The organism is Liquorilactobacillus satsumensis DSM 16230 = JCM 12392 (assembly GCF_001435195.1).
GTDB lineage: Bacteria > Bacillota > Bacilli > Lactobacillales > Lactobacillaceae > Liquorilactobacillus > Liquorilactobacillus satsumensis.
The window spans coordinates 146,860-204,530 of record NZ_AZFQ01000034.1; the positions used below are offsets into that span (position 1 = coordinate 146,860).

Annotated in this window: 62 protein-coding genes and 1 riboswitch (1 of these 63 running past the window's edge); of the genes, 4 read left to right on the top strand and 58 right to left on the bottom strand. The window is 41.8% G+C overall.

The features are described from left to right. Positions 1–506 precede the first annotated feature (506 nt). From FD50_RS04545 to FD50_RS04570, 6 genes are all read right to left on the bottom strand, one after another. On the bottom strand, positions 507–2,684 hold the full coding sequence (locus tag FD50_RS04545; protein ID WP_056960579.1) for a glycosyltransferase: 2,178 nt from the start codon (positions 2,682–2,684) through the stop codon (positions 507–509). 32 nt (positions 2,685–2,716) lie between these two features. Further along, entirely contained in the window at positions 2,717–3,091 is a 375-nt protein-coding gene (gene fliS / locus FD50_RS04550; protein WP_056960584.1) for a flagellar export chaperone FliS, read from the bottom strand. 13 nt (positions 3,092–3,104) lie between these two features. After that, complete coding sequence (locus FD50_RS04555; protein WP_054756432.1) at positions 3,105–3,440, bottom strand: DUF1643 domain-containing protein; 336 nt, start codon at positions 3,438–3,440, stop codon at positions 3,105–3,107. 34 nt (positions 3,441–3,474) lie between these two features. Continuing rightward, on the bottom strand, positions 3,475–4,884 hold the full coding sequence (gene fliD / locus FD50_RS04560; RefSeq protein WP_056960585.1) for a flagellar filament capping protein FliD: 1,410 nt from the start codon (positions 4,882–4,884) through the stop codon (positions 3,475–3,477). A 9-nt stretch (positions 4,885–4,893) separates the two neighbouring features. Further along, positions 4,894–5,319: a flagellar protein FlaG gene (locus tag FD50_RS04565; RefSeq protein ID WP_054756430.1), complete on the bottom strand. Its 426-nt coding sequence runs from the start codon at positions 5,317–5,319 to the stop codon at positions 4,894–4,896. Between the two features lie 106 nt (positions 5,320–5,425). After that, positions 5,426–6,514, bottom strand: a complete 1,089-nt coding sequence (locus FD50_RS04570; protein WP_056960587.1) for a flagellin N-terminal helical domain-containing protein — start codon at positions 6,512–6,514, stop codon at positions 5,426–5,428. A gap of 352 nt (positions 6,515–6,866) precedes the next feature. Between FD50_RS04570 and FD50_RS04575 the strand changes: the two genes are divergently transcribed. Together FD50_RS04575 and FD50_RS04580 are read left to right on the top strand one after the other, a co-directional pair. Then, positions 6,867–7,154, top strand: coding sequence for an ArsR/SmtB family transcription factor (locus tag FD50_RS04575; protein WP_054756428.1), 288 nt, complete (start codon positions 6,867–6,869; stop codon positions 7,152–7,154). Between the two features lie 57 nt (positions 7,155–7,211). Continuing rightward, positions 7,212–7,847 carry a glutathione S-transferase N-terminal domain-containing protein gene (locus FD50_RS04580; RefSeq protein ID WP_056960588.1) on the top strand — a complete coding sequence of 212 codons (636 nt, stop codon included), beginning with the start codon at positions 7,212–7,214 and terminating at the stop codon, positions 7,845–7,847. A 190-nt stretch (positions 7,848–8,037) separates the two neighbouring features. Here the strand turns inward: FD50_RS04580 and FD50_RS04585 are convergent, their stop codons facing one another. The 46 genes from FD50_RS04585 to flgB all read right to left on the bottom strand — a co-directional run bounded on the left by FD50_RS04585 (position 8,038) and on the right by flgB (position 48,002). Continuing rightward, entirely contained in the window at positions 8,038–8,556 is a 519-nt protein-coding gene (locus FD50_RS04585) for a helix-turn-helix domain-containing protein (protein ID WP_054756427.1), read from the bottom strand. A gap of 186 nt (positions 8,557–8,742) precedes the next feature. Beyond that, the gene (locus FD50_RS04590) at positions 8,743–9,294 is read right to left on the bottom strand and encodes an NUDIX domain-containing protein (RefSeq protein ID WP_054756426.1); all 552 of its coding nucleotides are present in this window, start codon (positions 9,292–9,294) and stop codon (positions 8,743–8,745) included. A gap of 14 nt (positions 9,295–9,308) precedes the next feature. After that, positions 9,309–10,400 (bottom strand): dihydropteroate synthase, encoded by a 1,092-nt coding sequence (folP, locus tag FD50_RS04595; protein ID WP_056960589.1) that lies wholly within the window; start codon positions 10,398–10,400, stop codon positions 9,309–9,311. A gap of 2 nt (positions 10,401–10,402) precedes the next feature. Further along, on the bottom strand, positions 10,403–11,716 hold the full coding sequence (locus FD50_RS04600) for a bifunctional folylpolyglutamate synthase/dihydrofolate synthase (protein WP_056960590.1): 1,314 nt from the start codon (positions 11,714–11,716) through the stop codon (positions 10,403–10,405). Between the two features lie 25 nt (positions 11,717–11,741). After that, on the bottom strand, positions 11,742–12,797 hold the full coding sequence (gene folE, locus FD50_RS04605) for a GTP cyclohydrolase I FolE (protein ID WP_056960591.1): 1,056 nt from the start codon (positions 12,795–12,797) through the stop codon (positions 11,742–11,744). A 1-nt stretch (position 12,798) separates the two neighbouring features. After that, positions 12,799–13,155: a dihydroneopterin aldolase gene (folB, locus tag FD50_RS04610; RefSeq protein ID WP_054756424.1), complete on the bottom strand. Its 357-nt coding sequence runs from the start codon at positions 13,153–13,155 to the stop codon at positions 12,799–12,801. 61 nt (positions 13,156–13,216) lie between these two features. Beyond that, positions 13,217–13,294: riboswitch (ZMP/ZTP riboswitch) on the bottom strand. Between the two features lie 145 nt (positions 13,295–13,439). Next, positions 13,440–15,491 (bottom strand): methyl-accepting chemotaxis protein, encoded by a 2,052-nt coding sequence (locus FD50_RS04615; protein WP_056960592.1) that lies wholly within the window; start codon positions 15,489–15,491, stop codon positions 13,440–13,442. Positions 15,492–16,065: 574 nt separating this feature from the next. Then, complete coding sequence (gene flgL / locus FD50_RS04620; RefSeq protein ID WP_056960593.1) at positions 16,066–16,989, bottom strand: flagellar hook-associated protein FlgL; 924 nt, start codon at positions 16,987–16,989, stop codon at positions 16,066–16,068. Positions 16,990–16,995: 6 nt separating this feature from the next. Further along, the gene (flgK, locus tag FD50_RS04625) at positions 16,996–18,522 is read right to left on the bottom strand and encodes a flagellar hook-associated protein FlgK (protein WP_056960594.1); all 1,527 of its coding nucleotides are present in this window, start codon (positions 18,520–18,522) and stop codon (positions 16,996–16,998) included. Between the two features lie 21 nt (positions 18,523–18,543). Continuing rightward, complete coding sequence (locus FD50_RS04630) at positions 18,544–18,903, bottom strand: hypothetical protein (protein WP_056960595.1); 360 nt, start codon at positions 18,901–18,903, stop codon at positions 18,544–18,546. A gap of 3 nt (positions 18,904–18,906) precedes the next feature. Beyond that, positions 18,907–19,194, bottom strand: a complete 288-nt coding sequence (flgM, locus tag FD50_RS04635; protein ID WP_054756416.1) for a flagellar biosynthesis anti-sigma factor FlgM — start codon at positions 19,192–19,194, stop codon at positions 18,907–18,909. A gap of 144 nt (positions 19,195–19,338) precedes the next feature. Next, positions 19,339–20,445 carry a flagellar motor switch phosphatase FliY gene (fliY, locus tag FD50_RS04640; protein WP_054756415.1) on the bottom strand — a complete coding sequence of 369 codons (1,107 nt, stop codon included), beginning with the start codon at positions 20,443–20,445 and terminating at the stop codon, positions 19,339–19,341. Then, positions 20,438–21,451, bottom strand: coding sequence for a flagellar motor switch protein FliM (gene fliM, locus FD50_RS04645; protein WP_056960596.1), 1,014 nt, complete (start codon positions 21,449–21,451; stop codon positions 20,438–20,440). The genes fliY and fliM overlap by 8 nt, the downstream gene beginning before the upstream one ends. A gap of 16 nt (positions 21,452–21,467) precedes the next feature. After that, positions 21,468–21,860 carry a chemotaxis protein CheW gene (locus tag FD50_RS04650; protein ID WP_056960597.1) on the bottom strand — a complete coding sequence of 131 codons (393 nt, stop codon included), beginning with the start codon at positions 21,858–21,860 and terminating at the stop codon, positions 21,468–21,470. A gap of 18 nt (positions 21,861–21,878) precedes the next feature. Next, positions 21,879–22,241, bottom strand: a complete 363-nt coding sequence (locus FD50_RS04655; RefSeq protein WP_054756411.1) for a response regulator — start codon at positions 22,239–22,241, stop codon at positions 21,879–21,881. Positions 22,242–22,256: 15 nt separating this feature from the next. Continuing rightward, positions 22,257–22,844 (bottom strand): chemotaxis protein CheC, encoded by a 588-nt coding sequence (locus tag FD50_RS04660; RefSeq protein WP_056960598.1) that lies wholly within the window; start codon positions 22,842–22,844, stop codon positions 22,257–22,259. After that, on the bottom strand, positions 22,841–24,913 hold the full coding sequence (locus tag FD50_RS04665) for a chemotaxis protein CheA (RefSeq protein WP_056960599.1): 2,073 nt from the start codon (positions 24,911–24,913) through the stop codon (positions 22,841–22,843). The genes FD50_RS04660 and FD50_RS04665 overlap by 4 nt, the downstream gene beginning before the upstream one ends. Before the next feature lie 20 nt (positions 24,914–24,933). After that, the gene (locus FD50_RS04670; RefSeq protein ID WP_056960630.1) at positions 24,934–25,707 is read right to left on the bottom strand and encodes a CheR family methyltransferase; all 774 of its coding nucleotides are present in this window, start codon (positions 25,705–25,707) and stop codon (positions 24,934–24,936) included. A 5-nt stretch (positions 25,708–25,712) separates the two neighbouring features. Next, positions 25,713–26,726, bottom strand: a complete 1,014-nt coding sequence (cheB, locus tag FD50_RS04675) for a chemotaxis-specific protein-glutamate methyltransferase CheB (RefSeq protein ID WP_187328401.1) — start codon at positions 26,724–26,726, stop codon at positions 25,713–25,715. Between the two features lie 12 nt (positions 26,727–26,738). Further along, positions 26,739–27,236, bottom strand: a complete 498-nt coding sequence (locus tag FD50_RS04680) for a chemotaxis protein CheD (RefSeq protein ID WP_056960600.1) — start codon at positions 27,234–27,236, stop codon at positions 26,739–26,741. Next, the gene (locus FD50_RS04685; RefSeq protein ID WP_054756405.1) at positions 27,211–27,738 is read right to left on the bottom strand and encodes a chemotaxis protein CheW; all 528 of its coding nucleotides are present in this window, start codon (positions 27,736–27,738) and stop codon (positions 27,211–27,213) included. The genes FD50_RS04680 and FD50_RS04685 overlap by 26 nt, the downstream gene beginning before the upstream one ends. Before the next feature lie 26 nt (positions 27,739–27,764). Beyond that, positions 27,765–29,063 (bottom strand): methyl-accepting chemotaxis protein, encoded by a 1,299-nt coding sequence (locus tag FD50_RS04690; RefSeq protein ID WP_056960601.1) that lies wholly within the window; start codon positions 29,061–29,063, stop codon positions 27,765–27,767. 164 nt (positions 29,064–29,227) lie between these two features. Continuing rightward, a complete protein-coding gene (locus tag FD50_RS04695) occupies positions 29,228–29,938 on the bottom strand; it encodes a cell division ATP-binding protein FtsE (protein WP_056960602.1) in 711 nt (236 codons plus the stop codon). 17 nt (positions 29,939–29,955) lie between these two features. After that, positions 29,956–30,738: a flagellar hook-basal body protein gene (locus FD50_RS04700; protein WP_056960603.1), complete on the bottom strand. Its 783-nt coding sequence runs from the start codon at positions 30,736–30,738 to the stop codon at positions 29,956–29,958. A 13-nt stretch (positions 30,739–30,751) separates the two neighbouring features. Next, positions 30,752–31,456 carry a flagellar hook-basal body protein gene (locus FD50_RS04705; RefSeq protein ID WP_056960604.1) on the bottom strand — a complete coding sequence of 235 codons (705 nt, stop codon included), beginning with the start codon at positions 31,454–31,456 and terminating at the stop codon, positions 30,752–30,754. Next, positions 31,453–32,163 (bottom strand): sigma-70 family RNA polymerase sigma factor, encoded by a 711-nt coding sequence (locus FD50_RS04710; RefSeq protein ID WP_054756399.1) that lies wholly within the window; start codon positions 32,161–32,163, stop codon positions 31,453–31,455. Before FD50_RS04710 ends, FD50_RS04705 begins: the two co-directional genes overlap by 4 nt. Before the next feature lie 40 nt (positions 32,164–32,203). Then, positions 32,204–34,285, bottom strand: coding sequence for a flagellar biosynthesis protein FlhA (gene flhA / locus FD50_RS04715; protein ID WP_056960605.1), 2,082 nt, complete (start codon positions 34,283–34,285; stop codon positions 32,204–32,206). Between the two features lie 26 nt (positions 34,286–34,311). Next, positions 34,312–35,379 (bottom strand): flagellar biosynthesis protein FlhB, encoded by a 1,068-nt coding sequence (gene flhB / locus FD50_RS04720; RefSeq protein ID WP_056960606.1) that lies wholly within the window; start codon positions 35,377–35,379, stop codon positions 34,312–34,314. 16 nt (positions 35,380–35,395) lie between these two features. After that, on the bottom strand, positions 35,396–36,148 hold the full coding sequence (gene fliR / locus FD50_RS04725; protein ID WP_054756397.1) for a flagellar biosynthetic protein FliR: 753 nt from the start codon (positions 36,146–36,148) through the stop codon (positions 35,396–35,398). Positions 36,149–36,159: 11 nt separating this feature from the next. Further along, positions 36,160–36,423 (bottom strand): flagellar biosynthesis protein FliQ, encoded by a 264-nt coding sequence (gene fliQ, locus FD50_RS04730; RefSeq protein WP_054756396.1) that lies wholly within the window; start codon positions 36,421–36,423, stop codon positions 36,160–36,162. Between the two features lie 22 nt (positions 36,424–36,445). Further along, on the bottom strand, positions 36,446–37,159 hold the full coding sequence (fliP, locus tag FD50_RS04735) for a flagellar type III secretion system pore protein FliP (protein WP_235803440.1): 714 nt from the start codon (positions 37,157–37,159) through the stop codon (positions 36,446–36,448). 56 nt (positions 37,160–37,215) lie between these two features. Further along, on the bottom strand, positions 37,216–37,572 hold the full coding sequence (locus FD50_RS04740) for a flagellar biosynthetic protein FliO (protein WP_056960608.1): 357 nt from the start codon (positions 37,570–37,572) through the stop codon (positions 37,216–37,218). A 17-nt stretch (positions 37,573–37,589) separates the two neighbouring features. Beyond that, entirely contained in the window at positions 37,590–38,078 is a 489-nt protein-coding gene (locus FD50_RS04745) for a flagellar basal body-associated FliL family protein (protein WP_056960609.1), read from the bottom strand. Between the two features lie 12 nt (positions 38,079–38,090). Further along, on the bottom strand, positions 38,091–38,312 hold the full coding sequence (locus FD50_RS04750; RefSeq protein ID WP_056960610.1) for a flagellar FlbD family protein: 222 nt from the start codon (positions 38,310–38,312) through the stop codon (positions 38,091–38,093). Between the two features lie 51 nt (positions 38,313–38,363). After that, positions 38,364–39,251 (bottom strand): flagellar hook-basal body complex protein, encoded by an 888-nt coding sequence (locus FD50_RS04755; protein ID WP_056960611.1) that lies wholly within the window; start codon positions 39,249–39,251, stop codon positions 38,364–38,366. A gap of 74 nt (positions 39,252–39,325) precedes the next feature. Further along, positions 39,326–39,658, bottom strand: coding sequence for a flagellar protein (locus FD50_RS04760; protein WP_082610427.1), 333 nt, complete (start codon positions 39,656–39,658; stop codon positions 39,326–39,328). A gap of 29 nt (positions 39,659–39,687) precedes the next feature. After that, the gene (locus FD50_RS04765; protein ID WP_056960612.1) at positions 39,688–40,110 is read right to left on the bottom strand and encodes a flagellar hook capping FlgD N-terminal domain-containing protein; all 423 of its coding nucleotides are present in this window, start codon (positions 40,108–40,110) and stop codon (positions 39,688–39,690) included. Positions 40,111–40,125: 15 nt separating this feature from the next. Then, entirely contained in the window at positions 40,126–41,733 is a 1,608-nt protein-coding gene (locus FD50_RS04770) for a flagellar hook-length control protein FliK (RefSeq protein WP_056960613.1), read from the bottom strand. A gap of 27 nt (positions 41,734–41,760) precedes the next feature. Further along, positions 41,761–42,183, bottom strand: a complete 423-nt coding sequence (gene fliJ / locus FD50_RS04775; protein WP_056960614.1) for a flagellar export protein FliJ — start codon at positions 42,181–42,183, stop codon at positions 41,761–41,763. A gap of 23 nt (positions 42,184–42,206) precedes the next feature. Next, positions 42,207–43,553 (bottom strand): flagellar protein export ATPase FliI, encoded by a 1,347-nt coding sequence (gene fliI, locus FD50_RS04780; RefSeq protein WP_056960615.1) that lies wholly within the window; start codon positions 43,551–43,553, stop codon positions 42,207–42,209. 2 nt (positions 43,554–43,555) lie between these two features. Further along, entirely contained in the window at positions 43,556–44,278 is a 723-nt protein-coding gene (locus tag FD50_RS04785; protein WP_054756384.1) for a FliH/SctL family protein, read from the bottom strand. Next, a complete protein-coding gene (gene fliG / locus FD50_RS04790) occupies positions 44,262–45,266 on the bottom strand; it encodes a flagellar motor switch protein FliG (RefSeq protein WP_056960616.1) in 1,005 nt (334 codons plus the stop codon). The genes FD50_RS04785 and fliG overlap by 17 nt, the downstream gene beginning before the upstream one ends. Before the next feature lie 12 nt (positions 45,267–45,278). Next, positions 45,279–46,820: a flagellar basal-body MS-ring/collar protein FliF gene (fliF, locus tag FD50_RS04795; RefSeq protein WP_315972244.1), complete on the bottom strand. Its 1,542-nt coding sequence runs from the start codon at positions 46,818–46,820 to the stop codon at positions 45,279–45,281. Positions 46,821–46,848: 28 nt separating this feature from the next. Then, positions 46,849–47,163: a flagellar hook-basal body complex protein FliE gene (gene fliE, locus FD50_RS04800; RefSeq protein ID WP_056960617.1), complete on the bottom strand. Its 315-nt coding sequence runs from the start codon at positions 47,161–47,163 to the stop codon at positions 46,849–46,851. Between the two features lie 15 nt (positions 47,164–47,178). Further along, the gene (gene flgC / locus FD50_RS04805) at positions 47,179–47,625 is read right to left on the bottom strand and encodes a flagellar basal body rod protein FlgC (RefSeq protein WP_054756382.1); all 447 of its coding nucleotides are present in this window, start codon (positions 47,623–47,625) and stop codon (positions 47,179–47,181) included. Between the two features lie 20 nt (positions 47,626–47,645). Next, positions 47,646–48,002 carry a flagellar basal body rod protein FlgB gene (gene flgB, locus FD50_RS04810; RefSeq protein WP_054756380.1) on the bottom strand — a complete coding sequence of 119 codons (357 nt, stop codon included), beginning with the start codon at positions 48,000–48,002 and terminating at the stop codon, positions 47,646–47,648. A 471-nt stretch (positions 48,003–48,473) separates the two neighbouring features. Between flgB and FD50_RS04815 the strand changes: the two genes are divergently transcribed. Further along, positions 48,474–49,256 (top strand): MotA/TolQ/ExbB proton channel family protein, encoded by a 783-nt coding sequence (locus FD50_RS04815; RefSeq protein WP_056960618.1) that lies wholly within the window; start codon positions 48,474–48,476, stop codon positions 49,254–49,256. Positions 49,257–49,258: 2 nt separating this feature from the next. Then, positions 49,259–50,035 (top strand): flagellar motor protein MotB, encoded by a 777-nt coding sequence (locus tag FD50_RS04820; protein ID WP_054756376.1) that lies wholly within the window; start codon positions 49,259–49,261, stop codon positions 50,033–50,035. 824 nt (positions 50,036–50,859) lie between these two features. On the opposite strand, the gene FD50_RS04825 is transcribed toward FD50_RS04820, so the two are convergent. The 6 genes from FD50_RS04825 to rihA form a co-directional block, all read right to left on the bottom strand. Further along, a complete protein-coding gene (locus FD50_RS04825) occupies positions 50,860–52,914 on the bottom strand; it encodes a methyl-accepting chemotaxis protein (RefSeq protein ID WP_054756374.1) in 2,055 nt (684 codons plus the stop codon). Between the two features lie 242 nt (positions 52,915–53,156). Further along, positions 53,157–54,002: an SDR family oxidoreductase gene (locus FD50_RS04830; RefSeq protein WP_054756369.1), complete on the bottom strand. Its 846-nt coding sequence runs from the start codon at positions 54,000–54,002 to the stop codon at positions 53,157–53,159. 168 nt (positions 54,003–54,170) lie between these two features. Next, the gene (locus FD50_RS04835) at positions 54,171–55,496 is read right to left on the bottom strand and encodes an MFS transporter (protein WP_261907735.1); all 1,326 of its coding nucleotides are present in this window, start codon (positions 55,494–55,496) and stop codon (positions 54,171–54,173) included. A gap of 20 nt (positions 55,497–55,516) precedes the next feature. Then, entirely contained in the window at positions 55,517–56,044 is a 528-nt protein-coding gene (locus tag FD50_RS04840) for a YagU family protein (protein WP_420806260.1), read from the bottom strand. A 54-nt stretch (positions 56,045–56,098) separates the two neighbouring features. Further along, the gene (locus FD50_RS04845) at positions 56,099–56,713 is read right to left on the bottom strand and encodes a uracil-DNA glycosylase family protein (protein ID WP_235803438.1); all 615 of its coding nucleotides are present in this window, start codon (positions 56,711–56,713) and stop codon (positions 56,099–56,101) included. A gap of 50 nt (positions 56,714–56,763) precedes the next feature. Further along, positions 56,764–57,671, bottom strand: the 3' portion of a protein-coding gene (rihA, locus tag FD50_RS04850; RefSeq protein WP_187328402.1) for a pyrimidine-specific ribonucleoside hydrolase RihA. It continues 25 nt past the right edge of the window; only the last 908 of its 933 coding nucleotides appear in the window; its start codon lies off the right edge, out of view — the gene reads right to left on this strand; it ends in the stop codon at positions 56,764–56,766.

The following is a 57,671-nucleotide window of genomic DNA, read 5'->3' on the forward strand; positions in this document are numbered from 1 at the left end:
GTAGGCTTAGGAACAGGAGGTTGCGGGGTGGAGCACGTTAATAGAAGTGCGTAAAAAGGCGCTAGGTTTTGAGGCTTAGCGTCGGATCACAGTGGTAACTGCACTTGTTACCGGTGTGATCCATGCTAAACACAAAAACCTGCCTTTTGAAGCACGTTATGAAGAAGTGCCGACACCCTGCGTTCAGCCACCATGGACTAGTAATAAGTTGCTACATGTATCCCTCAAAAACAACCTTTTAAAATGTTCACGCAATAATTCACAAATTATAAGTCACCTAACCTTAGATTTAGCTCAAAGAACTGCGTAACCTCAGCTCTTTGAACTAAATCTTTTTTGTTTAACCCAGAACCAAATTGTAAAGTTTTCTCAGTCTGAATCAAACTAACTTTCAATCCTTTCTAAATCGCAAAAAATCCCCATAAGCGTCACTCATTAAATGAGGAAACCTACAGGGCCTAAATAGTTTTAACTTACATGATCAATCACAGTTTCAAGTTCAATGGTTAAGCTTGTGCTTCAATTGCTTGGCAAAGTGCTTGTAACTGCTGCACATTTTCGTCTTGAGGCAAAAGTTCCTGCAGCTCAGCAAGTAAGGGTCGTGCTTGTGCCGTCTGCCTGTTTTTCAACAGCTCCAGAATCTGGGCTTTAACCTGATTGCCCAAACGTAAAAGTTCCGCATTTACCTGCTGTTGTTCAACTTGCTGTCCTTCATACTCTTTTAGCAGCCGTTCAACTAACTTTTTGGCTGCTTCGTAGCAGTCCAGTCCCCAGCGTAAATTCGCAAAATAAAGATCCAGATTGCCTGCATCCCGTTCACCCAAGGCACGTTCTAGATAAACTCCAAAGCGCACTTCACCTGGTAACAAGCGTGAAGGTTCTCCGGCAAACAACTCTGGCAAGTAGAGCGCTTGCGCGTAATGCAAAATATTTTGCGCGTACGGCCGTAACTGCGGCAGCAATTCACTCAAAAGTGTATCTTCGCGATAAATGTAACTGCGCCGCAAACTTGCAAGTAGCAATTCTTTTCGGGAAGTGTCCTGCCAAACATTTTCAATTTGTGTAATCACTGCGGGTAATTCGTCCTTTTGTGTAGCATATTTTCCTACAAGACTTGCAACCGTCAGCACCCACACATCCTGATTAAGCGGTGCAACCGCAAAATCCGGGTCAATTCCATTAGCGCACAATAACCAGAAGAATTCCTCATACGGCACTTCACAGGTTACTTTTTGCTTCCGCAGATCTTTGAGACGCTGCGTAAATGCTAAAGAACCTTGAGCGGCAAGTGCACGCTGCACCAAAATGTATGGATCCTTGCTTTCAGTTCGGGCTAACAGTTGCGTCAACTTAGTGTCTTCGATATCATCTTGCTGCTTTAATTCAGAAACAGTTTTCCCAAAAATAACTGGCAACTTGCCCGCCGCATTTTGGAGCAGCCCCAGCAGTTGCTGCAAAGCATGTGAATTTTCCTCAAAATAAAGCGCACGCAGTACAAATGGTAACAATTGCTGCTTTACCCCAGCATCTTCAGCCCACGGAATCAGCTCAAGATAGTGTAAGATTCGCTGATAATTCTGATCCTTGAGTGCTTCTGCAAACAATGCTCGCAGCATTCCAACCTCGTTCGTCACTGATACTAAAGTCTTGAAGTAAAATGACTGCTGCATGCTGTATTCTTGCTGGTGGGCTTGTAGCCAAGCATATTTCAGCAAATAATCGTCTAAACAAGTTTGGGCCTTGTTAGGCTGTTTCAACTTTTGGTGTGCTTGAAACAGCATCGCATCCAAAATGCACGCTTCGTACTGTGTAAGTGTGAACTTTGGTAAAAATTCAGCCTGCAACTGCAAAATTTCTGTCCACTTTTCATCCAACAGCGCCGTACTCATAAGATAACCTACCAAGGTAAAAGCATTTCGATAGTCATCATATCGCGGAGTGTCCGTGGCTAAAAAGTTGTTCAACCCAGCGCGTGCTTTTTGTTTGACCATTTTTCGGTCTGTCGCCGTTGACCGTCCAATTCCAGCCACCAATTGCGCCCAAAGATGAAAGTCTTGCGGATCAGTCTTTAAACCTGCTTCTAATAATTGTTCATTACGTGCCACTTTCTTTTTTCCACGTCCGCCAACATACCCATAATGATGTACAAAGGCCTTGGTTTCCTTCAATGGCAAATGCAGTGGTTCCAGCCCTTCATGCACTCGGCTGTGAAAGCTGGTTTGAGGAGTTAATCTGACACAACGCATTTGGGCGTTTTCTTGGAAATGCCTGCCTGCAAGGTCCAGATAATCGCGTTTCAAATATGAAAGTGTTCGATACTTTTGGCGGGCTTGCGAATCATTGAAAAAGGTCACTAATTCGCTGACATCGTCGAACCACTCATCATCATCCAAAAATAGAAACCATTCGCCCCGGGCGGCTTTTAAGCCCGTGTTGCGTGCTGCGGCAAAGTCATTGCACCAGTCAAAATGAATAATTTCATCCGTGTATTCTCGCGCAACTGCAAGTGAACCGTCGCTTTGCGCAGATCCTATCGTATCAACAGCCACCAATTGGCTTGGTACCTGCTGTAACAGCGGTTTGATTGACTCAAGGCACTTGCGGATAGTCTTAAGATTGTTGGACACAAGTAATGAGATTGTCAGCACACAATTTTGTGCGCGGTATCTATCCTGAACTGCCATTTATACTGCTCCTTTTTCATTCATGATTTTAATTAATCGTTGACTTTAATTTGCCGCCAAGCATCCAGCAGCTCTTCTAGCATCTTGATTACCGGTGCGATCAAGTCCTTGTCCTTGTTCACATTAGCACGGACCAATTGCCGCTCCATAAAATCATAGAGTTGTCCTAATTCTTGCGGTAATTTGCTGTCTATTTTTTCATTGAGCGCACTTCTCAATTCACTAATAATATCCTGTGCCTTGACCAACTGTTGATGTGCCTGCAATGCATTTTGGTTCGTCAGGGACAGTTCTGCTCTTTTCAAATTCTTAATCGCCCCTTCATATAACAAGACAATCAATTTATGCGGTGAAGCACTCATTACCTGATTTTTCAAATAACTATTGCTAACTTCTTGATAACCCATCTTTAAATCTCCTTTAAAAATCAACATCGATTAGTGCGGCGCTTTTATCCTGCTGCAGATAAGCGCTCACTGTGCTGGCTGGTCGTTCCATTTTTTGAATTTGCTGCATCACAGCTTTTTTTTGCTGCTGCAACTGGGTAGTCAATTTACCATATGCAGCAACGATTTGTTGTGTAACCTGCTGCACTTTGGTATCATTTTCTGCCACCGAAACACCGGTGTTCAAAGCAATTAGTTCTTTGGCTTGTTGCAAAATTTCTTCTGCCTGATTAAGACTCTTGCCATCCCATGACTGCAAAAGTAGTAGTAAATTCTGCAGTGTTTTAAGATGTCCTGCTTCTTGTTCCATTAGCTTAGCTTCCTTTCCCTAGCTCACTGGAATTCTAGCTGGAAGATGTCGAGCTTGCACTTGTGAAGTAGCTCAACTGTGACTGTGATTCCATGATTGCTTGATCCAAACGGGTGAACATGTCGACATAATAGGCCTTCTTAGCGGTCAGCATTGTATTGAAGTCATCAATCTGACTGTTAAGATCTTTAATGCTTGCATCAAAACCCGCAGTCTTGCTGGCAATCACACCTTTATTAGTAGACGTATCTGTCAGATATTTATTAGCCAAACTATCAAGTCCAGCTGCATACCCCGTTGCAGAGGTCACCGTACCGGTCACACTCTTAGTAGCATTATAGAAAAAATTCTTAACAGCATCTGGATCAGCTGCAAGTGCAGATTCTAACTTATCTTGATCTAAACCAAGTGTTCCATCCCGATCAACAGAAGAAATCCCGACAGAAGCTGGATTCAAGGTTGTGCCGCTGACGGTTGGAGTGGTAATCAAGCTGCGCAGTGAAGACTGCAGACGCATCAACTCACCGTCCCCTACCAATTTACCGGTCACGTTATCTGAGCTGCTGGGATCGCCCACATCCAGATCATCACTGATCAAGCTCATCATGCTGTTATACTGACTGACCAAGTCATTGACTGCTGAGACCGCTTTTGATGTGTTATTCTGTAGTGACAGTGTCACATGGGTATCGCTGACTTGTCCAAGAGTGAATGTCACACCATCAATTGCATCACTAACAGAATTGCTATTGCGTTCAATTTGCAAGCCGTCGAGTTCAAAGAGGGCACTTTTCCCTGTAGTTGTCGTAGCACTTGAACCAAGACCTAACGCATCTGCTGCAGTTCCGCTGACACTGATACTCTTTGCGCCCATGTCAGTATTAGTTAGTACCAGTCTGTTGTCCACGATGCTGGCTTTGATATGCGAATTAGTTGTCTGCTTGTTAACCTTATCTACAACATTGGTTAGTGTATCTGTGCTCTCAATCGTAAGGTCAAAGGTCTTATTGCTGCCATCATCATTTGTCTGTGCACTGTTTAAGGTTACTGTACCCGTAATTCCCAGCGCCGTTTTTGTACCCTCAGTGTTTTGCGCACCTACAATTTTGGTTGCGCTCGCAAGCTGATCAACCTTTAGATCATAAGTACCCTCTGCAGCTGCCGTTGTCCCGGTGATGCTTGCAATCTGGCTATTAGATGAGGTTGCATTTTTAGTTTTAAAGGTGTCATCTGACTCTAATGCTTGGACCTTAGTTAAAAAATTCGTTAAACGTGTCTTAACGTCACTCCAAGCAGTCTTTTGACTTGTCAATGTCGTAATCTGTGTTTGTGCTTTGGTCTTCCCTGCAGAATCAGCTTCAAGCAGTTGTTCAATATCAGAAGCGGTAATTCCAGAGTATTGCCCTAAAGTTGAGCTCATACCGTCAGTTGTAATACTTGCCATTTCTGTTCACTATCCCTTCCTGTCAATTGCAATCCCCATCTGATCCCAGATCTTACCAATGACATCTAGCATCTTGGAAGAAGGAATCTCTTGGAGCACTTTTTCTGTCCGCATGTCAACCAGTTCCACATAGGTTCGCCCCGTACGCTTGTGAATTTTAAAAGCCAGCTTAGTGTCGCGTCCGAGCAGTCGTGTATTCATCTTAGAAACTGCCGTTTGTAAATCATCCTCACTCAATTCAACATTTTCTGTTTTTGCCTGTTTGCTAGTTACTTTAACTGCTTTATTTTGAATTGGCTGTTCTTTTCCCTGATCTGCCAGCAAATCTTTTGCTAGACTGGCAAAGTCAAAGTCTCCGATATCTGCCTGTAATTGCGCATCCAGCGGCTGTATCTTCTGAATACTGTCGACTGGTGGAATGTTATTAAGCTCCATTTCAACCCTTCTTCCATTGAATTAAATTATGTATGGTGCAAAAGCCGACTGTCCCCAGTGGGCAATCGACTTTCGCAAAAAATTGATAAATAAGTTATGTGAGTAATTAACCTTGCAATAAGCTCAAAACTGAGTTAGGCATTGAGTTAGCTTGTGCCAGCATTGAAGTGGCAGCCTGAGTCAAGATGTTAGACTTGGTAAAGTTCGTCATTTCTTGTGCCATATCAACGTCACGAATTCGTGAGTTAGCTTCGGAAAGATTCTCTTCTGTGGTCCCCAAGTTGTTTACGGTATGGGTCAAACGATTTTGCGCAGCACCTAATTGGGCACGCTGGTCAGAAACTTTTTTGATGGCAGAATCAATGTTAACCACCGCTTTATCTGCATTAAATTTGCTAATAGATGCTGAATCAGTAGTACTGATAGCTGCTGCATCTTTAGCTAAAGCATTTAGCGAACTCGTATCTCCAACATCACTCCATTTAGAAGCTGTAGAAAGACTAGAAGTATCAATGCCAAGAGCCCCCAAGTTTGTAATATCACCATCTGTTAATGCAGTTGATGAAGTAAAAGTCGAAGATCCTAAAACAGCTGTTAATGCAGCTCCTGCAGAAGTCAAAGCTGATGCAGCTGTTGCATCGATCGAAGCTGTCAATGAAACTGCACTTGTACCAACACCTAGAGCATCTGCCCCCATGTTACCAATTGTGACACTCATAGTTTGGCCTGCATTGGCACCAATTTGGAAGGTGAATGTTGAACTACCAGTTGTAGTACCATTCCCCGTTAAAAGACTCTTTGTATTGAATTGAGTATCTGTACTAATCCGGGTAACTTCTGTCTGTAAAGCAGAAAATTCCTTTTGGATTGCACCACGATCATCATCTGAAAGAGTGCCGTTAGCACTTTGAACAGAAAGGTCACGCATCCGGTTAAGAATGCTGTGAGTTTCGTTCAAGGCACCTTCAGCTGTTTGAATCAAGGAAACCCCGTCTTGAGCGTTACGGGTTGCTTGACCTAAACCACTGATCTGGTTCTTCATTTTTTCTGAAATTGCAAGTCCGGCAGCATCGTCGCCGGCCTTGTTGATCCGTGAACCGGATGATAACTTAGCTAAAGAATCGCTCTTAGCGTTAGTTGCTGTTGTTAAACTGCGCAGAGTGTTCATTGCAGAAACGTTTGTGTTAATTCTCATATCTGATTCCTCCATTTAAGTTAGCTTCATTTTTATTCTTCGGGGTTATCCCCTATGTTATCTTTATCGGTCGCGGACTTAGATGTTTAATAGTTTCTTGAAAAAGAATTAAAATAAAAATTAAGTGTGTGCTAACAGACAATCAGTTTGGGAGGCGGACACAAAATTACAAACAACGCATCTCTGCATAAGCAATTTGAGTTCAGCGCAAGGTTTTGACTGCGCTCTCTAATTCTAGAAAAATGAAGTCAACAAAGTAGGTCACTGTGGCACCCGCATTTTCTAAAAACGGGGCACCTGAAAGTTAAAATTTTTAATTGCAATCAAAGTAGAATAGAGGTACTATATTTTTATGAATATCGAAATAAGCAAAGAAGAAAAAATGGCCGCTTTATTTAATGCACTGAGCGAGCCTAACCGTATCAGGATCATTAAAATCTTAAGAGACAGTTCCCGTGAACTCACCTGCAGTGAGGTTAGTCGTCTGCTGCAAATTGCACCGTCAACGGTTTCTTATCACTTTAAAGCACTGCGGCAAGCTGGACTGACCCAAACCCGGCAGCAGGCCCAGACCAAGTACCTGTCCTTGAATACTGAAACCTTTCGGAATTATCTTCCAGGACTGCTGGATTCATTATGAATCCTTTTTCTTTGCTTTGCTATTTCGATAAATATAGAAATAAAGAGGAGTTTTACGATGAAATTATTTTATGCTGCAGGCGCCAGCTCACTGGCAGCGCACATCTTGCTTGAAGAAAGTGGTCTGCCCTATTCGCTAGAAAAGGTTAATCTTGATACTAAAACTTGGAGCCATGGAGATTATGTGCTCATCAATGCTAAATCCTACGTCCCAGCACTGCAAACCGAAAACGGTACGCTGCTGACTGAGTGTGCTGTCATACTTGAATATATTGCAAATACAGCAGACACTCAAGGGTTGCTAGCACCTTATGCCAGCTCGGCTTACTGGGACCAGCGGATGTGGTTAAATTATATCGCTACTGAACTACACAAGAATTTCATTTCACCAGTTAGACCCGGAAATTGGTTGCCGAATACCCAAGCTTCACAGCAGCTTGTCTATCAGCGGGTGCTCCCACGCCTTAAGTTTGTTGAGCATGCGCTTGAGCAGCAGAATTATTTAAGCAATCAGCATTTCACTGCTCCAGATGCATACCTATTTGTAATGACCAACTGGTTTAAAAGATTAGGCTATCCCTTTGGTGAGCTTAAAAATCTCCAAGCCTTTGATGCGCATCTGCGTGAACGTCCTGCCATTCAGCGGGTTTTAAAACAAGAAGGCCGACCGCACTCATTACAAGCAAAATCCTGACCAACTTTAATAAGAGAGTGTGACATAAGTCGGGAAAATTTGAGTGCTAACTCGAAATTACGAACATAGCGAGTACTTTGCTATGAGTAATTGGGAGTTAGCACTCAAATTTTGACTTATGGAACACATTTATCCGGAATAAAAGAGGGGTAATCACGCCGTAATTTATTAATTATTTTGACTTTTAAGTTTATTTCTTGTTTCGAATTGCGGCATCCAATTTTTTTAGATAAACATTCTCAATTTTAGTATAGGAAAGTTCCTGTTCTAAATGTTTGATTTGTTTTTGTTGCCGCTTAATTAGCTGTTGTTCAGTATTTCTCTTGGATGTTTCTTTCTTTTTCTTAACCATCTTGGGTCGTCCTATCTTAGATAAAATTATGGCTTTAATTCCAAATTGTCGCATTAATTTAAGCCAATTATAAACGACTGTGTGGCTGATATCAAAGTGGATGGCTGTTTTTTGAATACTGGTAGCGTGGTTCAAGTAGTAGGTAATAACCGCTAACTTGAAATCATTAGAATAGCGACGACATTTAAACTGTTTAAGTCCGGTGGGGCCAAAAGCTTTATAACGCGACACCCAAATTACTAACAGTGTATCACTCGGCACCTTATACTTCAAACACAGTGTGTGCAATGAATTTTCACCATTTAAATATTCTTTAACGACTTTCAGCTTAAAGCTGTAGGTATAATTACGTGTCAAAAAAGCACCTCCAAAACTTGATTTACATGTCCAAGTTTTGTAAGGCACTTCACTTATGTCACACTCTCTTAGTTGCAATTCGAAAGATTCAGTTAGACATTTAGTAATCAATAACCTCCAAGTATGTATCAATCAGTACTTGGTTTGGAGGGCTTAAATTCAGTTGTAACCATGGTTCTTGGAAGTTTAAGTGCCGCTTTCTTTTTTATGTAAAAGCTCATAGTAACCTTTGAATTCAGCTGTCGCCTGCTCTTTTCCCAATAGATAAACCGGCAGCTCTGCAATTGGTGGCTGCGGTTGCTTGGAAGCTAGAAAAAGGCGATACCGCACATCAACATGAAAATGACTGACCTCATGTTTTACAGGATTGCTAGGAATATAAATCAAGTTAAGATCAAGCAGTTCAGCAGGTGTACTTGCTGTCGCCTGTGCTCTGCGACCGGTTTCTTCGTGAAATTCCCGCAAAGCGCACTCCAGCGTACTTTCACCGCTTTCAACATGTCCCGCGGGTAACAAGATTTGCTGCAGATATGGATGCTTGATGAAAAAACATTTATCATGGTTAAAAACAACTGCGCTGGCAGATAAATGTAGCGCACTTTTGCGGTCCGTTAAGGTTGCACTTGGAACTGCTGTAACTTTTTGTTCAATTTGTGATAATTTTTCTGCATTTAACCAAGGTCTATTTTGTTGTCGCAACCGTAAAATTGCGTCCAAAACTTCTTTTTTGGAATCCACTTCGCATCTCCTCCTTACTTGACTTCCAGTGTTTGGCGGCAGAGCTGATAAACCTTAATCATCTGCTGAGTTTCTTTAACATCATGCACCCGCAGAATTCGCCCACCTTGTTGCAGCATCTCATTTTCAAACAATAAAGTCGGCAACAAACGCTCTGCCGGTTCCACCGCGAGTAGCTTACTGATAAAACTCTTACGTGAAACAGCAATCATGATTGGTGTATTCAATTCCGCTAATAAATTAACTGATCTAATTTTCAACAGGTCAAACTCTAATACCTTTGTATTGGAAAAGCCAACGCCGGGATCAATGACAATATTTGCCGCACTGAGCCCGTGGGCTTGCAACTTCTTAATGGAGTTACTGAAATAGTCTTTTAGATCAGTCGAAAAAGTCGGCTTTTGTTCCGCCTGATTGCGTCCGTTGAACATTGTAACTACTGCTGGAGTGTATTCACGTACCAATTCCAACTTCTTTTTTGATTGAAAACCGTCAATGTCATTTATAATCTGCACGCCAGCAGCTAAAGCACGTGCAACTACACTATCAGTATTGGAATCGACCGCCAAGATAATTCCTGGAAAGTTCTTCTTGAGTTCTTTAATGTAGGGAGCAATACGTGCCCATTCTTCTGCCGCGCTGATTTCAGTAAAGTTCGGCTTGGAGGACTTACCGCCAAGTTCAAAAATCGCAGCTCCTGCACTGATTTCCTGCTCTACCCGCTGCAAAACCGTCTTAAGATCCGCGTTAACCCCTCCATCATAAAAGGAATCCGGTGTAATATTCAAAATCGAGTAGATTAAAGGATCCGTGGTTACATCAAATGAAAAATCGCGTCCTTTAAAAAATACCCGGCTGTCCTGCAATATTTTTTCAAGGTCTTCACTTGGCGTACCAAAGACTGTTTTCCAGCATGCAAGCAGTCTTTTCAAGCTCGCAGTTGCCAATTCTGCGGTAACTTTTTTACCTGCCCTCGAAAAACACACATTTTGCTGCTTTAACAAACCCAACAGCTTTGTAATCTCAGCCTGTGAACCGCTAAATTCCACTGTCAACTGGTCAAAAAAGCGACTTTTACATTTGCAGCTGGCTGCTTGAATAATCAATATTACCCCTCCTTATTTTTGGGCACAATTAACTTGCGCACTGCTTTTAACAAGTAAAATGAACCAACTACCAGTATAAGTCCGTCTTCCTCCTTAGCTGCTGCCACCGCTTGGTTAAATGCCTGGCGTGCGGCAGTAAAGGCTGGAGCATGCATTCGACTGATTTTATCAAAAACCTGCTGCAGCTCAACTGCTGCAAGCTTGCGCGTGGGGTGCTCTGGTTCAGTCAGATAAAAGCTGGCGTTTTTGATTTCAAGCAACTTGGCAACACAATGTCCATAATCTTTATCTTTCAAGAAGCCAACAACGATTTTTTTGGGTTTTTCTGGATATAACGTATTCACGGTCGCTGTGAAAGCTTTGATTCCATCAAGATTGTGCGCTGCATCCAAGATAATTAATGGTGCTGTCTTAATTTTCTCGAATCTGCCTGGAATTGAGAGGGATGGCATTGTTTTAGCAATTAGCTGCTCCAACTTAAAGTTACGTTTTTCTTTGGCTAAAAAGACTTGCAGCCACCGCAGGACTGTCGCCAAGTTCTCTTGTTGATAGGTTCCCAGCAAGGAATATTCAAAAGTACATTCCGCATGCGCCGTTTTCAGCTGCATGAAGGTTTTGGTTTGCGCTGTTGCAACCACCCGCAGTTCAACTGTGGCAGCCAGATGAACCTGTGCAGCCATGCGCCGAGCTTGTTGTGCTAAGATTGTATAAACTTGCGGCGGCTGTTTAGGTGCAATAATCACTTCTGCATGCGCACGTATAATTTTAGACTTGGTTACTGCAATTTCCGCAATTGTCGTCCCTAAAATTCGCGTGTGATCCAATCCAATTTTAGTAAATATGGAATAAGCAGTCGTTTTGACTGCATTTGTCGCGTCTAGTTCACCACCCAGACCGCACTCCAAGACTACATAGGCAACCCGGTGCTCTGCAAAATAAAGCATTGCCACCACAAAAGTCATCTCGAAAGCAGAAAGCGCAGCCGGATCAAGTTCCATTTTCACCAATACGGCTGTAATCACTTTCACGTAACCCGCAAAACTGGCTGCAGAAATCATGGTGTCATCTATGCGAATACTCTCAGTCACCTCATCAATGAATGGACTGGTAAACAAACCGGTGCGCTCGCCCATCTTTTGCAGTAATGCTGCAATCATGGTACTAGTTGAACCTTTGCCGTTCGTTCCGCAAACATGAATGATCTTAAACTTTTCATCAGGGTGTCCCAATTGGTGCAGCACCCGTTTTAGTAATGCAATCCGATCGCCTTGTCCATAGAGAAAACTAGGCAATTTTTTGGTCGTATCATTCGCCATCCTTTAGATCTCTTCCTAACATTTTTTAATTCAAAACACGCAAGAATTCCGCACGTAATTGATTGTCTGTATCAAAATTACCGGTAAAATAGGTAGTCCGTGTCGTCGAATTACTTTTTTTGACGCCCCGCATCTCAATGCACATGTGCCGGGCATCTACCACCACCGCAACTCCCAGCGGATCTAAAATGTCCGTTAAAGTCTCCGCCACATCACTCGTAATCTTTTCCTGCAGGCTTAACTTGCGGGCTACAAAATCCACCAACCGCGGAATTTTACTCAATCCGATAATCTTCCCATTTCTTGGGATATACGCAACGTGAGCTTGCCCAAAAAAGGGCAGCATATGATGTTCACACATTGAATAAAAAGGGATATTTTTGACAAGAACCATTTGGGAGTTGTCTTTTTTAGGAGTCGCAAAAATTTTGTAATCTTGAAATTCACTTTGCTTTTGCGAAGAGAAAATCTCTTGGTACATTTTAGCGACACGTTGGGGAGTCTCCTTAATCCCTGCCCTTTGCGGATCATCTCCGATTGCCTGCAACAACTCCGTGACAGCCTGTTCAATTACTGCCATACTATCCTTTTTTTGAGGTACTTTGGTAACCTTTTGCTGCGGTTCTGCTTGTTCTAAAGCCGCAATGCTCTCTGTGATCTGCTTAAAGTAAGGTTCAGTTTGCGGATAAATATCCAGCAATGGCCGCAATACAAACAAACGTTTGAAAGTTTCTTTGTGCGGAACAATCAAATCTTGACTGTTAAGCCGTTCAGTTCCCCAAAAAATAATGTCAATATCTAATGTCCGCGGTCCCCAATGAACCTTCCGTACTCGTTGTAGCGCAGCCTCAATCTGATGAATAATTTGCAAAAGTTTTGCCGGCTGATAAGTGGTATAAATTTTAGCAGCCACATTTAAAAACATTCCTTGTTCAACTCCCCCAACTGGAGAAGTTTCATAATAATCAGAAACTTGATCAATTATTATCTGGTGATCATTGCCCAAATATGTGAGGGCCTTTTCGATATTTTCCTGTCGTGCACCCAGATTGCTGCCCAAACTTAAATATATACTTTCCATCTTACTGCTCCATCTCTATTTCAACATTATCTAAAATTCCATCAATTGGAACACCCAGCTTCTTTACGCTAACTTTGACTGTTGCAATTTTTGTACGTTCAATTTTCTTAATTTCTTTGATAATTGTCAAAGCTAACGTTTCGATTAAATCAACTCGACTGTCTTTAACAATTTGTGCAATCGTAGCATAAAAGTCAGCATAATTAACAGTCTTTGCCACTTGATCATCAAGAGTTGCTGGATCGATGTTTAATTTCACCTCAAGATTGATCTCAATTTTTTGGCCCAATTTTTTTTCTGCTTGATAAACACCAATATGACTGTAAAACCTCATGCGGTTGATTCTAATTGTATACATGTTCTTCCCCCTTCTTGATTCACGATCTCGTTACAGCAAAAAGGGCACTTCAGCATAAAAGCAGAAGTGCCCAGGCGGTCGACGTGATAGAGTTATACTCCGTGTGGTTTACCCACTTCCGCCAGTAATACAACTCTCGCTGTCTTTCAAATTAGCATTGTTCAATTTAATTGTCAATATTTTATCTGAAGTGTACAAAACCCTATAGATTAGCGTCAGGTAACGCGGGTAACTGAACTTGTTATTATTCACATTCAATCGCTGTGGACGATGCACTGAATCACCTAGTCCTTGACATCAAACCGATTCGCATCTTTTTTCAAGACGCCAGCCACGTTCTTCAGGTCCGCAACATGATTTGTAAACTCTTCACTTGTTGCAAGCACTTCTTCAGAATTTGCCGAAACTTCTTCAGCACCTGCTGCATTTTCCTCAGTGGAAGCCGAAATATTTTCTATATTTTTCAAAATTTTGCCTTGGACATCCTCAATCTTCTTACTTGCACCGTGAATGACTTGAATCCCTTCCGTAATCTGCTTGGTGCTATCTGTGACTTCACGTGTTGATTCACTTGCACGTGCCAAGATATCCGTTAAGCGTTGACTATCTTTGAGTGAAGCGTTTGTTTGGGTGACCATCTGGGTAGACTGTTTGCGAATCTGCAACACAATTTCTTCAATCTCTTTAGTCGATGACTTGCTCTGATCCGACAATTTACGGATCTCGGTTGCAACAACTGCAAACCCTTTGCCAGCATCCCCCGCTGAAGCTGCTTCAATTGAGGCATTCAACGCCAGCAAATTAGTTCGCTGTGAGATCTCATTGATCACACTGATAATCTTGGTAATATTTTGAATCTTGTGGTCCATCGTCTGGACTTGTTCGAGCGTGCCTTCCATCTTTTCCAGCTCTTCACTCCAGCCATCACCAACGCTGCCCGCAATTCCTATATTTTCATTATTCAATTCATCCGCTTTTTCAGCCTGTTTGTTTAATTGTTCAATTCGCATATGCATGTCTGCAATGATCTGTGATAATTCTTGCAATTGACTGACACTTTCACCAGTTTCCTGAGCCTGTGAACTAGTAACCTCCGCAATCCCCGTAATTGTTTGTGCGACTTCTTCCATTGCCTTGGCTGTCTGTTTAGACAAATCCAATAAAGTATCAGAGCCATTGGCGACTTTGTCACTTTCCTTTTGGACTTTTTGAACCAGCACACCAACTGCTGCAATCATATTGTTATACTTGAAAGCTAGACGCTGCGTCTCGTTTCCATGCGCTAAAGGCCAAATGAACTGATTGATCTTTTTAGTAAACCAATTCTTATTCTTCAACTGCTGCGGGTTAATCTTTAATAAGTTGCCCTGCTCAGCTTTTCCAAAGTAGTCAATCAAAGTCCCGATCATCCGCTTAACGCCCTGAGTAACAACGACTGCTACTGCAATCACTATTACTAACACAACTGCAGAAATTATCAGCGAAGAAATTACCAACGATTGTAGCTCGGGAGTCAGTTCATTTGCTTTAAGCTGGGCAACAGCAAAAATTCCATTGTTGACGTCTGCATCTCCATTATCATAGGTAGCTGTCTCAACCGCAGATTTACCCTTCAATAAGATATTGCCCGCTTTTTGCTTATTCTGTTTAATCTGCTTGAATAACTCTGACTGGCTAATATTTGTATTTACTAAGGATTGATTTTTGGCGGCTAATACAACCCCATTACTGCCAACCAGCATTGCATTCCCTGTTTGTCCAATTGCCATTTTTTGCAGTTGCGCTTGGACATCATCATACAACACATTAAAGGCCAAGACTCCGGTTTGCCCCTTCGAATTACTGAACGCTTCAGCAATAAAGACGACATAACTGTTAGTCTTAGAATCGAAAAACGGTTTGGTCCAATAGACGCTCCCCTTGTGTGCGAGAGCTCCTTTATACCAAGCTTGTGTTTTAGGATCTTTGGCGACCAATGAACCTTTATCATTTGTCACAGACTGTCCATTTGGCATTACAAAAACCGTATCAGCCATAATATCGTTCTCGATTTCTGCTGAAGAGATTGTCTGCTTGATCTCTTCTTTGTTAAAATCATTCTTAAAAACGGCTTGTTGAATCAGGCCCGTCAATGCTTTTGTAGCGGAGACATTCAACGAATCGCGGCTTTTGAGAACCATCTCAACAGCTGCTTTGCGGCTTTGTGCCGTCCGCTTCAGTAATAACTGTTCTGTACTGTGATAAGAACTAGCCAGCATGATCAAAATTGGAATTAACCCCATTGCGATCAAGCCAGTTATAATCACTTTCGCGATACTTTTATCTTTATTTTTCATAATATGGTAAACAATCCTTTCATCCCGTTATTTCCTTGATAGAAACGTACATTATTATTAAATCGGAACAAACTCTCATTTTTTTAATGGCAGCTGCTTTTTTTCTCTAAAAAAACTAATTCTTATTATTTATTTTTTGTTATCCTTAACCTCTAAAATTATTATTTATAGTTAACCTTAAAGCTAATTTGATGGCATAGCCGTCTAAACCTAAACTGCACGCAAACTAAAAAAACGGCGCTCGCGCCCGTTAAATTCGCAGCATATAAAAAACTAAGGAAGTGTGAACCTAAGTTGTTAGTATTCAAATTTTGACTTGGCGCACACGTTTACGCGCCTTGAATAAAGGAATGAGGGTAGAACAAAATGCATTTAGTTGGCAAGCATTAATAGCGTTGCCCAAATAATTTTGGAGTAGAATTGTCTGACAAGGTTAAGTGCAGCTAACTGACTTTTGGTGCATGTTTCAGCACTAGCTGTTTGGAAATAAGGGACAAAAAAAGAGTTTGCGACTTTTGTCCCAAACTCTCCTTCTTACTTTTTATGTGCCTCAATTTTCAGCCAGATTTCCATCTTAGCTCATGTAGTTCAATACCGATGTCTGCATGATCTTGGTGCCCATCGCCAGAGTTGCTTGATAGGCAGTCATTTGATTTTGATATTCCATATACTTTTGGGCAACATCCACATCCTGCTTATTTGAAAGTTCTTCTGTCAGATTTGTTTTTTCAGTTGTGTTACGAGACTGCGCAGCCGTTAAACGATTCTCTAGCGCGCCAACTTGGGAACGCACTGTTACAAAGTTCTCGCTGTAATTATCGATTCCCTGCAAAAGATTTCCTGAAAGCGCGGTTTTATCATTAGAATTCAGGGCAGTAATCAGACTGTTGAAATACGTTCCGAGATTTTGCGGCTGAGTACTCGTGCCAGTTTCGTTCATTAAAGTATTTCCGTTTGCTAAAAGATCAACTGAAACTCCATTCGAAATTTCTCGTGAAAGATTCTGCGATGTTCCATTGTACTTCAAGCCCGTAATGTCACCTGCACTGTTTTTTTGCACCTCGAAAGGAACCGTCGTGGTATTTTCGCCACCAAAAATGTAGCGCCCATCAAAGTTAGTATTCAAAGTATCAACTAGCTCTGAAATACTCTGTTGAATCTCATCTTTATTAGCGGCGACTTCATCAGTTCCCGAAGTTGCCGTGGCAGATGACTGCACTAACGTCCGAATACGCGAAAGCGAGTTGCTGACACTGCTCAGTGCTGAATCTTGGACTTGAGACCAAGAAAGTGCGTCCGAGATAGTAGTTGAGTACATCGAATTTTGTGCAACTGAGTTATTTAAATCCATGATTTTCGAAGCAAGCAACGGGTTATCAGAAGATTTACTGATCTCCTTAAAACTTGATAACTGATCCATTGACTTTTGGACCTTGCTGGAATTGGAACTTAGATTCTGCAAAAAATCGCTGTATGTAATATTATTAGAGATTCTCATCTTTTTCTAAACCCCCGTTCTGTTGATTAAGGTATCCAACATCTCAGAAACAACCGAAAGTAACCGTGCATTAGCTTGAAAACCCTGTTGAAAGCGAATTACATCCGACATTTCTTCGTTTAAAGAAACCCCAGAAGTCGATTCGTTTTTATACTCAAGCTGATTAAGCACTGAAAGCTGTGCAGCAGAAGTATTATCAGCCTGCTGCTTGGAAATCCCATTTTTGGTAACCATATTATTGAAAGCCGATGCAAAAGTTTTACCACTGGTTTCTTGCGTAAACTGCATTGTTGTCTGATCGTAGCTTGCAAGCTCAGTCGTCGACACTGGATAACCGAATTTAGTAGTCGCAAGCTTAGAAATTGCCAGTGCGCGACTGCCATCTCCTGTTGCAGCAGTCTGTCCCGCAGAAATTGTGGTGGGATCACTAACCAGCGCCTCATTGACTTTAAAATTCTCAGCATAATTGGCGGAATCATTTCCAATTTCAAAAAAGCCGCTGTTGCTTTGCTTACCATCAGTAAAAACTGTATTGGTGGTCTTAGCAACCGTTTCTGCAAAATCATTCAATTCTTGCAAGCGATCTTGGATCTCATTGGCTGAATTCTGCAATCCACCTAACGTTCCTGTTGAAATCGTCAATGGGCTGTAGGTCGACTGGTCAGCAGTCGTTCCTGCTTTTGTTAATAAAATTGTTCCTGCCGGATAAGCGGTTGTAATCGTAGTCTCGCCGTTAACGGTATTCCCATCTTTGGCAACTGTACTCTGCCCTGTCTGGCTTCCCACGACTACGCTTAACGTTGCCTGAGTGTCAACAGTCAAAATATCCTGCCCATCACTTTGGACAAAAGCGCGTCCGTATTTATCTGTAGTGGTGGTGATATTTGCGAGTCCCGAAAGATCTTTCAATACTGAATCACGCGAATCCAAAAGATCATTCGGTGTTTCACCCTGACTTGTCAGCTTGTAGATTTGTTCGTTCAAATCCTTCAGTTGCGTGACTTTTTCGTTAAAGTCTAATGCATTTTTGGCAACATCTTGAATTGTATCAGATTTCAATTGATTAATATTCGTTGCCATTCCACGCAGCGTATCTGCAAATGTACTGGCATTTTGAATTACCAGCGTCTTGGCCGTGCCCAGTTCCGGATTATTAGCAAGTTGCGTCCAACTGCTAGTCAATGTCGATAATTGAGTCATCAACCCATTATCCGAAGGTTCATTAAACATATCTTCCAACTGTCCGAGCGTATCTGACTTCTGCTTGGAAAACTGATATTGTGAATTGCTGTCGCGAATTTGTCCCCGGACAAAATCATCAACGATTCGCTCTACTCCGCCAGACTGAACTCCCGTCCCAAGAGTCCCAACTCCTGGCAGACTATAAGGCGTGCTCGTCTGCAACAGCACTCTTTGCCGAGAGTAACCATCTGTATTCGTATTGGCAATATTGTGGCTGCTCGTCTGCAGTGCAACCTGATTAGCGGACATTCCGCTCGTCGCAGTGCCCAATGTTCCAAATAGTCCTACCATTCAACAAAATCCTCCCTTACGCTAGACTTCACGATCAATCATTGCTGTTCGCTGTGTATCAAAGACTTCTGCGTTCTTAGAATAAGTTCCCGCAGGATTCTTAAGATTAGCTTTGACGGCTGCCATCAACATCTTTTGATATCCGATCGCCTGTTGTGTTAATAACGTATTTTCTACTTGTTGTACTTTGATTTGACGCAACAGTTGCCGTGTGTCAGCGGAAATTTCCCCTTCATAATTCTGCAGCAGTGGTACAAACTGCTCCTTTTGTGCGACTAATGCTAACAATTCCTCAGCTTGATCTTTAATTAGGAACTGCTTTTCCCGCTTAAGAATACGACTGAACTTTTTCAGTTGCACTTGAAATTCAGTTTCTTGCATCCTCTAATCTTCCTTTTGTTCAGCATTCAAACCCAACATCTGATCGGCAATTTCTGCAGCTGATACTTGGTAAGTGCCATTTTTAATCGCATTTTTTAACTGGTTGACTTTTTCCACGTCAACACCTGTTTCAGCACTTGCTGCTTTCCTAATTTTTTGTGCATTCTCTGATAAGGTCACTTGTTCAGCAGTAGCCGACTTAGCAGCTTTATCGGTCTTCTTGCTGTTCAATTGCTGCCCTTGTTCAATTTGTTGATAATTATTATTTTCTTGATAGCGTTCAATTTTCATCGCGTCCACTCCCTTCAAAAAAGTCTCACATTTTACATATCGGCAGAATTAAAAAAAGTTAAACCGGTAGGAATAACTTTTTTTGACTTTCATTTTAATTTTACAATTTTACGTGGCTAATCCTCAAGGTAATTGACGCGTTGCTTATTTAAGCCGGTGAATTCGTTGACTCGGTGATAGAATATTAGTGATACGAATTCCAAAGTTCTCATTAATCACTACAACTTCACCTGTTGCAATTGGCTTACCATTCAACAAAATCTCCAAGGGCTCATCCGTCAACCGATCAAGTTCAATCACTGAACCCGAATTAAAGGAAAGAATGTCACGAATCGTTTTTTCACTGCGTCCCAAAACCACGCTAAGATTAAGCGGCACGTCCAGCAATAGATCCAGATTGTCACCTTCTGCGGCCTTATTTTCTTCTAATTGTTGAAATTCAGGTTTGCTGACTTCAACCACCCGCTTAGACTGTCCTGTTACACTCGCTTTTTTAGGTGCCGCGGCTGCGACATCTTTAGGAGCCGGTTTCTTTTCCGGTTGCTGAGTCTTTGCTGCAGTATCGTCACGTTCAATCACAGTTGCTTTATCAGAGAGCAATGCATTTGAGATATCTTTGACCATATCTTCAGTAAAGATTTGCATGATTTCACTTTCAATTAGACCTTCAACAGAAAGTGAAAATGAAATGCGATAGATTTCCTCTGCTTTGACAATCCCTTTATACTCGATATTTGAAGCATCTTCCCAGAGCTTCACAGAAGGAGGCAGAATGTCAACTTTCTTGTTGATCATTGTTGCCATCGAAGTTGAAGCAGAACCAATCATCTGGTTCATGGCCTCTGCGACTGCACTTAACTGCAGTTCGCCAAACTCATCTGATGTTGGATTTCCATCTCCACCCATCATCAAATCAGCAATCACTACGGCGTCTTTAACCTCCAGCAAAAACAGATTTGAGCCTGCAAGGCCTTCTTTGAATTCAACAATTGTTGCAACTTTAGGCGCATTAACGCCCGCTAAAACCTCTTCAAACTTCAATTTTGAAACTCGCGGAGTTGTAATGCTGACTCTGCGGTTTAAAATCGAGGAAAGCGTTGTTGCTGCCTGCGACATTGAGATATTACCGACTTCACCGATAATATCCTGCTTGGCTTTTTCATCAATCCCGGTGTCTTGGTGTTCGTCTTTAGCAGACGCGTTCCCAGCCATCAGTGCATCGACCTCTGCTTGTGATAAAGTGTCACTCATTGTCTTGTTCTCCCTCCAACTTATCGATAAGTTCGACCGCTAGTTGTTGATTTTTCTTCCCCAGCTTAACCCTGTAAAAAGGGCTGCCTTCAATATATGAATTCAACGGTTCCGTTATCTTGCGGTCCAATTTGATAACATCGCCCACTTCTAGGTGTAATAGGTTCGCCAATTCAAGCTGCGCATTTCCCAGCAAGACTTCCAACTGCAGCTTAACGTCATTCATCCCTTTTTGCAGCTTCTTTTCTTCACTTGCATCAAATTCGTGACTGGTATCAAACCAGCTGCGAAAACTCAGCTTATCAGTGATCTCATCGAAGAAAACGTACGGGATGCACAGATTAACAAACGTTGCAACTCCGGCAATATTAGCAGTAAAAGTTACCATAATCACCGGCTCATTAGGGGACATATTCTGCAATAATTGCGGATTGCTACTCAGTCCCTCAACTTTTGTCTCCAGCTTGACAATTTCACTCCACACATTTTGAAAGATCTTGCCAAATTCTTGCACAACTTCCTCAAGCACAGCTAGCTCAATGTCGGTGAACTCTTTTTTTTCATCGATCTTATCCAGAGCACCAATATTTTTCTTACCATCAGGTCCACCACACAGCAACTCAACCAGTAACATGCACAATTGTGGATTCATCTCCAACAGTTGCACACCCTTAAGCGGTTCGGAATGAAATTGCCCGATGAGAGTCACCCGCGGTATCGAATGGACGAATTCATCATAACTGACCTGTTCAATCGAAGCGAGCTGAAAGTTAGCATTGGTGCGCAGCAAAGTTGAAAAGGTATTACTGCTCACTTTTGAAAAGTCTTCGAAGATCATGTGCAGCGTATTGACGTATTCCTTCGAAAGCTTCGTTGGCCTTCTGAAATCATAGCTCTTGACCTTTACAGCGTCATTTTCTTCTTCAATTTCTTCTTGGCTGATCTCACCGTTGTCCATTGCTTTCAACAGCGAGTCAATTTCTTGTTGCGTCAATACTTGGTCCACAGAGATCCCTCACTTATCAAAAAATCAATTGTTTCACATCAACAATATTTGCCACATCATCTTTAACAGCCACCATGCCAGCGTAATACTTCCCTTTTGAAGCATCTCCCAATTGAATATCTTCAGGTGTCACATCGACGACCTTGATTACTTCCTCAATTAAAAGCCCTTTGCGTTCTTCTTGATTCTTCATAATCAGGATATTCATATTTTCTGCTGGTGCTTCAATCTCCAACAACTCCGCAAGACCCGTAACAGTCAGGACAGAGCCTCTAAGGTTAATCAGCCCTTTAATCCAATGCGGAGCTAGCGGTACCTTCGTAATTCTGACAGTGTCAATTACTTCTTCTACAGTATCAGCAGCGATTAAATAAAACTGCTGCTTCATTTTAAAGAGAATCATCTGCATCATATCATCTCCTGACTTTTAGGAAAGCGCCTTGTCAAGCGCCTTAATAACGCGTTCCGTATCAAAGGGCTTAACAATAAAGTCAACTGCTCCGGCTTTAATGGCTTCCATCACCATTTCTTGCTGCCCCATCGCACTGCACATCACGACCTTAGCGCCGCCATCAAACGCCTTGATGCCTTTAAGAGCCTCAATTCCGTCTACATCGGGCATTGTAATATCCATCGTTACCAAATCCGGTTTAGTTGCCTGATACTTATCGATGGCTTCTTGCCCGTTTTGCGCCTCATCGGCCACTTCATACCCGTTCTTTTCCAAAATATCCTTTAATTTCATGCGCATAAAAACAGCATCGTCAACAATCAAAACTTTTTTTCCCAATTCAATTATCCCCTCTCAGATTCCTAAAGATTTAACGATCCGGTCAATAACTCCTGTTTCAGGAATTAAAAATAACGATGCATCCAGCCGTTCTTTTGCATACGTAAATTCGTTTCGGATGACCATGATTTGATCGTCATATTGATCCAAAGCTACATAAGCGCTGCTGATAACTGCTCCAAAATAATCATCTTGAATCACCGGCAAGGATGACTGTAACTGCACCTCTAATAATTTGCCGATCGCACCCAAGAAAGAATTTGAAATAATATTTGTCAACTCACTGACCGCCGACATTTTCACTGCTTTGTCGCTGCTGGAACTTCCTAGCATGAGCTCTGCTAACTTAGCGACAGCATCATCTGCCACCACGAACAAAACAATTCCACCATATTCGCCAACAATCCCACTGATAACCGCATGAACCTCAACATTATCAGCCAAGATATCTTGGTACAATTCATGATAACTTAAAATCTTGACCGCCGGAACATCCATCTCAATTTTTCTTGCTACAAGCTTAGAAATACTTGTAGCTGCATGTCCGCCCCCAATATTAATGACTTCTTTCAAGGCGTCTAACTGCAGGCTGGTATATTTCATTTTTGACTTTCCTTCTTACCCTGGCAGATTGAGTTTATGTCCAAGATAAGCGCCACCGCACCATTTCCAATGATCGTTGCTCCCTGATACTTCTGCAGCTTCTGCAAGGCAGCATCCAATTTCTTAATTACAATTTCTTGTTGTCCAATCAGTTCGCTAACTAAAACAGCATGATAGCTATGATCGCTTTTAACAATAATTGCAAATTTTTTAGTAGAAGCTGTATCTGGAATTTGCAGCAGGTGTGCAGTCCGAATCACTGGAATCAGTTCTTCTTGGAAACGATAGACCTCTTGATCAGAAGTCTTGATCAAATCTTTTTCATCATTAATCATGACAACGCGCTCAACCACATCCAGCGGAACGGCAAAAACTTCGGCACCAATTTTAACCATTAAGGCCTGAATGATTGACAAGGTCAATGGTAGTTTAATGATGAATTTGGTCCCCACATGCAATTCTGTCTTCATCTCAAGCGAACCGCCTAGTTCTCCAATCTTAGCCATTACTGCATCCAGTCCGACTCCACGGCCTGAAATATTTGTGACCTTTTTAGCAGTCGAAAAGCCCGGATGGAAGATCAAGTGGATCAATTCATCATCGGACATGCCGGTAGTGTCAATGCCTTTACTCTCGGCACTTTCTTTCATAACCTGCGGATCAAGCCCTTTGCCATCATCTTCTAAGGTAATGTTGACTCGATTTCCTTCTTGATATGCAGATAACTTGATTGTTCCTTTGCGCGGTTTGCCCATCTGCTCACGTACGTCAGGCTGTTCAATCCCATGATCAGCAGAGTTGCGCAGCAGGTGAATCAAAGGTTCGCTCAGTTCTGAAACAACTGTTTTATCAAGTTCAGTTTCTTCGCCTTCAATTACTAATTCCATTTCTTTGCCTAGGTCACGTGCCAGATCACGTACCATCCGTGGAAAGCGCGTGAAGACTACACTAACTTGCTGCATTCGAATCTTTAAAACCAGCTCTTGCAATTCAGAAGTCAGCCGTGAAACCTGTTCAAGCGAATCCTTAACTTCTTCTTCGCTATTACGCTTGCTAGCATCATCAAGCTGATTACGGTAAACAACTAATTCAGAAACAAGATTCAAGAAGCGATCGAGCCTAGTCAAATCAACTCTGATTGATTGATTACGCGCGTTATTATGTGCCGGTTTTTCCCCTTTTTTGCGCGGCTTTTGCACCGGTTTAGGCTGCGCTTTTGCAACTGGCTTAGCAGCAGGCTGAGTTTGCGGTTGCGGTTTCGCCGCTTGTAATTGCGACTTTACAGCAGCCCCGTAATGTTTTTGTTCTGCGAATTCTTCAGCACAAAATGCTGCTAATTCACTGTTGCCTTCAATATTTTGTTTGACCTCGTCTAAATTGTCCTTAGTTAAAAAGACCAATTTGAAGTCTGTCTCAAAGTCGCCATTTTCAAGCAGATCCACACTCGGTTCAGTGTGAATAACATCGCCTTCTTGTTCCAGCTTTTCCATGATTAAAAAGACACGGGGCCCTTTTAATAACGTTCCTGCATCCAGCCTGATGGCGATACTGTAAGCATGGTATCCTTCGGCGGCAGCTTTTTGAATCACATCCAGATCAGCCTCCTCAAGTTGCTCTTGAACACTTGTGAGCGGGCTTTGTGCTGTGCTTGTCTGGGACGCTGCAGTCGTTTTCTTACCAGTTACACTGCTTTCAACTTTCTCCAGTTCAGCCAGTAAATCTTCAATCTGCTGATTGCTAAGTTCTTTTTCATCGCGTAAATCTTCAATCAGTTGCGACAGACGATCTAAACATTTAAAAATCAATGAGATATAATCGCTATTGACTTTCAATTTGCCTGATTTGAAAAAATCAAACATATTTTCCATTTTATGCGTCAACTTGGTCATTACATCATAACCCATAGTTGCCGCCATTCCTTTTAGCGTATGCGCTGAGCGAAAGATCTCATTAACGAGATCCATGTTGTCCGGTTCGCTTTCTAGCTCCAAGACATTATCATTTAGCTGTTGCAGATGATCATCGCTTTCTTCGAAAAAAAGGTCACGATATACACTATTGTCATCCATTAAGCTCACTCCTTTCCCTTTTACACCTTTTGATAAATAAATGAATCCAGTTTTTTAAGACCTAATTGACTGGCTGCATTAATTGTTTCCGTCGCACCGGTAAAAAGAATTCCCCCCGGAACAAGCGCAGCAACCAATTTGCGGTAAACTTCATCCCGTGCTTGCGCTTTAAAGTAGATTGTAACGTTGCGACAGACGACTGCATGACAACTTTGTTCATACGGATCTTGCAATAGATCCTGACGCTTAAAGGTCACCTTACGTTTAAGCTCATTTTTGGCTTCGAAACTGCCATCTGGTAATCTTGTAAAAAAACGCTGCAGCTCAGTTTTAGAAAGTTCATTCACCTCATATTCGCGATAAAGCCCCGCACGTGCCTTGTGTAAGATTGCCTCGTCAATATCCGTTGCGATGATCCGGGCATTGGAACAATTCATCTTGGCAGCAATCATCGCCAATGTATAAGGCTCTGCACCTGTTGAGCAAGCCGCACTCCAGATCTTAGGCGCCTCAAAGTGTGCAAAGATTTCTGTTTTTAACTGCTGGGCAAATGTCTCAAAAATCTCTTTGTTCCGGTAAAAATTGGTCACATTAATTGTTAAATGCTCAATAAAGGCCGTGCGTTCAAGCGCATCTTTTTCAAGCAATCTAGCGTACTCTTCCAACGTCTGAACCTGCGCCTTGTGCATTATATTGACAATTCGCCGTTGCATCTGCCGTTCTTTATACGCGGAAAGTTCGATTCCCAACTGTTTTTGTACCCAATTGTTAAAGAAAGTAAAATTTAGTTCCATTTTTTTCACCCAACAATTCGCCTTAATTTTCTTCCAATCATTTCCAAAGATAGCACTTCATCCACGACCTCATTTTCAATTGCACTGCGCGGCATTCCAAAAACTACACTTGAAGCTTCATCCTGTGCAATTGTATAACCACCGGCCTGCTTGATGGTTTTCATCCCAGCAGTTCCGTCTTTACCCATGCCTGTCAAAATAATTGCCGTTAATGCTGGCCCATAAGCCGCGGCAGCAGAATTAAAAAGATAATCTACTGCTGGCCGCGTCCCATGCAACTTCGGTCGTTGGTCAAGCTTGATGCAACCGGCCGCAAGTGTCATATGCTGATTTCCTGGGCACAGGTACACTTGCGCTTCTATTTTTTCTCCATCGCGAGCTTCTACAACCGTCACTTGAGTTTCTTGATTCAGCCGTGCAGCAAACGATGCAGTAAACTCCTTAGGCATATGCTGTACGATAAAAAGTGGCATTTTTAACTCATCTGGTAGCATCGCAATTAAACTCAAAAGTGCACCGGGTCCACCAGTAGAAGCTCCAATCACAACTGCTTTGGTTTTTTTCTGCAAATTAGGTAACTGCGACGCTGTCACCACAGCTGCAGGCGTTTTACGCTGGATGTGCGGCTGTTCATGATGTGTACTGACTGCTCTAATTCGAGCACAAAAATTATTAATCCATTCTTCTTTGACAGTCATCAAACTGGTTGGTTTTTCAATAAAATCTACTGCCCCAAGCGCTAAAGCTTCTACGACCGTTTTTTGATTAGTTTCTCCTGTCAGCATAATTACGGGAGCAGCAGTCCGCTTTTTTAACTCACCCAAGGTCTCTAACCCACCTAAAACGGGCATCACAACATCTAATAAGATCAAATCAAACTTTGCTTGCGCAACCAACTCCAGCGCTTGCTTGCCATTTCTAGCAGTTGCCGTCAACCTAAAATCTGCTTGAGTTGCTAGAATATCCGTTACGATCTTACGCATAAATATTGAATCATCAACCACCAAGACATCCATCATCTAAGAAACTCCTCATATATATACTATCTGGCTATGAACAAGCCTAACCATCGTCTTGAAATCTTTTAAATCAACGATCATTGTCCTGCCAGTCTTGCCACCGACATGCTCTGCCAGCAATGGAATCTGCAGTGCCTGCAGCATCTCTTTTACAGCTTGAATATTGCGCTGCCCTACATTACCATTTGCAGAAAGCGAGTTGAAGTTAAACATATTAGCTCCCCCCACAATTTTGGCCTTCAAATTGCTGCTTGGAGCACCTTTTTTCAGTTCAGCTACCATCGCGGGTAAGGCTAGGTCTGCAAATTTAGCAGGATTAATTGTTCCTTTTCCCACAAAGGGTTTGCTATCTGGCAACATAATGTGGCTCAACCCTCCGATTCCTACCCGTTCATCATAAATGAAAGTTCCCACGCAAGAACCCAAACCAACTGTGAGCATCTTATCCGGTGAGCTTGCAAGCTTGTAGTCAGCAATACTGACCTTAATTTCTTTTTGTGTCAGTTCCATCGCTGTTTTCGCCTTTTTTAACGGTTGACTTATCCCCATCTGCAGTATTATCCATGTCGTCAACGGTCTGCAACAGCGATTTTTCTTGCCGATTATCAAACAAATACTCAAGATCAAGTGAAACTACCACATTGTCATCCATCTTCAAAAACTTACTCATGTATCCGCGTTTCAAATTTGCTTGTGCCAGCTCATCTTCATAATTTGTCTCAGTTAATGCCGTAATACCCACAATATTTTCAACCAGTAATCCTAGTGACTGTTCTTTCCAATTACACAAGATTACCTTAGTATCATTATCAACGGCAGTTGCCTGTTTAAAAAGTTTGGCCCGCAGATCAATGACAGGAACCATATGCTTTTGGAATTCGTAGGCTCCTAGCACAAAAGCAGGTACTTCCGGTAAAGTAATAAAATTATCTTCTTCAACGACTCTTTTAACGATTTTAACTGGAAGTGCAAAGAGTTGTTCATGACTTTTAAAGATCACATACTGTTCCATGACAGGCGGCTCCTTTCTTGAATTTTTTAAAGCTTGAAACTATCAACTTGGAATTTCAATACATTGGTAATATCTTCAATTTCTTTGACATCTTTTTCAAATTCCTTAATTCTTGCGAAAAATTCTTCAAGATTGGCAGTAACTTCTTCCGTCCCAGCAGAAGTTTCTGAGATAGCAGAAGAAATGTTGCTAACTGACTGGCTGACCATGTCTTTTTCTTCAACGACTCCCTTGACATTTTTTTCAATCTTTTTAATACTGTCGACAAATTTTTCAACAATTTCAGAAACATTCTTGGTAGACGTGATTGCCTTTTTCAGATCTTCAGTCTGACGTTCACCGCTCTCATATGAAGAGTTGATGGAAGAAACCATATGCTGTGACTTCTTTTTAACTGCTTCGATAATTTCACGAATATTTTTGGTGGATTCTCCGCTTTGTTCTGCCAAGCTGCGAACCTCTTCAGCCACGATCGCAAATCCGCGTCCTGCTTCTCCTGCACGGGCAGCTTCGATGGAAGCATTTAATGCCAACAAATTAGTCTGCTCTGACAAATCGGTAATTAATTCAACAATATTACCAATATTTTGCACATCTTTATTCATCTTATCCATCTCGTCAACGAGCTGTGCTTGATTGCCGCGCTCTTTTTCCCAGTTGGATGAAACATGCACCATCATTTCGGAGTTAGTCGCATTGGACTTTTGCGATTCTTCAACATAGCCATTCATCAGTTCAATCTCACGATGAATCTTCTCGATATTTTTTGCTAAAACCTGCATATCACTTGCAGTTTGTTCTGCTTCTGCCGCCTGAGAACTAGAAGCTTCTGCGATACTGTTCATCGTATCTCTAACATTTTCAATCGAATCATTAGATTTTCTTGAGGTTTGCGCTAACGCTGCAGTCATTGTGCTCATCCGATCGCTTTCACTCTTGATGCCGACAATAATCGCAATAAAGGCGTTGGCTAATCCCTTGACGCCATCCTTAATTTTAAAGATCACCTTTTGATCTGACTTTTGCGGAGTCAGTTCATCAAGGTGTGATAAATCTCCCGCAACAACCTGTGCGATATTCTTTTGAACCTTCTCAAGTGCACCTTGGTAAGATGCTCCTCGACTCATCCCCAGTGTTTCACAGGCAATTATGTGCAGTACTAACACGATCCCTGCAAAGATCCAAAACTTCTGTGTCGCAACTGCATTGCCGCTCCCATTGATAACAAGCAAGTATGTCCCTAATAAAACTAAAAATGTGATTCCGACTGGTGCAAGAACGTGGACACGTGGTCCTTGGAACACTTTCAAAAATTTTTTGGACATTGTTGATACCCCTTCCGCTATAAGAAACCATTAGATTTTTTAAGAACCCCTTCTTCGAATAGCTGTTTTGTCAAAAATAGCTTTGATAACGCTATACTGAACTATTCGCTAGTGATCCTCCTTCTTTCATATCGGTAATTATGTAAGAATTTTTAATACGAAAACTACCAGATATAAACATCTTTTGGATCAGCAAAACGCGTAAAGCCACCACGCACTTCATCTCGGACTAGCTTTCCTGCACGCAACTCAAGAACACGTTTGCGCACAGTGTTGACCATTGTACTGTCATGCGTAACCATGATCACCGTCGTTCCCGACTGATTTATTCTAAAAAAAAGTTTCATGATCTCTAATGAAGACTTGGCATCCAAATTCGCCGTCGGTTCATCTGCTAAAACTACTGGCGGCTGATTAACAAGTGCTCTGGCAATTGCAATCTTTTTTTGCTGTCCTAGTGAAAGTTCATTTAAGAAACGATCCTGATAGGCCTCCATCCCAACCTGCTCTAAAACAGCTTGTGCCCGCTCCTTGATTGCAGCTTTCTTTACACCAACTGCTTCCAAACAATAACGAATGTTTTCAAAAACTGAGTAATAGGGAATAAACAAATCGGTTTGCAAGACAATGCCTAATTGACGCCGCAACTTATATAGTGCATGCGCCGGGATCTTTTCTAAGTGCGCATTCCCCATTACGATGGACCCCGCACTCAATTGTTCTTCACGCCAGAGGAGTTTAAGCAGGGTTGATTTACCTGCACCGCTTGGTCCAACAACATAAACAAACTCTCCTTGTGCAACGTCAAAGGAAATCTTTGCTAACGCTGTAATTCCATTCTCAAATTCCTTGCTGACATTCTTGAGCCTAATCATTCGTCACCCATCCTTGTTTATTCAGAAAAGCGGTTGACGGTTCCCAACATGTCATCCGTTGATTGCAATACTTTAGCATTCAGGGCATACGCACGCTGAGTTGTAATCATATCAGCCATTGAACCTGCAAGTTCAACCGTTGAATTTTCCAAAGCATACTGATTAATCGTCCCGAGATTATCTCCGTTGGTGGTTGCTAACAGCGTTCCCCCGTTTACAACCCGATAACGATTATTACCGGCCGTTTGAAGATCTTCCATATTTTGCGGTTGATATAATGGAATCTTGCCGACTGTGGTTGCATTAGCGCCTTCCTGAATGCTAATCGTTCCATCTGCAGCAATCTTAACGTCACCTTGAGGCCACTGTGCCTGTGGGACAGTAGTTGTAATCGCTAACCGGTCCCCAGCTTGATTGACCAGTTCCCCTGCTGCATTCCGTTGAAAATTACCAGCCCTTGTCAGATAAAACTGTCCGCTTTGATCGTATACTCCAAAATAACCTTGACCTGTAATCGCCAAGTCATACGGCGACGAAGTTTTTTTCAGCGCACCTTGTGCTTGGTTAATTGATTCCTGGTCAACTTCCAAGCCGCGATCCAACCCAATCTGCCCTGCATTTTGGCTTAACCCAACTTCATTTTGATTTACTTGATTATTCAGTAGTTCTCGAAAACTAGTATCACGACTTTTGTAGCCCACAGTATCGACATTGGCAATGTTATTGGCAATATTATCAAGACTTTTTTGCATTCCGTTTAACCCGGATCTGCTGGTTGTTAAAATTCCCCCAAGATTCATTTCAGCGCACCTCCTAAATTTTCCCCAACTCGTTAACTGCTTTATTAAGCGTTTCATTGTTCGTGCTCAGTGCCTTCTGATTGGCTTCAAACTCGCGCCCTGTCTGAATTAATGAAACCATTTCATCAGCAGTTGCTACATTTGACTGTTCCAAATACCCATTTAAGACTTGTGCTGTTTGGACGTTATGGGGTGTTTGCGTGGTTGTATAATATGTATTTCCCTGACTTTCCAATTGTTGCGGGTTATCAAAAGCCACAATGCCAAAGGCTGGATTTTGTCCTGCCGCCACCGCAGTTCCTGCAGCGCTCAACACCTGATAACCTTCCTGAGTTACGTATTCATTTTGAGCATTCACTTTAAAATTTCCATTACGTGTATAAGCAGTGGTGCCATTTGGCATTTTGACAGTGAAGTACCCATCATTTTGAATTGCAAAATCAGTCGAACGTCCTGTTTGTTTAAATGCACCCTTTTCAGGATTCAATGCAGCTCCATCAAGCTGGTTTCCAAAGGTAAAATCTCCAATTTCTGTGCGCTGATTGACATTTGGACCGCCTTGATAATTCTGAAAACGGACTTGTTTAAGCGTTGATTGAAAAAGCTTTTTAGCCTGATAACCAGTTGTGTTAACGTTAGCGATATTACTGCTGGCATTTTCCTGCCTTTTTAACAAAACATCGATATTTTGTCTGAGTGTGTCCAATCCGCGTATCATTTCAATTCCTCCTTAATGAGTCCTTTGAGCTTGGAAATCACCTTGCCATGAATCTGTGAAACCCGTGCGATCGAAATGTCTAAGATCTGTGCAATCTCTTTTAAAGTTGCCTCGTCTTTGTAATACAGGCTCAAAATCAATTGCTCGCGTTCCGGCAAACGCTTGATACTTGCAATCAAGGCTTGTCTGCGTTCATTACGCAGTAATTTTTCTTCTCCGCTAACAGTGTGATTGTCAGGCAGAATGTCCGTGAGTGCCATCCCACCGTCTTCATGGGAAAATAGAGTATCTTCCAGTGAAACGCTGGCCAAAAAATGAATGTTTTCATAGACCTCTGATAATTGCCGCGCCGTAATCTTCATTTTGGCACAGAGTTCTTTTTCAGTTGCTTCTCGCTTTAATTCTTGTTCTAATTCCTGCTTTGCATGGTAAAAACGATTAATAGCCGTCATCTTATACCGCGAAATCTTAGCGTGTTTCCTGATCTCGTCGATAATTGCGCCTTTAATCCGAATGCTCGCATAACTTTCAAACGGTACTTTTTTAGTAGCATCGAATTTGCGTAACGCATCCATTAAGCCAATCACACCAATGTTGTAGAGATCACCATACTCGTACTCAGTATTCTTAATAGAAATTCGATTTGCTACTCGCTCTACTAATGGCAAATATTTTAAAACCTCGTCTTCCAGATTCAATTCGTACACAAAAACGCCTCCTTTGCATGCTTTCTCCTAAACGCCCTCTTTACAGACTGACGTTTCCGACTGTTTCGATTGCAAGCTCATTTGGAATTTCATTTAACGAAAGCACTGCCATGTTAGGAAAGTTAAACGAAATTAATTTGCGAAAAGCAAGCCTGATCTTCGGCGATGTTAAGATAACAAATGAAATATTTTTCATCATTAATTCTTGTTGAATTTTATCAACTGCTTCTAAAATACGGTTAACCGCATCCGGTTTGAGCACCGGATACGACCCGGTTGCTGTCTTTTGAATGCTTTGCATGATCAATTCTTCAACCTTAGGATGGATCGTCACAACATTCAAAGAACGATCATCCGCAGCATACTTGGCTGCAATTGTCCGTCGCAATGCCTGTCGGACATACTCTGTCAACTGCTCAGTATCCTTGGTAACTGTTCCATAATCCGCTAAGGTCTCTAGGATCGTCGCCAAGTCATTAATCGGAATTTTTTCCTCAAGTAAGTTTTGCAATACCTTTTCAACTTCACCCAGCCGCAAAATGTCGGGAATCAGTTCATCAATTACGACATTATTTTGTTCCTTAATTCCTTCCAATAACTTTTTAACCTCTTGTCGACCCAAGAGCTCAGGGGCATGCGCAAAGATAATTTCCTTCAAGTGTGTTGCAATCACCGTCAAAGGTTCAATAATTGTAAAGCCTTGCAAATCAGCAGCTTCTTTATCTTTTTCTTCTATCCACATCGCATCAATCTTAAAGGCTGGTTCCTTTGTCGGAATTCCCTTAAATGGGAATTTTTCATCGTTTGGGCTGATAATCATAAATTTATCAGGGTAGATTTCGCCTTTGCCAACCTCATTTCCCCTAATCTTGATTGAATAATCATTAGACTCAAGATAAAGATTGTCTCTAATTCTGACAGGGTGTACAAGGATTCCTAATTCACGCGCAGTTTGCTTGCGAATTGCAATTATTCGGTTCATCAGACTGTTGTCTACAGAACTGTCTACCAACGGAATCAACCCATAGCCGATCTCAATTGCAATCGGCTCAACTTGAAAGGATGAAACAGATTCGTCCTCTTCTTGTTCCTTTTTCTTACGTTGCAAGGCCAGTGTCTGTTCTTCTTTTTTCTGTCTAATATTTACCTTCTGCTCATTTTGTGTCACAAGGGTACTTGCCCCAAACATCAACACCCCGATAATGATGAATGGCAGAAACGGAAAACCAGGAACAACTGCCAAGACCAGTAAGATAACTCCCACAATTCTGAAAAGCTGTGGATAGCGCACAACATCTTTAGCGATATCCAAGCCAAAAGAACTGTTGTTATCAGAGCGTGTCACAATAATCCCGGATGCAATCGACACAAGTAATGAAGGAATTGAACTTACCAGCCCATCACCAATTGAAAGCTTTCCAAATTGCGAAAGCGCATCCGTGATTGCTAAATCACCTTTTAATGAAAAGATAATTGTCCCTGCAATCAAATTCACCAGCGTAATCACAATTCCGGCGATGGCATCACCTTTTACAAATTTACTGGCACCATCCATGGATCCATAAAAATCGGCCTCTCTTTGCAGATCTTTACGGCGTTTACGGGCATCTTGTTCAGTAATCAACCCCGAATTAAGATCTGAGTCAATTGCCATCTGCTTTCCCGGCATTGCATCTAAGGTGAACCGAGCTGACACCTCAGAAACTCGTCCTGCCCCATTGGTAACAACGACCAATTGGACAATCATGATAATGACAAACAAAATAATTCCCACAATGTAGTTGCTTCCCGCTACCACATTGGCAAAAGCCGCAATCACGTTTCCACCATTGCCTTCTGTCAGTATCAACCGCGTCGATGCCATATTGAGTCCCAACTTAAACATTGTTGTCAGCAATAAAAGCGTGGGAAATGTCGTAAACTCTAAAACAGAGTGTGTGAACAAGGTAATCAGCAAAATATTGATTGCGACCGTCAAGTTGATCACGATTAAGACATCCAAGATAACTGCCGGTAAGGGGACAATGATCAGGCCAATGATGCTGACAACCAGAAATGAAACGATCACATCCGCATAATTCAGCTTTCTTTTACTTCTTTTCCTTGCAACCGCCTTGCTCATACGTGCAGTTCCTCCCAATAATTCATCTAAATTTTGTTCTTTTCCTTTTCGTCTAACTGATATACAAGTGCAATGATTTCCGCAACTGATTCATAAAGCTCTGGTGGTACAAATTCACCTGGTTCTACTTGGGCGTAGATTGCATGGGCAACAGGCCGATTTTCGATCAGCGGCACATGTTCCTTGCGTGCTTCAGCCTTCATTCTTTGTGCCAAGTCGTCTTTTCCTTTTGCCAAAAGAACAGGAATTCCTTCTTTTTGAGGATCATACTTGATCGCTAAAGCAAAATGAGTCGGATTGGTGATCAAGACTGTTGCATCTTTAACCTTAGCAATTGCATTTCGAACCATTGCCTGATAACGGGCTTTACGCTGTGATTTAACCTTAGGATCCCCTTCTTGTTGTTTGAATTCTTCCTTAATTTCCTCTTTGGACATTCGCAGATTTTTACGAAAGCTATAGCGCTGATAAAAATAATCTATCAATGCTAAGACAAGTAACAGCAGGGCTACTTTAAAAGTCAAGGCTTGGGCGAAATTCAAAACAAAAAGTAAGACCTTGGGTGTTCCAACGCTACTGAGATTCAACATAATTGGAATATTATCCATAAATTCGCGATAGCAAAAGTAAACAATGATTCCAAACTTAGCTAAGGTCTTCCCCATGTTAAAAACCGAGCGCAAGCCCAGCATTTGTTTGAAACCATTCACAGGATTTAACCTTTTAAAATCAGGTTTTAATGGTTTGGTCGAAAACAAGAATCCTGTCTGCGCAAAATTCGCAAGAAAGGCCACCAGCACGCTCAAGATCATGAAGGGCGCCGCCAGGAAAAAAATCATCAGGACTGCTTGAACAGCAATCTTAGGCAGATCCCGATACTGGACCTTAAAAGCTGCGACTTGTTCCAAAAATTGTGTCAGGTAAGGCAAGTAATGTTCAATCACAAATTCCCATGAGGGCAACAGAACCAGCGAAAAAACAAACAGAGCTGCAGCCGCACTTACTTCTTGGCTTTTAGGAACCTCGCCACGTTTGCGGGCATCCCGTAGCCGCTTAGGTGTGGGACGTTCAGTTTTGCCATCTTTACCTGCCATCTTTTTTCAACCCCATTTATCTAGATGCCTTTACAAAGTCCAAAATATTCGCAATTCCGCCTGCAATATTATTTGCCAAAAAATCAAGCAAATTAGGCAGTACCAGCAAAAAAAGCAAGATTGCAACTGCCGTTTTGATGGAGAGACTTAGCATTAAAATATTAATTTGCGGAATTGAACGTGAAATCACACCCAGCACAATATCAATTATCAAAACTGCAATCACCAATGGTGCAGCTAAACTCAACGCCATCACCACCGTTTTTTCGAATAACTCTACGACTCCTTCGACGGTTGTCCCTTTAAGAACCGCAGTCCCAAGTGGTACGATTTTGAACGACTCCATCAATCCCAAGATCAATTGATGATGCAAGTTCAACATGAAAAAAACAGCAAGTGTTAGCCAGTAGTACAGCTTGCCAAATTGCGAAGCAGCGACCTCCATCGTTGTGTCATAGGCTTGCGCCATTGAAAATCCGACTTGAAAGTCGATCATCTCACCTGCCATCATGACTCCACTGAAAACCAGTTGGCTGAGATAACCCATTGCCAATCCAAAAAGAATCTCTTTAAGTGCAATCACTCCAAAAAGCAGCAGCGAGCTAATCTCTTTAAAATCACCAACTGCCGGATACGCTGCAATTACCAGACTGCCACCCACCACTATCTTGGCTAAATTAGGAAAACCACGCTGCGAAAAAACTGGGCTAATTGCAAGAAAAGATGCTATGCGGCAAAGCAACAAGGCACCCAATTCAACTGCAACCATCTTCTAACACCTCACATTTTCGCAATCATTTTAAAAATTGACTTAGTAAATTCCAGCAAGATGGTCAGCATAAAATTTCCTGCCAGCACCAACGTAATAAAGATTGCAATTAACTTAGGCACAAAGCTGAGGGTCTGTTCCTGAATCTGGGTGGTTGCCTGAAAAATACTAATAATCAATCCCACTACCATTGCAACTCCCACGGCAGGGCCGGCAATGATCATGATCCGAATGAAGGCATCCCGAATAACCTGCAAAACAACTTCAACTGACATGCCTTTTCCCTCAACTTTCTTGTTAGTAAAAACTTTTGATTAGTGACTCAACCAACAGATACCAGCCGTCTACCATTACAAACAATAAAATCTTAAACGGTAAAGAAATCATCACCGGCGATAACATAACCATCCCCATTGACATCAAGATACTGGAAACTACCATGTCAATAATCAGGAACGGGATGAACAATAAGAACCCGATACTGAAGGCCGTCCGCAATTCACTGATGATAAAGGCAGGCGTGATGACCGTCAACGGAATTTTCTTGTAGGACTTGTAATTGTGCTTATCTTTTGAAACATCTAAGAAAAGCTGAATGTCTTTTTTACGTGTTTGCTGATACATAAACTGCTTAAGCCGGTCTTCCGAACGTGTAAATGCCTGTTGTTGGCTAATTTCTTGCTTGTTGTATGGCTGAATTGCATCTTGATATATATCTGTATAAACAGGACGCATTGTAAAGAAAGTTAAGAAAAGCGCCAATCCTAATAAGACTTGATTGGGTGGATTCTGTTGGGTTCCCAAGGCACTTCGAACAAATGAAAGGACCATGATAATGCGCGTAAAAGAAGTCGTCATTACCAACAAAATCGGTGCAACTGACAGCACAGTCAACAACAAAAAAGTATTGATTGTACTATCCGAACCCGAACCGTTGCTCAATAAATTATTGACCGTTGACGTGACATCGTTGGTAGTAACCGCAAAGGCTGCCCCGGGCAAAAAGAACATTTTCCAAAACACAAGATTAATCCCGGCAAATACCAGCGCAATTCTTTTCTTCATGCTCATTTCCTCTTCCTGTCCGCCTGCAATTTAGTCACCATTTCTTTTAGAACCACTGCAAAATCCGTTTTTTTAGTTGGAGACACGGCGATTGAGCGTAAGAAACGGGCTGACTCCTCTGCTGTTAGCTCTTTGATAATCTGATTCTGCTGCTCAGAAAAGCTCATCACATAATACTTATCAATAATCTGTACAATTCCAAGTGCAGAAGTTTTGCTAACTGAGATTTTTTGTAAAATCCGAAAAGTGGCATTCCGTTGATTAGAGTAGCGATTGAGCAATTTAAGTGTGATATTGATCAGATAAATGATTACGACCAAAAAAATGATCGTTTTAAAAACTGAAAAATAAATATCCATTCTTTGATCCTCTTTGCTTACTGAACGACAAGGTCTGTGATATATACCTGCTGTACAATTTTTTCACCATAAGCACGGTTAATGGTATCCTTCAACTCATTTTTAAGTCGCGGAATACTATCTGCCGCCCCCAGAATGTCGCTGGCCTTCTTTTGACGCAAGACGTTAATCACACTGTCACGTACAAGTGCAACATTTTTATTCACAGCAGTACTATCATCCTCATTTGCCACCAATAAAGAGATCGTTAATTGCGCATATTGTTGTTCATTTGAATTGCTGCTTGCAAGATTTATCAGAAATTTTTTAACGCCTACAATCTTTTGTTTCTCGGAAACCGTTGCAGCACTTTTAGTTGCTGCTTCAGAAGTGTTGTTGTTAAAGAACTTGGCTGCAACATAGGCACCCCCGACACTCCCGCCAATTGCAAAAATCAATATAATCGGGAGCACCACCAACCAATTGACTCCCCTTTTTTTCATCTCTTCATCTTTTTCTTTTGCCATAATTATCCAACTCTATTCCTTTTCTGCTTGTTCACAGTCCAACCCCCAATTATGCTGATAGATCTTCCTGCGGTATGCGATGATCAATTCAACGACTGCACTTGCGGTTTCCCTGACAATCAATGTTTTTCCATCTGTCAGTGTAATTACAGTATCCGGAGTTGCTTCAATCCGATAGATCAGATCCGGATTTAAAAAGAAACTTCTGCCATCCAGTGCAAGTAGCTTAATCATGTAAACATCTCCCCGGTTACTATCAAAATCAAACCCCAACTGTCAAATCTTTTAAGAGCGTTTCAGGTTGACCAGTTCCTGCAACATCTCATCTGAAGTCGTAATCGTACGTGCATTCGCTTGATAAGCACGATTTGCGATAATCATTTCTGTAAATTCATTTGAAAGATCTACATTTGACATCTCTAATTCCCCAGATTGCAACGCACCGGTCCCAGCATCACCAGGTGCGGAAATAATGGCTGCACCTGAGTTGCCTGAAACTTCATAGTTGTTGCCCCCCACTTTTTGAAGGCCTTCTGGGTTATTGAAAGTTGCTAGCGAAACTTGACCCATTACAAAATTTTGACTGCCATACTTTGCAGTAATCAGCCCATTTTTATCAACTGACATTGAATCATACTTCAAAGTATTCCCACCAACCGTAATTTGACTTGGAATGTTAATTTCTTTCAAGCTTCCCTGTGCTGAAAGAACTGAATTCGTATCCAGACCGTCAGTATATTCTGTCGGGGTTGTAGCCGCCCTACCCATCACAGGCATTCCTGCACTATTTGTTAATGTTCCGTTACTATCGCGCAAAAACGCACCGTCGCGTGTATAATAGTCGCCGCCGTTGCTATTTTGAACAATGAAGTAGCCGCCACCATTGATATAAAAGTCAAGTGCACGTCCGGTTGATTGAGGTGCACCCGCCGTTGTCAGCGTATCAACTGCACCAGTCTGGACTCCGAGACCGATCTGCTTAGCATTCACACCACCGCTCCCATTTCCGGGAGCAGAAGCTGATCCTGTGGTTTGACTGATCAGATCTTCAAAAACAACACGTCCGGATTTGAAGCCCATCGTATTAACATTTGCAATATTATTTGAAACAACATCCATTTTGGTTTGCAGGTTTTTCATTCCACTAACGCCTGAATATAGTGATCTTAACATTGTGATTTCCTCCCTATTGTGTGGCTCTTCTTCAGTCATTCGAAAGAGCCGCGGCTTCCATTAAGGTCCAGCCGCTATTTAATGAACTTTGTACTATCAATATTAGTAACTGTGTTGATCTCTTTGACATCCATTGCAGTAATAATCGTACGCTTGTGTACGTTCGCAATTAATCCCATATTCTTGTATAGCAGCAAAGATTCTCGACTGCCCTTTTCGTTGAGTTCGTTCATCGCCTTAGAAATCTGAGCAAAATCGCTGTCTTGCAGTTCTAAATGACGATCACCTAGCCTTTTTTGAGCATGTTGTGAGAGCTTCACCTGGTCCTTCTTAGCTGCCAAAATTTGCGAAAATTCTTGCTGTTGGAGACTTGTTGTCTTTGAAGGCGTCTGCACAGCAGGAGTCATAACTCCAGTAACTCGAGTTAACATTTAATTTATCCCACTTCCGCTAAGGCGCTCATTTTATATTCACTGCCGTTAACTACCAATGTTGCAAAACCATTGGCAAATCTCACCTTGTCAACTTTTCCCGTTACCGACTGACCGTTATTATTTAACGTCACTTGTTTACCAAGCAGCGAATAGGCTTGTTGTTGTTGTAGTGCCATCACTGAAGTTGTCAATTCCTTGCCCATATTATTCAACTGATCAAGGGTCGTAAACTGCGCTAGTTGTGAGACATAATCTGTGCTGCTACTGCCGCCACTGGATGAATCGCTGCTCATCGAAGGATTTTGCATTGACGCTGAAAGAATCTTCAAAAAATCATCCATTGAAACTGATGAGGAATTTTTCGTCGTATCATACGCAGTTGACGTTGCAATTCCTGGAAAAGCATCTGAAATTCCGTAATCCATTTGTTTCCTCCTTAATTAAGCCAAAATGCTGATAATATTTTTGGGCTGTTCCTTTGTATCAGGCTGTGCTGCTACCTCCCCAACCTGCTGTGAAGTTGAATGATAAGATGCAAGCGAGCGTTGCCGCATAAACTTTCGCTGTTGGTTTTGCGTAAAAGATCCCTGACCCATGAGCGTTGAATCCGTCGGCTCAGTCCCAGTGGTCAATGGCGCTTGAGTATTGCCGGTTCCCGCTAAATCCTGCGTCTTCAAAATCTGTTCAAATTTGGGTGTCAGTCCAGCCAACATTTGTTTGGCGTGGACTGTCTCTACTTTGAACTCTAATTGAACCTGCTGCGGTGAGACTTTAAACGCAATTTTAACTTTGCCAAGGTTCTCCGGTTGCAACTGCAAAATGACCTGCTGAGTTCCACTTTGAGCTGCAGTTTTCAATGCCGTCGTTAGTGAAACTGCCTTGGAACCCATTGCTGGTAATTCAGCTGGACCTGCAGACATATTAACTGTCGTTGATTGCCCCCCTTGAACTTGCTGCACTTCAAGGTTTCCTTGGGATGGTTGGGCAATTGCAGCAACTACTGTAATGCTGCTTTCGATTAAAGACTGCTGTTGCCCTAAATTTTGCGCAAAATCAACTCTGGCTGGGTTTATTTTCCCAGATTCAGTTTTGTCAGCAGTTCGTGGTGCATTTTGTGGGGCCGACACTTCACTTTGGACTTGTTGCAAAACGGCTTGTGGAACATTTTGTACCTTAGAACTGTCTTTTTCAGCCTGAATCGCTGTCGGTGGGATCGCTTCAGCCTGTTTGGAAATCTGCGTAGCAGCGGCTATCGCAACTTGTTCGACAGGCTTTTGCGGGTTGCTTTTTGGTGGAGTTTCTTTTTCTGGTTCACTCGAAACCGGCAGCTTCATTTCTTGGAGCGTGACTTGTTTGGGGACCGCCAGAACCTTTTTTGAAAGCTCGTCTTCAGCAGCTTTTTCCTGCTTTTTATCACCTTCCTGCTCTTTACTGACTTCCAGCTTTTTACCAACTACCGTCTTTGGGGCTGGCGTCATTACAGAAGTTGGCGCAGTTTGAACTGCCGCAACAGCTTGCACGGCAGTCTGCTCCCCGTTAGAATCGTCAAGACTATTCTCAGTTAACGCCGGAATTGTTTGCTCCGGATTAATTTCCTTTGCGTTTTGCGAATTCTCCAGTTTAGTAACAGTGGAAGCAGCGTCTGTTTGTTGAGTTGCAAGAATTTTCTGGCCCGCTTGCTTTGGCTGCGGGTCAGAAAGAACAGGTGTGTTGTGTAACTGCTTGGGTGTTTCATCAGCACTGAGCAAAGCTTGCTTTGTCACCTTTCTGGGTGCAGCTTTAGTTTTTTTCGAGTCAACCGCTGTCCTTTCATCCAACTGACCAGTGTTTTCCTGTTCCTCCTTTGAGCCATCAGTAACCGCTGTTGAGTCACTGTCCGCGGATGCTTGAACTTGTTCTGCGGTATCCTCGTTTTTTAAAGCAGTCCCTTTGTCTTTTAATGATTGTGCAAAAGAGCGTTTGTTGGCGGCCAATTTCTGGGTAGATGTTGTAACTGACTCCCGGATAGAAGACGTCGAATCCCCACTTGCGTCAGTGATTCTTTCCATTTTCTTTCACCCCCTTTCAGATAACCCTTAGATAGCTTTCCTGTTTCGATTCGCCATCTCATCAAGCTGAGCTTGTTCTTGTCGTTTAACAAGCAAGCGATATTCCCCTGCTTGTTTTTCTTCCAGCTTTTCTAAAACTTTACGTTCTTGCTGCGCTTTGATCAGCTCTTTTAACTTAATTTCGCTGGCACTTTTAAGTTCCAATTCTGCATTTTTAAGTAGCGTTACTTCCTGATCAATTCCCAACAAGTACCTTCTTTGAACCTGCATTCTGCCAACTGTGTGCTCAGTGACCTCCATTAGATCCTTTTTTTCATCCAATAAGCGTCGAATCCCCACTTCTTTGCCTTGAACTTCCGCACGTAAACGCAAGTATTGCTGCTTTAGCTCCTGCTCACTTTGCTTGCGATATTCTAAGATATTCGCTAATGCAAATTTGAACCTTTTCATTTGTCAACCCCCCCATTGGTCTCCTAAGTCCGCTGCACATTTACTGCTGCATTTTCACTGAAAAGCTGGTGCAACTGCTCACGCGTCTGTGCAAAATCAGAATACTCATCAACCCTTTGTTGCAAAAAATCAGTGATTGGATGGTGCAAGGAAACAGCGTAGTCAATCACTGCGTTAGTTCCTGCCTTGTAAGCACCAATCTCAATTAAATCTTTGGCATCGTTGTAAACTGACATACTCTCCCGCAGTTCACTTGCATCGTGTGCATGCTGTTCGCTAACTAGAGATTTCATCAAACGGCTTAAGCTATCGGCAATTGAAATTGCAGGGTAGTGATTATGCGCCGCAATCTTACGTGAAAGTACAATATGACCATCAAGAATCCCTCTCACTGCATCGGCAATTGGTTCGTTCATATCATCACCCTCAACTAAAACCGTATAAAAAGCTGTAATCGAGCCTTTAGCCGACATCCCACTCCGCTCAAGCAATTTCGGCAATTCAGCAAAGACTGAAGGGGTGTATCCTTTGGTGGTCGGCGGTTCTCCGGTTGAAAGTCCAATTTCGCGCTGTGCCATTGCAAAACGTGTGACTGAATCCATCATTAAGACAACTTTTTTACCCTGATCACGGTAGTACTCCGCAATTGCGGTTGCCACATGGGCTCCTTTTAAACGCACAAGTGGCGGCATGTCTGAAGTTGCACAGACCACGACTGCTTTCTTGTAACCTTCCTCACCCAAGTCCTTTTCGATGAATTCTCGAACTTCACGCCCACGTTCACCAATCAAACCAATCACAATCACGTCTGCTTGACAGAACTTCGCAATCATCCCAAGCAGCGTACTCTTGCCCACACCACTTCCAGCAAAAACCCCAATTCGCTGCCCTTCACCAACTGTTAGCAACCCATCTAACGCACGAATTCCAGTACTCATAACATGTTCAATCTTTTTGCGCTGAAACGGATCTGGTGAATCTTGCATGACGGGATAAGCAGACAGCTCTTTAGTCGCCACCATTCCATCAAGCGGCCGTCCTAAGCCATCCAGTGTGTGCCCCAAAAGCTGATCACCCACGCTAACAGTCAGGGCATGTCCCGTGGCTTTAACCAGTGAACCTGGCCCGATCCCTTTCATCTCATCGAGCGGCATTAATAAGACAGTCTGTTTGACAAAACCCACTACCTCAGCTAGTGCAGTCCGTGCTCCCTTTTTAATTTGAACCTCACAGATTTCCCCGATGAAAACATCAAGACCCTCCACCTGGATAGTTAAGCCAACAATTTCACTGACCTTGCCATATGAAGTAAAAAAAGAATGTTTTCTGACCTTTTCAAGGTGCTGCTCCCATGGAATGGTAAAATTCATAGCTACTCCTTTTCTCCAAGACGCACAAGAAACTTATGTAATTCCTCCTGTAAAACAAGCGTTTCAAAGGATTCATTGGATTCCACTGTTACTTCATATGGTGACATTTGCTTGTCATTCAAAATGATGTACCGCAGATTGAGAAATTCTTTCTTTTTTTCCTCCATTTTCGCTGCTAAGAGCTCATGGTACTTCTCATGTGCCCGAATTGTAATAATTTGATCTGGTTTCTCTAATTTGAAAAGAATCGGTTCAAGTAATGAAAGAATTTCTGCCGGTTTTTCATCAAGCCGATGCTGAACAATTGCTTCTGCCATCTCAACTGCAAAAGCCACAATTTCATTTTTCTTGGCGCTGATATACTTTTTGGCAGTCAAAATCGAATTAGCAAGATTTTGCTGCGCTTCTTGTTCAAGTTTGGTCGCTAACAACTCTCCTTGCAGCTTGCCGTCTTGGTATCCCTTCGCATAGCCTTCCTGTTCTCCAGCTTGATAAGCTTTTTCCTTAATTTTTGCGGCTTCTGCTTGTGCAGTCGCGATTACTTTTTGCCGCAGCGTTTCAAAATCCTTTTGCCGCAATTTGTACGCCGGATTGTCAGGTGAAAGTTCATCAACTGCAATTGGTGAACTATGAACATGACTAACCGCTTTAGTCACCACTATTTTTCGCTTCTCACCTGCTGTAGTCGTCGTTTGTTTCACAAGACTGTTATTCGATAACTGCATCTTGATCCCCTCTTTCGATATAAATCTCTCCACTTTCATCAAGCTTCCTGATTACACCAACAATGCGTTGTTGTGCCTCTTCAACTGCTGACAAACGAGTTGGTCCCATAAATTCGAGCTCTTCTTTCAGATTATCAACTGCACGGGTTGAAAGATTATCAAAGATAAAGTCTCTAATTGAATCTGTCGTTCCCTTAAGTGCCAAGACAAGATCATCATTTTGAACATCACGCAAGACTTTTTGAACATCCAGTTTTTCAAGTGTCGTAATATCTTCAAACGTGAAGAGGCCTGCCTTAACCTCACTTGAAAGTTCAGGCTGTCTTTTCTCAAGATCTGCCAAGATATTTTTCTCTGTACTGCGACTCGCAGAGTTCAAGATTTTAACCAATGAATGAACCCCGCCAATATTTTCAGAATCATTGTCAACAAAGTTTGAAAATTTATTTTCAATTACTTTTTCGATTTTCTCGATTACTAATGGTGAAACACTTGTAATTGTCCCAATTCTTTCAGCAACCTCGACTTGGAAATCACTTGGAAATTGCGAAAGAATATCGGCCGCTTTTTCCGGCTGAATGTAACACATAATCATCGCAACCGTCTGTGGATGTTCATCCGCAAGTACATTTGCCAGTTGAAGTGTATCTGCCTTGCGCGCAATATTGAACGGCCGTTCACGAAATTGCAGCTGATTCAGCAGTTCAATAATTTCTTTGGCCTTTTGCGGACCAAGCGCCTGACGCAACAAATCTCTAGCATAGTCAATCCCACCATCTAAAACATATTGTTTGGCCTTAGCAGTATTCACAAATTCTTCTAAGACGCTGTCCCTTTGTTCAGGACTAACTGCATCTGTATTGGCAATTTCATAACTAACCTTTTGAATAAAACTATCCGGCAGCAACTTCATGATTTTCGAAGAAGTTTCTGCTCCAAGCGAAATCAATAAAATCGCTGCTTTTTTTACACCGTCGATTGAATTCATTTTGCTCTACCCCTACTTTTTCTCTTTCATCCACGCCTTCAACAAATCGGCAACCATTTCGGGATGCTCCTGTGCAAAATCTTTTGCCTTTTCATTCGCGGTATCAATTTTTTCTTCTTTTTTTGCGGGTTCTTTTTTGGGTGCAGGACTGACCACTGGTTCTTCTGCGACTGGAGTTGTTGGAGCATCCTGTGTAACATCTAAGTCATAGTCCTCGTCGTCATCATCGCGGCGACGCAGCTTCAAAAATGTAAAGATTAATCCCGCCAACAAAATTACTGCCCCGACTGCAGCTAGAATGTATAACCACAAATTGCTTCCCTTTTTCTTAGTAGTTTTCGTCGTCCCACTAGAAGAAGAATTTCGCGCAAAATCAATTCCTTGAATTGTCAAACTATCACCACGGCCTTGATTAAAGCCCACTGCAGTTTGAACTAGGTTGCGAATCTGATCCTGGTTTTCTTGCGATAAGTTCCCATTAATAAGTACTGAACTGGTCATTCGTTTAATTGAACCGGGGGCGCTGATTATTTTAGTAGTTTCAGTATCAAGTTCGTTGTTAACTGTCCGACTTGTCGAACCAGTATTCGAACTACTGCTGCCAGCAGTAGTGTTTGAGGCATTGTTATTGGTTTCACCCGTTTGAGTCCCTGTATTACCTGTGGTCTGCTCATTTTCGCTTCTAATTTTAGGGTTATTGTAAGTCGTCATTTTACGTTCAATCGAATCAAAGTTGAGATCTAAGTTAACTGAAACTTGAATTTTACTTGATCCATAAAGCGGCTGTAGCAATTTTTTCACCTTATCAGCCAACATTTTTTCATAAGCTTTTTGAATTCCCATATACTTGGTGCTATAGCTATTGGCCTGACTGTCGTCACTGCCCGATCCTGAAAGAACATTACCGTCGCTATCAACTACCTTGACATTTTGCTGACTAAGATTCTCCACTGAGCCTGCTGCTAGTGCGGTAATCCCTTGAACTGCCTGTGTGGAAATTCCACTGCCCTTTAGAGTCAGCACAATTGAAGCCTTGGCCTGTTTACTGCTGCTGCTATCGTCAAAGACACTTTGCTTTGGCATTACCAGCATGACCTTTGCTTTTTGGACCTCATTAAGTGAAGCAATTGCCCGCTCTAGTTCACCAGTGACTGCCCGTTGATACATTACTTTGCGATCTTCATCTGTGGTCATTACACTTGTATTATCAAATAACTCAAACCCGGTGGAACTGTTTGGTAATTTGTTATTCACTGCCAAGTTAATTCGTGTTTGATCGACTTTATCCTGTGCGACCATGACAGTCTTGCCATCATCCGTTAATTTATAAGGCACATTTTCGCTTTTAAGCTCTTTTGTAACAGTTCCTGCGTCAGCGTCACTTAATCCTGAAAATAAAACTCCATACTGTACCCTAGTATTCATGTAGACCACTATGCCTATCACGACTAGTAAACTGACTAACGCTAATGACCACGAAACTCTGCTAATCCTGCTTTGCGCCTGCCATTTGTCCTTAACACTTGCAAGCCGGTCTCTCATTTTTTCTAACACTTACCTTTTCCCCCAACCCAATGCCAGCCTAAAACTGCATATTCTTAATGTCGTTATAGGCATCCAGACATTTATTACGCACTTGAACTGCAGTCTGCAAAGAAAGCTGGGCTTCGGTCATTTTAATCATGACATTTCCTAAGCTATTTTCTTTTCCACTGACCATATCTGCTGTACTTTGATTCATTGCGTTCACATTTTGATTCAACCCCGAAACAGCATCGTTCAGGTAAGAACTAAACGATTTTTGCGTACTGCTTGTCTGAGCATCTTGCAAACCGGTAACTTTTTGCAACGTTCCTTGATAATTTTGAATCCCGGAAACATCTGTTAATCCATCCATTTTGTGACCCCCAAATTAGTTTTTAGAAATTTCCAAGGCTTTTTTCAAAATTGTCTTGTTCATTTCAGCCGCTGAAGTATCGGCTTCATACGTCCGCATTGTTTGTATCATATTGACCATTTCGTCCGCCATATTGACATTTGAAGTCTGCACATAACCATTTTGATCAGCATCAGGGTTGGTGGGATCATAACTGGTTTTTTCTGTGTTATCACTCTGAATCCCAGTGACTTTAACACCGTAGCTTTCCTGACCACCAATTGTCGGTGTTTGTGAGTCTGTACTGTTTGCCTGAACATTTTTCAAACTTTCACTAAATTGAACTGTCTTCCGCTTATAAGGGCCACCTTCAGCTGTCCTCGTTGTATTTACGTTTGCAATATTAGTTGAAGTTGTATCCAACTTTAATCTTTCCAACGCTAACCCACTCGCATTAATCTCTAATCCGTTGAAAATTCCCATCACGCTTACCCCCTTTTTTACTAGTGTTCAAGTACATAATCCATCATTTGATACCGTCCATTAAGCTGCGAAACAAGCGCACTGTAATACAGACCATTTGTGGCCTGATTAACCATTTCAACGTCTAAGTCAACGTTATTACCGTTTTGTTTAACTGCTGTTGAATCAGTTGTCACCTTTGTCGCGTCAGTTGTTGCAGCATTCAAATGTTCTTTATTTGTAGTTGTCATTTTCAAAGCCGTATTGAGCTGATCTGTAAAGGCGATCCTTTTGGCTTTATAGTTTGCGGTATTCACATTTGCAATGTTGCTTGAAATTAAATCTGAACGTTGCGCAGAAACATCCAGCGCATCTTTGAGCATATTATAGGTTTCCACAGCCGTCACCCCATTTAAAATATATATGTATAAAAATTAATTAGATAAAAACGTAAAATTCACTTTAATCTGTTAAATATATCCCGCTTTCAGCATTATACTTGAAATAAATTTCACTTTCAACGTCAAAAGATGCAATAAATCGGTAATTATCAAAAAATGAAACAAAATTTACATTTTAAAAAAGCTTGCGATTTTTAGTGTAAAAACTGCGGATCAGCATATTATATTGACTATTTTAAAAAATAAATCCTCATAACTATTAATACTACCATAACTATATTATTATATTACACATAAAAGCGGATGCATTTAACGTGCAACACATTTTCTTTTATTTTTTTCTCTTTTTATCATCAAAAAACGTTTTAAGCTCAAAACTCGGAACATTTAATTAATTTAGAGTAGTTACCGATATAAAGTAATGTGCGGACTTATAAAGCATTGTCCAATTCTTTAGGAGGAATCGAAATGGATCTTATTTTATTTTTGGGTATCCTGCTTGGAATCATTTCTATTACTGTTGGAATGGTCCTCAAGGGAGCCAGTATTGCAGTCTTAATTAATCCCGAAGCGATGCTCGTAATTTTCGTCGGCATCATCGCCGCAGTAATCAACAGCTATCCTGTAAAAGAGTTGAAACGAGTGCCCAAGATTTTACGTGTTTTGGTGAGAAAAGAAAGTTACGATTACGAAGAGGCTATTCAAAAGATCGTTGAAATGTCTAATATTGCACGCCGTGATGGCCTATTGGCACTTGAGGAACATGTCAAAGACTTAGAGAACCCTTTTTTACAAGAAGGACTTGAAATGGTGATTGATGGGATTGATGCTGAGCAAATCCGTGAAATTATGGAAAATGAAATTGACGGGATTGATCAAAGACATCGAAGTGCCGCCGGAATTTTTAAAACTGCCGGCACGACCTCTCCGACACTTGGGGTTCTAGGTGCCGTGATCGGTTTGATTGGTGCTTTAGGTAATTTGAATAACATTACTGCCCTAGGAACATCAATCTCGTCAGCTTTTGTAGCAACGCTTTTTGGCATCTTTTTTGGGTATGTCCTCTTAATTCCTTTCAGCTCGCGCCTGCTTTCAAAATCCGAACAGGAAATTCAGTTGTTCAATCTGGTGCTTGAAGGGGTTCTGTCAATCCAGGCTGGCAATCCTTCCAACACGATTGAAAAAAAGCTTTACAGCCTGATTGATCTCAAACCAGCCAATAAAGAGGCTGACAATCATGGGGAGGAATAGCAATGGCCAAAAGGAAACGGACTGAAGACCACACTGACGAAGGCTGGCTGCTGCCTTATTCAGATATGCTAACTTTGCTGCTGGCACTCTTCATCGTTTTATTTGCCATGAGCAAGGTCAACGATAAAAAATTCCAAGAATTCAAATCTGAATTTGGAACGATTCTGTCAGTACGTTCAAGTGCCGGTGGAAAAACCGTCATTTCAACCCAACAAGCAACCGCTCAAAGTACTATTAAGCCCCAAAGTCTGACTTCTGCTCAACAAAGCGCAAAAGAAGCTCAAGCACAACAAAAACTCGAAAATGAACGCCTGCAGCAAGTAAAGAGTCAGTTGCAGTCAAATCTAAAAGCGGCTGGTCTGAGTAATAATGTCAATATTGCGCTTCAAAGCGATGGTCTTCTCATTACGATGGATAGCAGCATTCTTTTTGACTCTGGAAGCGCCGCTTTAAGTTCGCAGGTGGAAAGCAACCTTAATTCTTTGTCTGACCCTTTACGTGCAGTTACAGGAACACCCGTGACGATTGCCGGCTACACAGATAACGTTCCTATCCGAAAAAATTCTACTTATAATTCAAATTGGGAGCTCAGTTCAGCACGAGCCATTGCTGTCATGAACTACTTTGTTGCCAACAATGTTTTCAGACAACAAGATGTCGCTATTCAAGCTTATGCAGAAAATCATCCAAAAGATAATAACTCAACTGCCGCTGGAAGAGCCAAAAACCGTCGCGTTGAAATCCTAATTCAGCGTATAGCGACCACCTCCGAAAAATAACAAAGGGGCATAAAGCACTAAAGTTTGAGTGCTATCACAAAAATTACTCAGACCGCGTAATTTGCACTGTATAACTCGAAATTAGCCGGAAAATTTTGACTTATGGAACACGTCTATCCGGAATAAATAAAGAAGCTAGACTAAAATTTCACTTTTGGCCCAGCCCCCTCTTAAAAACTTTTCACTCTAGGGTACACTTATTGTTTTTCGCAATCACAATAAATGACCCTCTTTTTTTGTCGCAGCTTTAGCTTTTTGCACCTAGTCGTTCTTTAATCTCACTCTCCTAGCGGTGATAATTAGTAGAGTAAAGTAACTTTTTAATTATAAGTCTGCAGCTAATTTTCCCACCAGCCTCCATCTTATTTGACGCTTGCTTACTTATAAAAAGATTCAAAATCACTGTTATTCCTCATCAAATAAGCTCTAAATCTAGTACTGGCTTATATCTTCCAAAATAAACATACCATCAGCAGTCGTAACTTTGAGCATTAGCTTCGCATTGCTCAGCGCACGTGGTTCTGCGCTGAGTTGAGTAACTTGAAGTTAGCCGGAAATTTCTGATCTATGCGCTCCATTTATCCAAAGTTAACAACCACGCCGCAGTAAAGGTTAACTTTTGGCCTGAGCTACTCGACTAATTTTAAACAACTAGGTTATGATCTGCTTAAAACAACTTACATTCCAAAAAAATAGGCGTCACATCATCGTAAAAACTCGACTCTGTGCCACCTAAAAAATAAGCATGCTTTATTTTAAGTAATCTGTTACCTTAACAAACTAACTTTCAAAGACCAAACCTAGACCGCTTTTTACTTAGCATTTTAGTTTTTGACTTTAAATTTATTCGTTTGTTCTTGCAGGTTTTTAGCTGCATTTCTCAAATCAGCAACATGGTTAGTAAACTCATCCATTGTTGCCAACACTTCCTCTGAATTAGCTGAAACTTCTTCTGTTCCAGCTGCATTTTCCTCTGTTGAGGCGGACACGTTCTCGAGGTTGCCGACAATACTGGCTTGTAATTTTTCAATCTTAATACTGGCTTTTTCAACTTTTTGAATTCCAGCAATCATCAAGTCACTCTTGTCAAAAACCTGCTGTAAAGCTGTCACGGTATGGCGCAACAACGCCGCCTGCTTTTCACCGCCAGCTAATGACTCCCCTGTTTGCTGCACCATCTGCGTAGAACTGGTAGTGATTTCTTGAATAAGTTTCTCAATTTCTTTGGTAGAGGCTTTAGTCTGTTCCGAAAGTTTTCTAATCTCGGTTGCAACCACTGCAAATCCCTTGCCGGCTTCACCAGCACTTGCTGCTTCAATTGACGCATTTAGTGCCAACAAATTAGTTTTATGAGAAATACCGTCAATCACATTTAAGATTTTATGTACTCCTTGGACATTCTCATTTAGCATTGCCATGCCTTGATTCAACTCGCCCATCTTGGATAATTCATTCTTCCAATTTGAACGAGCCGCATCTGTCAATTTAATACTTTCTTGATTAAGCTGCTTAGTTTCATCCGATTGCGCCGCCATTTTTCCTGATCCAGCTCGCAGATGCTTAATGATCTGCAACAGATCTTGCAATTGATTGACACTCTTTTCAGTCTCCTGCGCCTGTGAGCCTGTGACTTCCGCAATTCCGGTGATTGTTTGGGCAACTTCTTCAGTGGCTTTATTTGTCTGTTTTCCTAATTCTAATAATGAATCTGATTTGGTGGCCACTAATGCAGCCTCTTTTTTAACTTTGCCGACTGCCTCACTAATTGTCATAATCATCTGGTTATATTGAGCAACAATCTGATTAATTTCATTTCCATTAGGATTAGGTGCGAGCAATTTTGCAGCGACTCCATGAATGCTGAATCTCTTATTATCGCCCTCTACTCGAATTGGAGTTAGTTCGCCTTGACTTGAAAGCTTGAAAGAAGCGCTCATGTGGGTCATTAAAATTCGGATCATTTTTGCAATCAAGAAAATCAAAACAGCACCTAATGCCAGTGTTACAAGAACTACCAGCAGCGTTGTTTCTAAAAGCGAACCCAGCTCTTGATCTAAATCACTTTTTTCAACTTTTGCAAAGGCCCAAGTCTGGCTGTCGGCACCCCCCTTATTAAAATAAACCTTATCGATATCATTGGAGTTTTTCAGTGTAAGTGTTCCAGAATTACTTTTTGCCTTTTTAATTGCTTTAAAGAGTGCGGTTGATGCAATGTCTTTCCCGACTTGATAACCGCCTGAGCGTGTCTCACCATTCGTTGCAACGATCTGTCCAGAACTCGAAACCAAAGAGGCACTGCCGGTACGGCCTACACTCAAAGCCATTGCAGTGTTTTGCACATTAGTATACGAAACGTCAATACACAAGACACCTGATTCTCCTTGATTATTATGGATCGAAAGGGCTGCAGTGGTCACATAGGAACCGCTCGTCACATCTTTATACGGTTCAGTCCAATAGATACTTCCGCTTTCTGCTACAGCTCCTTGATACCAAGGCCGCGTTCGCGGATCAAACCCTGCCGGCAATTTTTGAAATGTCGTGATTTTTCCCTTCGAAGTTGCAAAGGCAATTTGCTTGATGGATGAGTTTCCCTGCTTGACAGTTGCCAAAGTATTTTTGATATCCTCTTCCTTAAAAGTATTTTCAAAAACCGACAGTTGTGCCAATTTTTTTAATTGTTGCTCAGTCGAAGATGAAAGTCCTTGTTTCGATGCCAGTAAAACATTAACTGCACTTTGTTTATTAATGTCATTACGCCCGACAAGTAGCCTTCTAGTACTAAAATAAGAATTCGTGACAATTATCAAAACTGGAATCAGAATCACCGCTACAAGGGTGATCGCCACAGCTTTAACAATACTGCTTTTGCTTTTCATAAAAAAAGTCCTCCTCGACTACGACCAAGATTATATGAATTAAGAAGAAAGTTTAAATTTTTCTTATGTTCTTATAATCATTTTAATCGGCATAACCTAGGAGGATTTAAGCTTTTTGATTAAAGTTGTTGCATTAAGAAGCGCACTCCGAAGCGCAAAGCCTGCGCGCACTGACGTTAAAGAGCAAAATAGTCAGACTGCGACTAGCCATAACTTTGACTTAAGCAATTCACTTGGCTTGTTTAAAGTTCTTTTACAGCCTCTGCAAGCGGTGTAAGTGCATGCCCCAAAACTGTCGGAAGATCGTTTGTTTCTTCTGTCAATTCACCATCTCGAATTAAAGTCTGAATCATGATAATAACATCTGCAGCAGCGCCTAAGCCTTCTGCCTCAAGTGTTTTACGATATTCTGCATCTGAAAGGCTTTCAACTTCAAATTCTTTTTCACTAAATTGTTTAAGTTCACTGGCTAATTCACCAAATGAGCGTGAAGGTCCTGCAAATTCATAAATTTTTTTAGGTGCAACGCTCGTTAAAACCTTGACAGCCGCTTCAGCATATTCACGCTCAAGTGCCCAGCCAACTCTTCCATCTCCTGCGCTGAAACGAAATGGCTTGCCAGCAAGAGCTTCTTTAATCAACCCAGCTTGGTTTTCAAGATACCAATTATTGCGCAAAAATGCATATTTAAGGCCGCTTTCTTCTAAGTAGTGTTCAGTTTTCTGATGATCGGCAGCTAAAGGACTATTTGCGGTCTCAGCATGCGGAAAACTAGTGTAGGCAATAAAGTCAATCTTCGCGGCCGTTGCGGCCTTGACAACATTCAAATGTTGCTTGTCGCGTGGATACTCATTTCCCGGAACAGAAGAAATAAACAAAAGACGCTCAATGCCTGCAAATGCAGTCCGCAAGCCTGCTGCATCCGTATAATCCGCCTGACGGACTTCGATTCCAGCCGGTAAAACCTTTTTGGCTTTTTCCAAGTTCCGTGCAAATGCAACCACTTGATCTTTGCCAACTATCTTTATCAAATCAGTTAGCGCTGTACGCCCAAACTTACCTGTTGCAGCTGTTACCCCATATTTCATTTTCTGAAACCTCCCTAGTTAATAGTCAATTCATGTTATATTTAAAGTAACATTCAAGGTTAAAGAAGTCAAACGTTAACCCTTAGGACTAACTGTGCTAAAAAAAAGCACCTTCAAATCTCAGATTAGCAATCCAAGAGCTGTAAGGTACTCAAATTATTATTGCACTCATTTTACCGAACGTGTCCTGCTTTGAATTGTCTCTTCACTATAAAAGCTCAGTACAATCATCATTAAGAGGTACAAACCTAATGGAATCCACACGTAATTAAGATTAATCATCTGTAAGGTTTGAGTATTCTGTGCCTGGTTGGGCAAATATCCCGAAAGATGGAATAAGCCCCCCGTGATCAATCCGCCAATTCCCAGACCCAGATTGACGCCAAAGTCATCCGTTGCAGCCAGAATACCTTCTGCCTGGATTCCCAATGACATCCCATAGCGAATTGTATCGGCAATCATGATTGAAACAAGGCCCACGATAATTCCATGACCGAGCGAATTAACGAAAATTCCACCGAATAGGACTGGTAAGAGCTTACTATAGACACCTAGCGCCAAGATGATTTGACCACCTAGAGCAATCAGCATCCCCACAAACATTGTTTGTTTTTTATGCCAAAAAGTTGTCAACCGCATAATTAAAAGGACCCCGAACAATGAGGAAAACATAAACGCATTTGCTAATGGTACCAAGTCCTTGGCGTTCAGTGTGTATTTGAAGTAGTAGATGGTTGTCTGATTCTTAATAGCTGTCACTAACCAGAACAAAAAAATTACGATTGAAATCACGATCCAGGGATGATTGCGCTTTAACATTTGCGTTACTTCACGAATTGGTTGATGCGCAATCTCAGGCATCGTAAATCTTTCTCTAATATGAAAAAAAGTGTTTAAAATCAGTATAAATGAAATGATCCCAAACAAAATAATCGTGAATAAAAAGCCCTGCTGCTTGTTACCATGACCGAAAAAGGCAACTAACGGCAAAGTAAACACTCCCACAATAATCTGAACCGAGCTGCCGCAAAATTGCCGAATCACACCCAACAGTGTCAATTCACGTTCGTTCTGTGTCATTGTGGGGAGGACCGACGTAATCGGCGAATTAACAGCTGTATAAAAAAAGCCTAGCCCCAAATAAGTAATGTATGCCCAAATTAACTTCCCTTGTTCCGAAAAAGCAGGTGTCACAAACGTTAAAATTGCAAAAACGACATAGGGCAATGCGAACCACAAGAAGAACGGACGACTCTTACCAAAGCGAGAATGTGTATGATCAATCATAAAGCCAATTAAAATACTTTCAAGCACATCAGCAACTCGCGCCACTATGAACAAGACTGCAACGTCTCCTGCGCTCAACCCATAAACATCTGTGTAAAAATAGAGCAGGTAGGTCGTCATTACCTGAAAAACCAGGTTATCTGCGGCATCGCTCATTCCATAGCTAAGTCGTTCGGTCCACTTCGTTTGCCATTCTTTATTTTCCACCGCAGCAACCTTCTTTATGATTATTTTTGACTTTCTTCGTTCTTTAATTCCTCAATTACAACATGGTTGACCCACATCCAAGCCATATGTCCCAAAGCCTCTGAAACATGCTCTTCGAGAGGTTGTTCTTTGGCAGCAGGTACTGTCCCCATTTTAGGCATTAGTGCAACGTGTGTAACAGCCCAAACACCTGCGCCAAACAACGTTCCATGCCCGGTTTTAATAATCGGTAAATAGTGTCCGGCTACACTGTAAAACATCCCAAAAGTAGCAGAAAAACCGAAGTGAATTATAAAACTAGCCCATGGCATCTCATGTCCGGAATAGGTATAAGTTGCATGTGTTACTTTGTGCGGAATACCCAATTGCTGCATAAATTTTTGCGGTGGGTTGGTCAGCTCTCTTTCAGGAGTACGCGGAGGTAACAGTACCTCCCACCCTAATTTAACAAAGCCTGAAACAATTCCGGCTACTCCACCGATCACAAGTGCATCTTTGACATTAAAACGTTCTTTTTTCATGACTTTCTCCTTTCCCTGATAACGCAATTAGTCTAGCCTAATTATTCCAAAAGCGCCAGTAAATAGTTTTCATTTTGTAAGTTAATCTTTTTCATTTAAAATCTGCCGAACTCTTTTTTTCAAGGTCGGCACTACCTTTTCTTCAAACCATGGATTGCGCTTTAGCCAGCCCCCGTTCAAGGGAGAAGGATGAACTAGCGGAAAATACTTAGGCAAATAGTTTTGATAGTTATGCACTACCTCGGTCAAGGCAACCGTTTTTGGCAATTCAAGATACTCATGCTGCGCATAACTGCCAATCAGTAAGCTCAGTTGAATGTTAGGCATCAATTTTAAAAGTTGCGGGTGCCATTTAGCTGCAAAACCTCTGCGCGGGGGCAAATCACCGTGCTTGCCTTTCCCTGGATAATAAAAATCTGCCGGAAGAATTGCAATGCTTGTACTGTCATAAAATTCTGCAGTTGTAACTCCCATCCACTTACGCAGCCTCACCCCACTTTGATCATTCCAACACCGTTTTGTAGCTTGTGCTTTTTTACCTGGTGCCTGCCCAATCAGCAGAATTTTGGCCGTTGCTGCTGCAGCATAAAGCGGCTCAATTTTCTGTGCAGTATAAACTGCATTTGCAGGATCATTTTTAATAGCATTAAAGATTTGACTTAGCTTTTGCTCTAATATGCTTTGCTCTGTCATCATTGCTCAGCTTCCCTCATTCAATGAATTATCTCTATATTCCTAGCAGCCTCTTAAAATTTTCGCAGACTTGAAAGTAATAAATTTACAAAAGCCGCGCGCTTAACTTTTGTCAATACACCAACATTTTGTGGTTTATGTAACAGGTCCCAACGATCAACAACTGTTTGGCCGCGGGTAAACTCTCCTTTGGTCTCCACCTCAACATGGTATTGCTTTTTTTCAAAATATTCTGGGTGCAGCAGCCATGCAACTGTGCACGGATCGTGCAGCGGGATTCCCTTAAACCCCCACTTTTCTTGTGCATAAAAAGTGCCATAAAAAGCAAGCTGTCCGGCCACACTCCGAGCAACAGCATTCTTAATTTTGCTGATTTCAGCAATTTCTTCTGGATAAATTTGTGCTTGATAAGTAACGTCTAAGCCAGCCATTATCAGTGGGATTCCCGCTTCAAAAACAATTTTGGCTGCTTCAGGATCGACAGCAATATTAAACTCTGTTGTCGGAGTAAAATTGCCATAATCCATTGCTCCTCCCATGCAGACAAGCTGCTTGATTTTTCCTTTTAAATACGGATAAATTTGTAAAAATAGCGCAATATTTGTCATCGGGCCCGTTACCACCAAAGTAACGGGCTCTGGTTGGCGTTCCAGTATCTGTGCCATCAACTCCACCGCCGGCATCTGTTGCGGCGCAAAGTTAGGTTCAGGCAAAATGGCTCCATCCAACCCGGTTTTCCCATGAACTTGCGGAGCAATCATCAATTCTTGCAAAAGCGGTTTTTGATTGCCAGAAGCAACTGGAACATCGCTTTTATGCAACAAGGTCAAAACTCGCATGGCATTATTCAAAGTTTTATCTGGAGTCTGATTTCCTGCTGAAGTCGTAACTGCGAGTAATTCCAGTTCAGGTGCTGCCGCTGCCATTATTAACGCAATTGTATCGTCTTGTCCTGGATCAC

What these genes read in the sequence shown, in the direction of transcription:
- fliQ (WP_054756396.1), bottom strand. Translation starts at nt 36,423, where the DNA reads ATGTCAGTTGAAGTTGTTTTGCAGGTTATTCGGGATGCCTTCATTCGG.
- FD50_RS04750 (WP_056960610.1), bottom strand. Translation starts at nt 38,312, where the DNA reads ATGATTAAGCTACTTGCACTGGATGGCAGAAGTTTCTTTTTAAATCCG.
- FD50_RS04820 (WP_054756376.1), top strand. Translation starts at nt 49,259, where the DNA reads ATGGCCAAAAGGAAACGGACTGAAGACCACACTGACGAAGGCTGGCTG.
- folB (WP_054756424.1), bottom strand. Translation starts at nt 13,155, where the DNA reads ATGTATACAATTAGAATCAACCGCATGAGGTTTTACAGTCATATTGGT.
- fliR (WP_054756397.1), bottom strand. Translation starts at nt 36,148, where the DNA reads ATGGTTGCAGTTGAATTGGGTGCCTTGTTGCTTTGCCGCATAGCATCT.
- FD50_RS04740 (WP_056960608.1), bottom strand. Translation starts at nt 37,572, where the DNA reads ATGGATATTTATTTTTCAGTTTTTAAAACGATCATTTTTTTGGTCGTA.
- FD50_RS04575 (WP_054756428.1), top strand. Translation starts at nt 6,867, where the DNA reads ATGAATATCGAAATAAGCAAAGAAGAAAAAATGGCCGCTTTATTTAAT.
- flhB (WP_056960606.1), bottom strand. Translation starts at nt 35,379, where the DNA reads ATGGCAGGTAAAGATGGCAAAACTGAACGTCCCACACCTAAGCGGCTA.
- flgK (WP_056960594.1), bottom strand. Translation starts at nt 18,522, where the DNA reads ATGGTAGGACTATTTGGAACATTGGGCACTGCGACGAGCGGAATGTCC.
- FD50_RS04765 (WP_056960612.1), bottom strand. Translation starts at nt 40,110, where the DNA reads ATGGATTACGGAATTTCAGATGCTTTTCCAGGAATTGCAACGTCAACT.
- fliG (WP_056960616.1), bottom strand. Translation starts at nt 45,266, where the DNA reads ATGAATTCAATCGACGGTGTAAAAAAAGCAGCGATTTTATTGATTTCG.
- FD50_RS04760 (WP_082610427.1), bottom strand. Translation starts at nt 39,658, where the DNA reads ATGACTCCTGCTGTGCAGACGCCTTCAAAGACAACAAGTCTCCAACAG.
- flgL (WP_056960593.1), bottom strand. Translation starts at nt 16,989, where the DNA reads ATGAGAATCTCTAATAATATTACATACAGCGATTTTTTGCAGAATCTA.
- fliD (WP_056960585.1), bottom strand. Translation starts at nt 4,884, where the DNA reads ATGGCAAGTATTACAACTGACGGTATGAGCTCAACTTTAGGGCAATAC.
- fliE (WP_056960617.1), bottom strand. Translation starts at nt 47,163, where the DNA reads ATGGATGGATTAACAGATGTTTCCGGGATTCAAAATTATCAAGGAACG.
- FD50_RS04680 (WP_056960600.1), bottom strand. Translation starts at nt 27,236, where the DNA reads ATGGAACTGACACAAAAAGAAATTAAGGTCAGTATTGCTGACTACAAG.
- fliY (WP_054756415.1), bottom strand. Translation starts at nt 20,445, where the DNA reads ATGAGTGACACTTTATCACAAGCAGAGGTCGATGCACTGATGGCTGGG.
- fliS (WP_056960584.1), bottom strand. Translation starts at nt 3,091, where the DNA reads ATGGGTTATCAAGAAGTTAGCAATAGTTATTTGAAAAATCAGGTAATG.
- fliP (WP_235803440.1), bottom strand. Translation starts at nt 37,159, where the DNA reads ATGTTCTTTTTGCCCGGGGCAGCCTTTGCGGTTACTACCAACGATGTC.
- FD50_RS04785 (WP_054756384.1), bottom strand. Translation starts at nt 44,278, where the DNA reads ATGCAGTTATCGAATAACAGTCTTGTGAAACAAACGACGACTACAGCA.
- flgM (WP_054756416.1), bottom strand. Translation starts at nt 19,194, where the DNA reads ATGAAAATTGAACGCTATCAAGAAAATAATAATTATCAACAAATTGAA.
- fliJ (WP_056960614.1), bottom strand. Translation starts at nt 42,183, where the DNA reads ATGAAAAGGTTCAAATTTGCATTAGCGAATATCTTAGAATATCGCAAG.
- FD50_RS04565 (WP_054756430.1), bottom strand. Translation starts at nt 5,319, where the DNA reads ATGGAGCTTAATAACATTCCACCAGTCGACAGTATTCAGAAGATACAG.
- FD50_RS04705 (WP_056960604.1), bottom strand. Translation starts at nt 31,456, where the DNA reads ATGATACGCGGATTGGACACACTCAGACAAAATATCGATGTTTTGTTA.
- flgC (WP_054756382.1), bottom strand. Translation starts at nt 47,625, where the DNA reads ATGGGAATTTTCAACGGATTAGAGATTAATGCGAGTGGGTTAGCGTTG.
- FD50_RS04825 (WP_054756374.1), bottom strand. Translation starts at nt 52,914, where the DNA reads ATGAAAAGCAAAAGCAGTATTGTTAAAGCTGTGGCGATCACCCTTGTA.
- FD50_RS04580 (WP_056960588.1), top strand. Translation starts at nt 7,212, where the DNA reads ATGAAATTATTTTATGCTGCAGGCGCCAGCTCACTGGCAGCGCACATC.
- FD50_RS04555 (WP_054756432.1), bottom strand. Translation starts at nt 3,440, where the DNA reads ATGGAACAAGAAGCAGGACATCTTAAAACACTGCAGAATTTACTACTA.
- FD50_RS04665 (WP_056960599.1), bottom strand. Translation starts at nt 24,913, where the DNA reads ATGGATGACAATAGTGTATATCGTGACCTTTTTTTCGAAGAAAGCGAT.
- FD50_RS04545 (WP_056960579.1), bottom strand. Translation starts at nt 2,684, where the DNA reads ATGGCAGTTCAGGATAGATACCGCGCACAAAATTGTGTGCTGACAATC.
- FD50_RS04570 (WP_056960587.1), bottom strand. Translation starts at nt 6,514, where the DNA reads ATGAGAATTAACACAAACGTTTCTGCAATGAACACTCTGCGCAGTTTA.
- FD50_RS04695 (WP_056960602.1), bottom strand. Translation starts at nt 29,938, where the DNA reads ATGATTAGGCTCAAGAATGTCAGCAAGGAATTTGAGAATGGAATTACA.
- FD50_RS04755 (WP_056960611.1), bottom strand. Translation starts at nt 39,251, where the DNA reads ATGTTAAGATCACTATATTCAGGCGTTAGTGGAATGAAAAACCTGCAA.
- cheB (WP_187328401.1), bottom strand. Translation starts at nt 26,726, where the DNA reads ATGATGGATGTCTTGGTGGTTGATGATTCAATATTTATGCGTAAGATC.
- FD50_RS04770 (WP_056960613.1), bottom strand. Translation starts at nt 41,733, where the DNA reads ATGGAAAGAATCACTGACGCAAGTGGGGATTCGACGTCTTCTATCCGG.
- FD50_RS04700 (WP_056960603.1), bottom strand. Translation starts at nt 30,738, where the DNA reads ATGAATCTTGGGGGAATTTTAACAACCAGCAGATCCGGGTTAAACGGA.
- FD50_RS04650 (WP_056960597.1), bottom strand. Translation starts at nt 21,860, where the DNA reads ATGCAGATGATTCTCTTTAAAATGAAGCAGCAGTTTTATTTAATCGCT.
- FD50_RS04830 (WP_054756369.1), bottom strand. Translation starts at nt 54,002, where the DNA reads ATGAAATATGGGGTAACAGCTGCAACAGGTAAGTTTGGGCGTACAGCG.
- FD50_RS04630 (WP_056960595.1), bottom strand. Translation starts at nt 18,903, where the DNA reads ATGCAAGAAACTGAATTTCAAGTGCAACTGAAAAAGTTCAGTCGTATT.
- fliI (WP_056960615.1), bottom strand. Translation starts at nt 43,553, where the DNA reads ATGAATTTTACCATTCCATGGGAGCAGCACCTTGAAAAGGTCAGAAAA.
- FD50_RS04670 (WP_056960630.1), bottom strand. Translation starts at nt 25,707, where the DNA reads ATGGAACTAAATTTTACTTTCTTTAACAATTGGGTACAAAAACAGTTG.
- FD50_RS04660 (WP_056960598.1), bottom strand. Translation starts at nt 22,844, where the DNA reads ATGAAATATACCAGCCTGCAGTTAGACGCCTTGAAAGAAGTCATTAAT.
- FD50_RS04685 (WP_054756405.1), bottom strand. Translation starts at nt 27,738, where the DNA reads ATGGAACAGTATGTGATCTTTAAAAGTCATGAACAACTCTTTGCACTT.
- FD50_RS04615 (WP_056960592.1), bottom strand. Translation starts at nt 15,491, where the DNA reads ATGAAAAATAAAGATAAAAGTATCGCGAAAGTGATTATAACTGGCTTG.
- FD50_RS04690 (WP_056960601.1), bottom strand. Translation starts at nt 29,063, where the DNA reads ATGTCCAAAAAATTTTTGAAAGTGTTCCAAGGACCACGTGTCCACGTT.
- folE (WP_056960591.1), bottom strand. Translation starts at nt 12,797, where the DNA reads ATGGAAAGTATATATTTAAGTTTGGGCAGCAATCTGGGTGCACGACAG.
- FD50_RS04845 (WP_235803438.1), bottom strand. Translation starts at nt 56,713, where the DNA reads ATGATGACAGAGCAAAGCATATTAGAGCAAAAGCTAAGTCAAATCTTT.
- FD50_RS04815 (WP_056960618.1), top strand. Translation starts at nt 48,474, where the DNA reads ATGGATCTTATTTTATTTTTGGGTATCCTGCTTGGAATCATTTCTATT.
- FD50_RS04600 (WP_056960590.1), bottom strand. Translation starts at nt 11,716, where the DNA reads ATGGCGAATGATACGACCAAAAAATTGCCTAGTTTTCTCTATGGACAA.
- FD50_RS04745 (WP_056960609.1), bottom strand. Translation starts at nt 38,078, where the DNA reads ATGGCAAAAGAAAAAGATGAAGAGATGAAAAAAAGGGGAGTCAATTGG.
- flhA (WP_056960605.1), bottom strand. Translation starts at nt 34,285, where the DNA reads ATGAGCAAGGCGGTTGCAAGGAAAAGAAGTAAAAGAAAGCTGAATTAT.